The sequence below is a fragment of the Streptomyces sp. NPDC102490 genome, assembly GCF_044765285.1.
Taxonomy (GTDB): domain Bacteria; phylum Actinomycetota; class Actinomycetes; order Streptomycetales; family Streptomycetaceae; genus Streptomyces.
The window spans coordinates 566,399-622,806 of sequence record NZ_JBIWJU010000002.1; the positions used below are offsets into that span (position 1 = coordinate 566,399).

50 protein-coding genes, 1 tRNA gene and 1 pseudogene (2 of these 52 running past the window's edge) are annotated in these 56,408 nt (G+C 73.1%); 35 read left to right on the top strand and 17 right to left on the bottom strand.

Going from position 1 to position 56,408, the window contains the following annotated elements; translation table 11 throughout:
- Positions 1-162: the 3' portion of an MBL fold metallo-hydrolase gene (locus ACIRGB_RS06030; protein WP_403859060.1), read on the top strand. 681 nt of this gene lie to the left of the window's left edge; 162 of the gene's 843 nt are visible here — the last part of the coding sequence; its start codon lies beyond the left edge, outside the window; the stop codon is at positions 160-162.
- Between the two features lie 12 nt (positions 163-174).
- Here the strand turns inward: ACIRGB_RS06030 and ACIRGB_RS06035 are convergent, their stop codons facing one another.
- A complete protein-coding gene (locus ACIRGB_RS06035) occupies positions 175-849 on the bottom strand; it encodes a Crp/Fnr family transcriptional regulator (protein ID WP_003975365.1) in 675 nt (224 codons plus the stop codon).
- Between the two features lie 369 nt (positions 850-1,218).
- Between ACIRGB_RS06035 and nth the strand changes: the two genes are divergently transcribed.
- The 3 genes from nth to ACIRGB_RS06050 are packed head-to-tail and all read left to right on the top strand — an operon-like array spanning position 1,219 to position 4,468.
- Positions 1,219-2,427: an endonuclease III gene (gene nth / locus ACIRGB_RS06040; protein ID WP_403859062.1), complete on the top strand. Its 1,209-nt coding sequence runs from the start codon at positions 1,219-1,221 to the stop codon at positions 2,425-2,427.
- Between the two features lie 52 nt (positions 2,428-2,479).
- Entirely contained in the window at positions 2,480-3,223 is a 744-nt protein-coding gene (locus ACIRGB_RS06045; protein WP_403859064.1) for an NUDIX hydrolase, read from the top strand.
- A gap of 45 nt (positions 3,224-3,268) precedes the next feature.
- Positions 3,269-4,468 (top strand): MarP family serine protease, encoded by a 1,200-nt coding sequence (locus ACIRGB_RS06050; RefSeq protein ID WP_403859066.1) that lies wholly within the window; start codon positions 3,269-3,271, stop codon positions 4,466-4,468.
- A 56-nt stretch (positions 4,469-4,524) separates the two neighbouring features.
- On the opposite strand, the gene ACIRGB_RS06055 is transcribed toward ACIRGB_RS06050, so the two are convergent.
- From ACIRGB_RS06055 to ACIRGB_RS06080, 6 genes are all read right to left on the bottom strand, one after another.
- Positions 4,525-4,710 (bottom strand): hypothetical protein, encoded by a 186-nt coding sequence (locus tag ACIRGB_RS06055; protein WP_104634500.1) that lies wholly within the window; start codon positions 4,708-4,710, stop codon positions 4,525-4,527.
- 160 nt (positions 4,711-4,870) lie between these two features.
- Entirely contained in the window at positions 4,871-5,845 is a 975-nt protein-coding gene (locus tag ACIRGB_RS06060) for an alpha/beta fold hydrolase (RefSeq protein ID WP_403859069.1), read from the bottom strand.
- The gene (locus ACIRGB_RS06065; protein WP_403859071.1) at positions 5,842-6,330 is read right to left on the bottom strand and encodes a phage holin family protein; all 489 of its coding nucleotides are present in this window, start codon (positions 6,328-6,330) and stop codon (positions 5,842-5,844) included. Before ACIRGB_RS06065 ends, ACIRGB_RS06060 begins: the two co-directional genes overlap by 4 nt.
- A 64-nt stretch (positions 6,331-6,394) precedes the next feature.
- Positions 6,395-7,819 (bottom strand): Na+/H+ antiporter NhaA, encoded by a 1,425-nt coding sequence (gene nhaA, locus ACIRGB_RS06070; protein ID WP_403859073.1) that lies wholly within the window; start codon positions 7,817-7,819, stop codon positions 6,395-6,397.
- 176 nt (positions 7,820-7,995) lie between these two features.
- Positions 7,996-9,951 (bottom strand): acetate--CoA ligase, encoded by a 1,956-nt coding sequence (acs, locus tag ACIRGB_RS06075; RefSeq protein ID WP_403859075.1) that lies wholly within the window; start codon positions 9,949-9,951, stop codon positions 7,996-7,998.
- Positions 9,952-10,212: 261 nt separating this feature from the next.
- The gene (locus tag ACIRGB_RS06080) at positions 10,213-12,669 is read right to left on the bottom strand and encodes a SulP family inorganic anion transporter (RefSeq protein ID WP_403859077.1); all 2,457 of its coding nucleotides are present in this window, start codon (positions 12,667-12,669) and stop codon (positions 10,213-10,215) included.
- 255 nt (positions 12,670-12,924) lie between these two features.
- Between ACIRGB_RS06080 and ACIRGB_RS06085 the strand changes: the two genes are divergently transcribed.
- A complete protein-coding gene (locus ACIRGB_RS06085) occupies positions 12,925-14,220 on the top strand; it encodes a hypothetical protein (protein WP_403859079.1) in 1,296 nt (431 codons plus the stop codon).
- 51 nt (positions 14,221-14,271) lie between these two features.
- Here the strand turns inward: ACIRGB_RS06085 and ACIRGB_RS06090 are convergent, their stop codons facing one another.
- A complete protein-coding gene (locus tag ACIRGB_RS06090) occupies positions 14,272-15,252 on the bottom strand; it encodes an ATP-binding protein (RefSeq protein WP_403859081.1) in 981 nt (326 codons plus the stop codon).
- Between the two features lie 111 nt (positions 15,253-15,363).
- Between ACIRGB_RS06090 and ACIRGB_RS06095 the strand changes: the two genes are divergently transcribed.
- Complete coding sequence (locus ACIRGB_RS06095) at positions 15,364-16,188, top strand: oxidoreductase (protein ID WP_403859083.1); 825 nt, start codon at positions 15,364-15,366, stop codon at positions 16,186-16,188.
- A 400-nt stretch (positions 16,189-16,588) separates the two neighbouring features.
- On the opposite strand, the gene ACIRGB_RS06100 is transcribed toward ACIRGB_RS06095, so the two are convergent.
- Positions 16,589-17,446: an HAD family hydrolase gene (locus ACIRGB_RS06100; protein ID WP_403859085.1), complete on the bottom strand. Its 858-nt coding sequence runs from the start codon at positions 17,444-17,446 to the stop codon at positions 16,589-16,591.
- 611 nt (positions 17,447-18,057) lie between these two features.
- Here ACIRGB_RS06100 and ssd point away from each other — a divergent pair.
- The 7 genes from ssd (at position 18,058) to ACIRGB_RS06135 (ending at position 24,086) form a co-directional block, all read left to right on the top strand.
- Positions 18,058-19,242 (top strand): septum site-determining protein Ssd, encoded by a 1,185-nt coding sequence (gene ssd, locus ACIRGB_RS06105; protein ID WP_403859087.1) that lies wholly within the window; start codon positions 18,058-18,060, stop codon positions 19,240-19,242.
- 443 nt (positions 19,243-19,685) lie between these two features.
- Complete coding sequence (locus ACIRGB_RS06110; protein ID WP_403859318.1) at positions 19,686-20,861, top strand: TadA family conjugal transfer-associated ATPase; 1,176 nt, start codon at positions 19,686-19,688, stop codon at positions 20,859-20,861.
- A gap of 41 nt (positions 20,862-20,902) precedes the next feature.
- Positions 20,903-21,823: a type II secretion system F family protein gene (locus ACIRGB_RS06115; RefSeq protein WP_403859320.1), complete on the top strand. Its 921-nt coding sequence runs from the start codon at positions 20,903-20,905 to the stop codon at positions 21,821-21,823.
- Positions 21,820-22,617: a type II secretion system F family protein gene (locus ACIRGB_RS06120; protein WP_403859089.1), complete on the top strand. Its 798-nt coding sequence runs from the start codon at positions 21,820-21,822 to the stop codon at positions 22,615-22,617. The genes ACIRGB_RS06115 and ACIRGB_RS06120 overlap by 4 nt, the downstream gene beginning before the upstream one ends.
- A gap of 101 nt (positions 22,618-22,718) precedes the next feature.
- Positions 22,719-22,958 (top strand): DUF4244 domain-containing protein, encoded by a 240-nt coding sequence (locus ACIRGB_RS06125; protein ID WP_403859091.1) that lies wholly within the window; start codon positions 22,719-22,721, stop codon positions 22,956-22,958.
- Positions 22,945-23,388 carry a TadE family type IV pilus minor pilin gene (locus ACIRGB_RS06130; protein WP_403859093.1) on the top strand — a complete coding sequence of 148 codons (444 nt, stop codon included), beginning with the start codon at positions 22,945-22,947 and terminating at the stop codon, positions 23,386-23,388. Before ACIRGB_RS06125 ends, ACIRGB_RS06130 begins: the two co-directional genes overlap by 14 nt.
- 284 nt (positions 23,389-23,672) lie before the next feature.
- Complete coding sequence (locus ACIRGB_RS06135) at positions 23,673-24,086, top strand: Rv3654c family TadE-like protein (protein WP_403859322.1); 414 nt, start codon at positions 23,673-23,675, stop codon at positions 24,084-24,086.
- On the opposite strand, the gene ACIRGB_RS06140 is transcribed toward ACIRGB_RS06135, so the two are convergent.
- On the bottom strand, positions 24,049-26,505 hold the full coding sequence (locus ACIRGB_RS06140) for a DEAD/DEAH box helicase (RefSeq protein ID WP_403859095.1): 2,457 nt from the start codon (positions 26,503-26,505) through the stop codon (positions 24,049-24,051). The genes ACIRGB_RS06135 and ACIRGB_RS06140 overlap by 38 nt on opposite strands.
- A gap of 82 nt (positions 26,506-26,587) precedes the next feature.
- On the opposite strand from ACIRGB_RS06140, the gene bldG reads away from it, so the two are divergent.
- The 14 genes from bldG (at position 26,588) to ACIRGB_RS06210 (ending at position 46,472) form a co-directional block, all read left to right on the top strand.
- On the top strand, positions 26,588-26,929 hold the full coding sequence (bldG, locus tag ACIRGB_RS06145; protein ID WP_003975386.1) for an anti-sigma factor antagonist BldG: 342 nt from the start codon (positions 26,588-26,590) through the stop codon (positions 26,927-26,929).
- A gap of 109 nt (positions 26,930-27,038) precedes the next feature.
- The gene (locus ACIRGB_RS06150) at positions 27,039-27,470 is read left to right on the top strand and encodes an ATP-binding protein (RefSeq protein ID WP_403859097.1); all 432 of its coding nucleotides are present in this window, start codon (positions 27,039-27,041) and stop codon (positions 27,468-27,470) included.
- 304 nt (positions 27,471-27,774) lie between these two features.
- Positions 27,775-30,180: a sodium-translocating pyrophosphatase gene (locus ACIRGB_RS06155; RefSeq protein WP_403859099.1), complete on the top strand. Its 2,406-nt coding sequence runs from the start codon at positions 27,775-27,777 to the stop codon at positions 30,178-30,180.
- Positions 30,181-30,398: 218 nt separating this feature from the next.
- A complete protein-coding gene (locus ACIRGB_RS06160; protein ID WP_403859101.1) occupies positions 30,399-30,989 on the top strand; it encodes a small secreted protein in 591 nt (196 codons plus the stop codon).
- Positions 30,990-31,051: 62 nt separating this feature from the next.
- A complete protein-coding gene (locus ACIRGB_RS06165; RefSeq protein ID WP_403859103.1) occupies positions 31,052-32,569 on the top strand; it encodes a methyltransferase in 1,518 nt (505 codons plus the stop codon).
- A gap of 222 nt (positions 32,570-32,791) precedes the next feature.
- Positions 32,792-32,989, top strand: coding sequence for a hypothetical protein (locus tag ACIRGB_RS06170; RefSeq protein ID WP_403859105.1), 198 nt, complete (start codon positions 32,792-32,794; stop codon positions 32,987-32,989).
- A 268-nt stretch (positions 32,990-33,257) separates the two neighbouring features.
- Positions 33,258-36,113: a type I DNA topoisomerase gene (topA, locus tag ACIRGB_RS06175; protein ID WP_403859107.1), complete on the top strand. Its 2,856-nt coding sequence runs from the start codon at positions 33,258-33,260 to the stop codon at positions 36,111-36,113.
- A 155-nt stretch (positions 36,114-36,268) separates the two neighbouring features.
- Complete coding sequence (gene tmk, locus ACIRGB_RS06180; protein ID WP_403859109.1) at positions 36,269-39,550, top strand: dTMP kinase; 3,282 nt, start codon at positions 36,269-36,271, stop codon at positions 39,548-39,550.
- Positions 39,551-39,689: 139 nt separating this feature from the next.
- A complete protein-coding gene (locus ACIRGB_RS06185; protein WP_403859111.1) occupies positions 39,690-40,895 on the top strand; it encodes a DNA polymerase III subunit delta' in 1,206 nt (401 codons plus the stop codon).
- 108 nt (positions 40,896-41,003) lie between these two features.
- Positions 41,004-42,623 (top strand): alpha/beta hydrolase, encoded by a 1,620-nt coding sequence (locus tag ACIRGB_RS06190; RefSeq protein WP_403859113.1) that lies wholly within the window; start codon positions 41,004-41,006, stop codon positions 42,621-42,623.
- Positions 42,624-42,727: 104 nt separating this feature from the next.
- A tRNA-Thr gene (locus ACIRGB_RS06195) sits at positions 42,728-42,804 on the top strand.
- 186 nt (positions 42,805-42,990) lie between these two features.
- A complete protein-coding gene (locus tag ACIRGB_RS06200) occupies positions 42,991-44,193 on the top strand; it encodes a Clp protease N-terminal domain-containing protein (RefSeq protein ID WP_403859115.1) in 1,203 nt (400 codons plus the stop codon).
- A 34-nt stretch (positions 44,194-44,227) separates the two neighbouring features.
- The gene (locus ACIRGB_RS06205; RefSeq protein ID WP_403859117.1) at positions 44,228-45,781 is read left to right on the top strand and encodes a sensor histidine kinase; all 1,554 of its coding nucleotides are present in this window, start codon (positions 44,228-44,230) and stop codon (positions 45,779-45,781) included.
- A gap of 37 nt (positions 45,782-45,818) precedes the next feature.
- Complete coding sequence (locus tag ACIRGB_RS06210; protein ID WP_403859119.1) at positions 45,819-46,472, top strand: response regulator; 654 nt, start codon at positions 45,819-45,821, stop codon at positions 46,470-46,472.
- A gap of 30 nt (positions 46,473-46,502) precedes the next feature.
- Here ACIRGB_RS06210 and ACIRGB_RS06215 read toward each other — a convergent pair whose 3' ends face one another.
- Positions 46,503-48,203, bottom strand: a complete 1,701-nt coding sequence (locus tag ACIRGB_RS06215) for a bifunctional 3'-5' exonuclease/DNA polymerase (RefSeq protein WP_403859121.1) — start codon at positions 48,201-48,203, stop codon at positions 46,503-46,505.
- An 81-nt stretch (positions 48,204-48,284) separates the two neighbouring features.
- Between ACIRGB_RS06215 and ACIRGB_RS06220 the strand changes: the two are divergent.
- Positions 48,285-48,533 (top strand): annotated as a pseudogene (locus tag ACIRGB_RS06220) (pentapeptide repeat-containing protein); the annotation flags it as partial.
- On the opposite strand, the gene ACIRGB_RS06225 reads toward ACIRGB_RS06220, so the two are convergent.
- Together ACIRGB_RS06225 and ACIRGB_RS06230 are read right to left on the bottom strand one after the other, a co-directional pair.
- Entirely contained in the window at positions 48,475-49,248 is a 774-nt protein-coding gene (locus tag ACIRGB_RS06225) for a Clp protease N-terminal domain-containing protein (protein ID WP_403859123.1), read from the bottom strand. The pseudogene ACIRGB_RS06220 and the gene ACIRGB_RS06225 overlap by 59 nt on opposite strands.
- A 77-nt stretch (positions 49,249-49,325) precedes the next feature.
- Complete coding sequence (locus tag ACIRGB_RS06230) at positions 49,326-49,958, bottom strand: LysE family translocator (RefSeq protein ID WP_403859125.1); 633 nt, start codon at positions 49,956-49,958, stop codon at positions 49,326-49,328.
- An 86-nt stretch (positions 49,959-50,044) separates the two neighbouring features.
- Here ACIRGB_RS06230 and ACIRGB_RS06235 point away from each other — a divergent pair, with 86 nt between their 5' ends.
- The gene (locus ACIRGB_RS06235) at positions 50,045-51,187 is read left to right on the top strand and encodes a DUF2786 domain-containing protein (protein ID WP_403859127.1); all 1,143 of its coding nucleotides are present in this window, start codon (positions 50,045-50,047) and stop codon (positions 51,185-51,187) included.
- Positions 51,188-51,225: 38 nt separating this feature from the next.
- Here ACIRGB_RS06235 and ACIRGB_RS06240 read toward each other — a convergent pair whose 3' ends face one another.
- The 3 genes from ACIRGB_RS06240 to rpmB all read right to left on the bottom strand — a co-directional run bounded on the left by ACIRGB_RS06240 (position 51,226) and on the right by rpmB (position 52,443).
- Positions 51,226-51,714 carry a hypothetical protein gene (locus tag ACIRGB_RS06240; RefSeq protein ID WP_403859324.1) on the bottom strand — a complete coding sequence of 163 codons (489 nt, stop codon included), beginning with the start codon at positions 51,712-51,714 and terminating at the stop codon, positions 51,226-51,228.
- A gap of 187 nt (positions 51,715-51,901) precedes the next feature.
- The gene (gene rpsN / locus ACIRGB_RS06245; protein WP_403859129.1) at positions 51,902-52,207 is read right to left on the bottom strand and encodes a 30S ribosomal protein S14; all 306 of its coding nucleotides are present in this window, start codon (positions 52,205-52,207) and stop codon (positions 51,902-51,904) included.
- Complete coding sequence (rpmB, locus tag ACIRGB_RS06250; protein ID WP_403859131.1) at positions 52,207-52,443, bottom strand: 50S ribosomal protein L28; 237 nt, start codon at positions 52,441-52,443, stop codon at positions 52,207-52,209. The genes rpsN and rpmB overlap by 1 nt, the downstream gene beginning before the upstream one ends.
- Before the next feature lie 72 nt (positions 52,444-52,515).
- Between rpmB and rpmG the strand changes: the two genes are divergently transcribed.
- The 5 genes from rpmG to ACIRGB_RS06275 all read left to right on the top strand — a co-directional run bounded on the left by rpmG (position 52,516) and on the right by ACIRGB_RS06275 (position 54,936).
- Entirely contained in the window at positions 52,516-52,680 is a 165-nt protein-coding gene (gene rpmG, locus ACIRGB_RS06255) for a 50S ribosomal protein L33 (RefSeq protein WP_007451968.1), read from the top strand.
- Between the two features lie 5 nt (positions 52,681-52,685).
- Entirely contained in the window at positions 52,686-52,940 is a 255-nt protein-coding gene (locus tag ACIRGB_RS06260) for a type B 50S ribosomal protein L31 (RefSeq protein WP_403859133.1), read from the top strand.
- The gene (locus ACIRGB_RS06265; protein ID WP_403859135.1) at positions 52,937-54,127 is read left to right on the top strand and encodes a CobW family GTP-binding protein; all 1,191 of its coding nucleotides are present in this window, start codon (positions 52,937-52,939) and stop codon (positions 54,125-54,127) included. The genes ACIRGB_RS06260 and ACIRGB_RS06265 overlap by 4 nt, the downstream gene beginning before the upstream one ends.
- Before the next feature lie 4 nt (positions 54,128-54,131).
- A complete protein-coding gene (gene rpsR, locus ACIRGB_RS06270) occupies positions 54,132-54,371 on the top strand; it encodes a 30S ribosomal protein S18 (RefSeq protein WP_403859137.1) in 240 nt (79 codons plus the stop codon).
- A gap of 313 nt (positions 54,372-54,684) precedes the next feature.
- Complete coding sequence (locus tag ACIRGB_RS06275) at positions 54,685-54,936, top strand: DUF397 domain-containing protein (RefSeq protein WP_059301673.1); 252 nt, start codon at positions 54,685-54,687, stop codon at positions 54,934-54,936.
- 45 nt (positions 54,937-54,981) lie between these two features.
- Here ACIRGB_RS06275 and ACIRGB_RS06280 read toward each other — a convergent pair whose 3' ends face one another.
- A complete protein-coding gene (locus ACIRGB_RS06280; protein ID WP_403859139.1) occupies positions 54,982-55,446 on the bottom strand; it encodes an ATP-binding protein in 465 nt (154 codons plus the stop codon).
- Between the two features lie 378 nt (positions 55,447-55,824).
- Between ACIRGB_RS06280 and ACIRGB_RS06285 the strand changes: the two genes are divergently transcribed.
- On the top strand, positions 55,825-56,408 hold the 5' portion of the coding sequence (locus tag ACIRGB_RS06285; RefSeq protein ID WP_403859326.1) for a helix-turn-helix domain-containing protein. The gene runs 241 nt beyond the window's last position; 584 of the gene's 825 nt are visible here — the first part of the coding sequence; its start codon is at positions 55,825-55,827; the stop codon falls past the right edge of the window.

A 56,408-nucleotide genomic window follows, 5' to 3' on the forward strand; every position in this document is an offset into this window, starting at 1 on the left:
CAGGTCGAGACGGCGGTGGAGGACGGCCACCGCACGCCGGGCGAGGTCGTCGCCCACGTGTACGCGGACGTCGACCGCTCCCTGTGGCCGGCGGCGGAGCTGTCGGTGCGGGCGCAGTTGGAGTACCTGGGCGAGCACGGGCTCATCCAGCTGCCCGAGTAGGGCTCCCGCAGGTCAGCGGGAGCGCTTGGCCAGCCGCTCCACGTCCAGCAGGATCACCGCGCGGGCTTCCAGCCGGAGCCAGCCGCGCTGGGCGAAGTCGGCCAGGGCCTTGTTGACCGTCTCGCGGGACGCGCCGACCAGCTGGGCCAGCTCCTCCTGCGTCAGGTCGTGCACCACGTGGATGCCCTCCTCGGACTGCACGCCGAAGCGGCGCGAGAGGTCCAGCAGGGCGCGGGCGACGCGGCCGGGGACGTCCGAGAAGACCAGGTCCGACATGGCGTCGTTGGTCTTGCGCAGACGGCGCGCGACGGCGCGCAGCAGTGCGGTGGCGACCTCGGGCCGGACGTTCAGCCAGGGCTGGAGGTCGCCGTGGCCGAGGGCGAGCAGCTTGACCTCGGTCAGCGCGGTGCCGGTCGCCGTGCGCGGGCCCGGGTCGAAGAGCGACAGCTCGCCGATCAGCTCGCTGGGGCCGACGACCGCCAGCATGTTCTCGCGCCCGTCGGGGGACGTGCGGTGGAGCTTGACCTTGCCTTCCGTGACCACGTAGAGGCGGTCTCCGGGGTCCCCCTCGTGGAACAGGGTGTCGCCGCGGGCGAGGGTCACCTCACTCATGGAGGCGCGGAGCTCCGCGGATTGCTCGTCGTCGAGCGCCGCGAAGAGCGGGTTGCGCCGCAGAACGTCGTCCACGAGTTCTCTCCTTGTCGACCGGCTCAGAGGATCTTGTTCCCCCGGTGTACCAGGGGTCCGTGGTGCCCATTTTGCCGGACAGTCCAAACAGTGTGATCTGTCACAAGGATGCCGCACTGATGTCCCGGGGTACGCGGCAGGGGTCCAATTGGACGCCGGTCTTCGAGGTCCGGGGCGGATGTCGGTGCCGGGTCGTAGGCTGGCCGGGTGTCCAAATCGCCGGTGAGAGCACAGGCCTAGGGGGCTGCGCGGGTGGGTGTACGTCGCGATTCCGCTGTGGGCGAACAGGGTCCCGATGGCGGTAGGAAATCGGCGAAAGCGACAAAGAAGGCAGTGCCTGCCAAGAGGGTGACTGCGGAGAAGGGTGCCGTGAAGAAGAGCGCCGCGAGCGAGGAGTCCGCCGCGACCGAGAAGAACGCCGGGAGCGAGCAGACGCCTGCGAAGAAGACGCCCCCGAAGAAGGCGCCCGCGAAGAAGGCGCCTGCGAAGAAGACGCCTGCGAAGAAGGCCACTGCGGCCAAGAAGTCCGCCGCGAGCGAGAAGAGCCCCGCCGCTGAGAAGACGTCCGCGGCCAAGAGGGCCCCCGCGGCCAAGAAGACCTCCGCGGCCAAGAAGACCTCCGCGGCGAAGAAGACCTCCGCGGCGAAGAAGACCTCCGCGGTCAAGAAGGCGAGCCCCGCGAAGAAGGCCGCGCCGCTCACGAGGCAGGCGCCCGCCAAGAAGCCCGCCGTCGCCCCGAAGAAGGCCACCGCCGCCGTCAAGGGCGTCGCCCCGGCGAAGACCGTCGCCGCGAAGCCGCCGCGCGGCGAGTCGCGCACCGCGCTGGTCCGCCGCGCCCGCCGTATCGACCGCGAACTCGCAGAGGTCTACCCGTACGCCCACCCGGAGCTGGACTTCGAGAACCCGTTCCAGCTGGTCGTGGCCACGGTGCTGTCCGCCCAGACCACCGACCTCAGGGTCAACCAGACGACGCCCGCCCTGTTCGCCAAGTACCCGACCCCCGAGGACCTGGCCGCCGCCGTCCCCGAGGAGGTCGAGGAGATCCTGCGCCCGACCGGCTTCTTCCGGGCCAAGACCAAGTCGGTCATAGGGCTGTCCAAGGCCCTGTCGGAGGACTTCGGGGGCGAGGTCCCCGGACGCCTCGAGGACCTCGTCAAGCTGCCCGGCGTCGGCCGCAAGACCGCCTTCGTCGTGCTCGGCAACGCGTTCGGCCGCCCCGGCATCACCGTGGACACGCATTTCCAGCGCCTGGTGCGCCGCTGGCGGTGGACCGAGGAGACCGACCCGGACAAGATCGAGGCCGCCGTCGGCGCGCTCTTCCCGAAGAGCGACTGGACCGACCTCTCCCACCACGTGATCTGGCACGGCCGCCGCATCTGCCACGCCCGCAAGCCCGCCTGCGGCGCCTGCCCCATCGCCCCGCTGTGCCCGGCGTACGGCGAGGGCGAGACGGACCCGGAGAAGGCGAAGAAGCTGCTGAAGTACGAGAAGGGCGGCCTCTCGGGGCAGCGGCTGAAGCCCCCGCAGGCCTACCTGGACGCGGGCGGGAAGCCGGCACCGCCGCTGGGGGCAGGGTGACGGAACGATCTCGGGGGCGTCGGGCGTTGGAGTCGGCAGGACGGGGGTGGAGATGACACGGGCGAGCGACACGCAGGGCCCCGCGAGGGGTCACGCCGGGAGCGTGATGCTCAGCAAGGAGGGGCTGCCCGGCTGGCTGGACCCCGTGGTGCGGGCCGTCGAGACGGTCCGGCCCACCCAGCTGAGCCGCTTCCTGCCCCCGGCGGACGGCGCGGGCCGCCAGTCCGCCGTCCTGATCCTCTTCGGCGACGGCACCCGCGAGGGCGAGGGCGGCGACGGGGCCGGGCGTGGCCCGGAGCTGCTGCTCATGGAGCGGGCCGGCTCCCTGCGTTCCCACCCCGGCCAGCCTGCCTTCCCGGGCGGTGCCCTCGACCCCGAGGACGGCGATCCGCGCGGTGACGGTCCGCTGCGGGCCGCCCTGCGCGAGGCCGAGGAGGAGACCGGGCTCGACCCGGCCGGCGTCCAGCTCTTCGGGGTCCTGCCCAAGCTGTACATCCCGGTGAGCGGCTTCGTCGTCACCCCGGTGCTGGGCTGGTGGCGCGAGCCCACCCCCGTCGGCGTCGTCGACCCGGCCGAGACGGCGCGCGTCTTCACGGTCCCCGTGGCGGATCTCACGGACCCCGCCAACCGGGTGACGACCCTCCACCCCAGCGGTCACCGGGGCCCGGCATTCCTGGTCGAATCGGCGCTCGTGTGGGGCTTCACCGCCGGCCTCATCGACCGGTTGCTGCACTTCGCGGGCTGGGAGCGCCCGTGGGACCGGGAGAAGCAGGTCCCGCTGGACTGGCGCGCATGACAGGGTGGCCTGCGTACCGCAGACGACAAGACGAGGCCTGAATCGGTGAACGTGCTGGACATCCTGTTGCTGCTGGCCGCCGTCTGGTTCGCGATCGTCGGCTTCCGCCAGGGCTTCGTCGTCGGCATCCTGTCGGTGATCGGCTTCCTCGGCGGCGGTCTCGTCGCCGTCTACCTGCTCCCGGTGATCTGGGACGCGCTGACGGACAACGCGGAGGTGAGCACCACCGCCGCCGTCGTCGCGGTCGTGGTCGTCATCGTGTGCGCCTCCGTCGGCCAGGCCCTGACGACCCATCTGGGCAACAAGCTGCGCCGCTACATCACCTGGTCCCCGGCCCGCGCCCTGGACGCCACCGGCGGCGCCCTGGTCAACGTCGTCGCCATGCTCCTGGTCGCCTGGCTGCTCGGCTCCGCCCTGGCGCGCACCACGATGCCGACGGTCGGCAAGGAGGTGCGGCAGTCCACGGTGCTGGCGGGGGTGCAGCAGGTGCTGCCCGCCGGTGCCGACAACTGGTTCGACAGCTTCACGTCGGTTCTCGACAAGAACGGCTTCCCGCAGGTCTTCAGCCCGTTCTCCAACGAGTCGATCCCCGACACGCTGCCGCCGGACCCGGCCCTGGCGAACAGCCCGGTCGCCGCCGGTGCCAAGCGCTCCATCGTCAAGGTCATGGGCACCGCCCCGGACTGCGGCAAGGTCCTGGAGGGCACCGGCTTCGTCTTCGCCGACCGCCGCGTCATGACCAACGCCCACGTCGTGGGCGGCGTCGACGAACCCACCGTGCAGATAGGCGGCGAGGGCCGCAAGTACGACGCGACGGTCGTCCTCTACGACTGGCAGCGCGACATCGCCGTCCTGGACGTGCCGGAACTGGACGCGCCCGCCCTCCGGTTCACCGACGAGGACGCGGAGGGCGACGACGGCGCGATCGTCGCGGGCTTCCCGGAGAACGGGGCGTACGACGTCCGCGCCGCGCGGGTGCGCGGGCGGATCACGGCCAACGGACCGGACATCTACCACCGCGACACCGTCCGCCGAGACGTCTACTCGCTGTACGCGACCGTCCGTCAGGGCAACTCCGGCGGCCCGCTGCTGACGCCGAAGGGCGAGGTGTACGGGGTGGTCTTCGCCAAGTCCCTGGACGACCCCGACACCGGCTACGCGCTCACCGTGGACGAGATCCGCGAGGACATCAGCAAGGGCCGCACCGCCGGTCAGCAGGTGGACAGCGACAGCTGCGCGCTCTAGGCCTACGCCCCCCGGGTCCGGGAGGTGTCGGGGCGTCGGGGCGTGGGACCGGTGTCTCAGGTCCGCGGATGGCGCAGGCGTACGGAGACCCAGCGGGCCCGGCGGCGCAGGATGCGCGGAATGCCCACTCGAAGGTCCGCACCCGCGAGTTGCGGGGTGCCGCCAGGTCGGTGGGTACTGCTCACGCCGCTCGTGGAGCGGCCGTCGCGTGCTACGTCACTGTAGTCGTGCGTCCAGCCCATACCGGGACGTGTGCCCCCGCCTGAAGGTCGATAACCGCTTCCGGGGCGCCCAATTGGCCTATGCGTCGGGCAAGTGGCCGTTCATAGGACAAGCGTTCCGATATGGATACCGGGCGCGTCCGTTCGGTCACCGATCGCTCACCGGACGGACACCGGACGGTCACCGATCCGGTTCGGGATCCTTCAGCCAGTTGACCAGTTCGGTGGAGAAGGCGACCGGGTCCTCTTCGTGCGGGAAGTGCCCGAGCCCGTCGAACAGCCGCCAGCGGTACGGCGCTTCGACGTACTGCCCCGATCCCGCGGCGCTCCGCGTCCGCATCACGGGGTCCAGGGAGCCGTGCAGGTGCAGGGTCGGCACCCGCACCGGCCGCTTCATCCGGCGGTAGAACTGGATGCCGTCCGGCCGGGCCAGGGAGCGCACCAGCCAGCGGTACGGCTCGACCGAGCAGTGCGCCGTGGAGGGGATGCACATGGCGCGCCGGTACGCCGTCACCGCCTCCTCGTCGAGGAGCCGCGGCCCGGACCAGTCGTGGAGCAGCCGGCCGACCAGCGCCCCGTCGTCCGCGGTCAGTTGACGCTCCGGCACCCAGGGGCGCTGGAAGCCCCAGATGTAGGAGCCCGCCCGGCTCTGGCGGACGTCCCCGAGCATGGCCGAGCGCCAGCGCCGGGGGTGCGGCATCGAGGACACCGCGAGCCGCCGCACGAGCTTGGGCCGCATCGCGGCGGCCGTCCAGGCCAGGTAGCCGCCGAGGTCGTGACCGACCAGCGCGGCGTCCGGCTCGCCGAGGGAGCGGACCACGCCGGTGATGTCGAGGGCGAGGCCCGCGGGGTCGTAGCCGCGCGGGGTGCGGTCGCTGCCGCCGACGCCGCGCAGGTCCATGGCGACCGCGCGGAAACCGGCGTCGGCGAGCGCCACCAGTTGGTGCCGCCAGGTCCACCAGAACTGCGGGAAACCGTGCAGCAGCAGCACCAGCGGTCCGTCGCCCAGCTCGGCGATGTGGAAGCGGGCGCCGTTGGCCGCGACGTCCCGGTGGGTCACCTCGGGCCCGCCCGGGATGCCGAGGCGCACGACCGAGGTGGGGTGGGGGTGCTGCGGCGAGGGGGAGTGCCCCGAAGGAGTGCTGGAGCCCGTCATGAGGTCGAGCGTGCCACAGCCTCGAACGCTTCGGGGGACCGGTCCGCGGGCAGTTCCGGGCGCGGGTGCGGCTTGGCGTTCTGGAGCACGCCCGCGGACTGCTTCACCGAGGCGGCGACCTTCTGCGGGCCGCGGCCCTTCTTGGCCTTCTTCGCGAAGACGACGCCGATCAGCGCGAGGAGGCCCGCGATCAGGACGTTGGCCGCGAAGGAGAGCAGGAAGCAGACCGCGAGGTTCCAGTGGCTCCAGGTCCGGATGCCGTAGGCCAGCGCGAAGCTCAGCATCGGCAGCGAGAACACCAGGAGCAGGCCCGCGGCGGAGAACGCGCCGCCGCTCGTCGCCCCTCGTTTGACGTCCTGCTTCAGCTGCGCCTTCGCCAGCGCGATCTCGTCGTGCACGAGCGCCGACATTTCGGTGGTCGCCGAGGCGAACAGCTGGCCGATGCTGCGTTCGGTGCCGACCGGGCTGCCGTCGGGTGCGCTCATCGCGGTCTCCCTCTTCTGCTGGCTCGTCTGAGTACGGTTCCGTCTTTTGTACCGTCTCGTCAGATCATGCCGGACGGTCGTCCTCATCGCCTGCCCCGCCCGCCACTTCGGCAAGCCGCGCCGACTCCATCTCCTCGGCGATCCGGCGGTGCTCGGCGGCCTTCCTCTCGTAGACGGCGGCCACGCGCAGGTGGTACGCGGGGTCGTCCTCCTCGTAGATGTCCGGTACGCCGCTGAGGTCGTCGTCGCGCTCCTCCTCGGCGACCATCCCCCGGTACTTCGCGTTCCGTATCTTCAGCAGCACCGTCGCCAGGGCCGCCGCGATGAGCGAGCCGGTCAGGACGGCGGCCTTGGCCCGGTCGGTCATCGCCGCGTCGCCCTCGAAGGCCAGCTCGCCGATGAGCAGCGAGACGGTGAACCCGATGCCGGCCAGGGTCGCCACCGCGAACACGTCCGCCCACTCGAGGTCGTCGCTGAGCGAGGCCCGGGTGAAGCGGGAGGTCAGCCAGGTGCCGAAGAAGATGCCCAGCGTCTTGCCGACGACCAGCCCGAGCACGACACCGAGGGTCTCCGGCCGGGTGAACACGTCCGCCAGCGCCCCGCCGGAGATGGCCACACCCGCGCTGAACAGCGCGAACAGCGGAACGGCCAGGCCCGCCGACAGCGGGCGCACCAGGTGCTCGATGCGCTCGCCGGGGGAGTGGTCCTCGCCCTCGCGCCGGTGGCAGCGCAGCATCAGGCCCATCGCGACGCCGGCGATGGTGGCGTGGACGCCGCTGTTGTACATCAGGGCCCAGATCACCAGGCCGAGCGGGACGTACACGTACCAGCCGCGCACCCCCTTGCGCAGCAGCAGCCAGAAGACGACGAGGCCGACGACCGCGCCGCCCAGCGCGGCGAAGTTCAGGGTGTCGGTGAAGAAGACCGCGATGACCAGGATGGCGAACAGGTCGTCGACGACGGCGAGGGTCAGCAGGAAGGCGCGCAGGGCGCTCGGCAGCGAGGTGCCGATGACGGCGAGTACGGCCAGTGCGAAGGCGATGTCGGTGGCGGTCGGCACGGCCCACCCGGCCAGGGAGCCGCCGCCCGCGGTGTTGGTGACGGTGTAGACGAGCGCCGGTACGACCATGCCGCACAGCGCCGCCACCACCGGGAGCGCGGCGGCCTTGGGGTCCTTCAGGTCACCGGCGACGAGTTCGCGTTTGAGTTCGATGCCGGCGACGAAGAAGAAGATCGCCAAGAGCCCGTCGGCGGCCCAGTGCGCGACCGACAGGTCGAGACCGAGCGCCGCGGGGCCGAAGTGGAAGTGGCTGACGCTCTCGTAGCTGTCGTGCAGTGCCGGTATGTTCGCCCACACCAGGGCGGCGATCGCGGCGAGCAGCAGCAGGACGCCGCCGACGGTCTCGGTGCGCAGCGCGTCCGCGAGGTAGGTGCGCTCCGGGAGGGACAGCCGCCCGAAGGCCTTGCGGGGGGTGCGGGGCGCGGTCACGGGGAGAACCTCCGGTGGGTGGGCAGCACGGAACACATGCCGACCAGACTTCCCGGCGCACCATGAGGATCTTGATGATTCTCTTACGTCTGTCCAGCTTACCCGTGCCCCGGGTGGCGCACAGGGCGAGGGCACCCGGCGCGCGTCCGGCGCCGGGTGCCCTCGGGGTGCGTGGCTCAGTCCTCGCTGGGCGCCGCCGGGAGCTTCGACTGGATGAGGTCCATGACCGTCGAGTCCGTCAGGGTGGTGACGTCCCCGAGCTGTCGATTCTCCGCGACGTCGCGCAGCAGGCGCCGCATGATCTTGCCGGAGCGGGTCTTCGGCAGCTCCGCCACCGGCAGGATCCGCTGGGGCTTGGCGATCGGGCCGAGCGTGGCGCCGACGTGGGCGCGCAGCTCGGTGACCAGGTCGTCGCTCTCGGCGGCCGTGCCGCGCAGGATGACGAAGGCCACGATGGCCTGGCCGGTGGTCTCGTCCGCCGCGCCGACCACGGCCGCCTCGGCGACCGACGGGTGCGAGACGAGGGCCGACTCGACCTCGGTGGTGGAGATGTTGTGGCCGGAGACGAGCATCACGTCGTCGACGCGGCCGAGCAGCCAGATGTCGCCGTCGTCGTCCTTCTTGGCGCCGTCGCCGGCGAAGTACTTGCCCTCGAAGCGGGACCAGTAGGTGTCGATGAATCGCTGGTCGTCGCCCCAGATGGTGCGCAGCATCGACGGCCACGGCTCGGTGAGGACCAGGTAGCCGCCGCCCCCGTTCGGCACCTCGTTGGCCTCGTCGTCGACGACGGTGGCCGAGATGCCGGGCAGCGGGCGCTGGGCGGAGCCCGGCTTGGCCTCCGTGACACCCGGCAGCGGCGTGATCATCATCGAGCCGGTCTCGGTCTGCCACCAGGTGTCGACGACCGGGGTGGCGTCCGCGCCGATGTTCTTGCGGTACCAGATCCACGCCTCGGGGTTGATCGGCTCGCCGACCGAGCCGAGGACGCGCAGGGAGGACAGGTCGAACTTGGCGGGGATGTCGTCGCCCCACTTCATGAACGTCCGGATCGCGGTCGGCGCCGTGTACAGGATCGTCACGCCGTACTTCTGCACGATCTCCCAGAACCGGCCCTGGTGCGGGGTGTCCGGGGTGCCCTCGTACATGACCTGCGTCGCGCCGTTGGCGAGCGGGCCGTAGACGATGTAGGAGTGCCCGGTGACCCAGCCGACGTCGGCGGTGCACCAGAAGACGTCGGTCTCCGGCTTGAGGTCGAAGACGGCCCAGTGCGTGTACGCCGTCTGCGTGAGGTAGCCGCCGGAGGTGTGCAGGATGCCCTTGGGCTTACCCGTCGTGCCGGACGTGTACAGGATGAACAGCGGGTGCTCGGCGTCGAACGCCTCGGGCGTGTGCTCGGCGGACTGCCGGTCGACGGTCTCGTGCCACCACTTGTCCCGGGAGTCGTCCCAGGCGACGTCCTGGCCGGTGCGGCGGACGACGAGCACGTGCTCGACGATCCCGGCGCGCTCGACGGCCTCGTCGACGGCCGGCTTGAGGGCGGACGGCTTGCCGCGCCGGTAGCCGCCATCGGCGGTGATGACGACGCGGGCGTCGGCGTCCTGGATGCGGGTGGCCAGCGCGTCCGAGGAGAAGCCGCCGAAGACGACCGAGTGCGGGGCGCCGATGCGGGCGCAGGCCAGCATCGCGATCGCCGTCTCGGGGATCATCGGCATGTAGATGGCGACCCGGTCGCCCTTCTGCACGCCCAGCTCCAGCAGGGCGTTGGCGGCCTTGGAGACCTCGTCCTTGAGCTGGGCATAGGTGAGGGCGCGGCCGTCGCCGGACTCGCCCTCGAAGTGGATGGCGACGCGGTCGCCGTGGCCGGCCTCCACGTGCCGGTCGACGCAGTTGTAGGCGACGTTCAGCGTGCCGTCCTTGAACCACTTGGCGAACGGCGGGTTCGACCAGTCGAGCGTCTCGGTCGGCTCCTTCGCCCAGGTCAGGCGGCGGGCCTGCTCGGCCCAGAAGCCGAGCCTGTCAGCCTTGGCCCGTTCGTACGCCTCCGCCGTGACGTTGGCGTGCGCGGCCAGGTCGGCGGGGGGTGCGAACCTGCGTTCTTCCTTGAGCAGGTTGGCCAAGGATTCGTTGCTCACGACATCTCCCTTTCTCAGGGTTGTCCGTTGTGTCCCAGGCCACAGCTCATCAGACCCGGGGGGCCGATGACAAGGGTCGACGGGCAAATGGTTTAGACCTGTTCCGGCCGCCGTCTGCCGCCGCGTCACCTTCGTGGTCCGTGGTCACCCGTACCCACGGAAGCCGGCGGCGCGGGGTTCAGTGTGTGTAACGCCTCTCACACCGGCCCGCGCCGCGGCTCCCCGGGAGCGGCCCGGACGGACCGCCGGACGGTCCCCGGGTCAGCCGGTCGGGTTCGTCTCCCGCACCAGCTCGAACACGCCGCCGTCCGCGTCCTCGGACAGCAGGTACGACTGCGCCTCGCCGACGTGGAAGTACATGCCGTGCAGCTCCAGGTCCCCGGCGCCCAGCGCCCGGGCCACCGACTCGTGGGCGCGCAGATGCTCCAGCTGCTGGACCACGTTGGCCAGGCACAGCCGCTCGGCGGCGTCCGCGGGTGCCCGTCCGGCCGGCCGGGGCCGGGTGCGGTCGTCCCCGGCCGTGGCCACGACCGCGGGCGCGCGCTCCAGGCTCGGCAGCCCGTGCCGCAGCCACCGCTGGAGGGGCGTGCGCGCGCCCCCGGGGTTCGTGCCGAGCAGCGCCTGCATCGCCCCGCACCCGGAGTGCCCGCACACCGTGATGGACCGTACCTTCAGCACGTCCACGGCGTACTCGATCGCGGCGGCCACCGAGTCGTCGCCGCTCTCCTCGCCGGGCAGCGGCACGAAGTTGCCGACGTTGCGCACCACGAAGAGGTCGCCGGGGCCACTGGAGGTGATCATCGACGTGACCACCCGGGAGTCGGCGCAGGTCAGGAACAACTGGGAGGGCTGCTGTCCTTCCCGGGCCAGCCGGGCCAGCTCGCGGCGCATCAGCGGGGCGGTGTTGCGGTGGAACGCGCTGATGCCACGGGCGAGTTCGTGTCCGGGAGGTTCGTCGGTCGCACCGGATGCCGGGGACGCGCTGGTCGTGCCGGGGGCGTTCGGGCGGGTCGTGGTGCCAGGCGATCCGTCGGAGGGCCGGCCGGGGGAGCCGCCCGGGGCGGCCTGCCGGTCCGTGCCGGACGCCGGTGCCTTCGGCGGGCGTTCGCACTGGTGGTTGCGCCAGGGTGTCCAGGGGCGGCAGCGGCAGCCGTCCACCTCGGCCGGTTCGGAGATGCGGGTGCCGGGCCGGCGGCCGGTGATGTCGACGGAGCCGCCGTGCGCGGTGTGCGTCTTCTGCCAGTCCTGGAGCGTCTCGTACGCCGCGTGGTCCATGAAGGACCCGTCCAGCTCGACGACGGCGTCCGCCCCGTGGGGCACCTGGTGCAGGATCCGGCTGAGCCGCGGCACGGCGAGGAAGGTCAACTGCCCCCGTACGTGTACGTGGTGGACCCCCTCCATGTCGTCGCGGGTGATCCGGGTGCGGGTGAGGCGGTGCAGGGCGACGCCGACGGCGACGGCGATGCCGAGCGCGACGCCCTCCAGGACGCCGAGGAACACCACGCCGCAGGTGGTGACCGCGTAGACCAGCACCTCGCGGTGGCGGGTCACCGTACGAATGTGGTTCAGCGAGATCATCTTGAGGCCGACGGCCATGACTAGGGCGGCGAGCGAGGCGAGCGGGATGAGCTCCAGGGCCGGGACCAGCAGCAGCGTGGCGATCACTACGAGAACGCCGTGCAGCATCGTGGAGTTCCGGCTGACGGCGCCCGCCGCCACGTTCGCGGAACTGCGCACGGCCACACCGGCGATGGGCAGTCCGCCGAGCGACCCGGAGACGATGTTGGCGGCGCCCTGGCCGAGCAGTTCGCGGTCGAGGTCGGAGCGCTGGACGCGGCCGGTCAGCGCGGGCCGGGCGGCGACCAGCTTGTCCACGGCGACCGCGCCGAGCAGGGACTGCACGCTGCACACGAGCGTGGTGGTGAGGACGGCGGCGACGAGTCCCAGCACCGGTCCCTCGGGCAGCGAGGCCAGGGCGTGGCTGCTCCAGGACGGCAGGTCGACCTTGGGCAGGCGGAGCCCGGTGAGGGCGGCGACGGCGGTGGCACCGGCGACGGCGATCAGGGCGGCGGGCACCTTGCCCAGGATCTCCCCGGCCCGGCCGGGGAGGCGGGGCCAGAGCAGCAGGAGGGTCAGGGTCAGCACGCTCACGGCCACGTCGGCGGGGTGCAGGTCGGCCAACTGGGCGGGCAGCGCGACCAGGTTGTCGGGCACGGAGCTCTGCGGGGTGCCGCCGAGGACGATGTGCAGCTGGGCGACGGCGATGGTGACGCCGATGCCGGCGAGCATGCCGTGCACGATGGCGGGGCTCACGGCGAGCGCCGAGCGCGCCACGCGCAGGCAGCCGAGCCCCAGCTGGGCGATGCCGGCGAGGACGGTGATGGCGCAGGTCGTACGCCAGCCGTAGCGCTGGATGAGGTCGGCGGTGACCACGGTGAGTCCGGCGGCGGGGCCGCTGACCTGGAGCGGGCAGCCGCCGATGCGTCCGGCGACGATGCCGCCCACCGCGGCGGCGACGAGGCCGGCCTGGAGGGGGGCGCCGGTGGCGAGGGCGATGCCCAGGGAGAGGGGCAGGGCGATCAGGAAGACCGCGATGGCGGCCGAGACGTCGGCGCCCGCGACGCGGAAGCGCCGGGGGCCGCCGGGCGGCGGGCTGTGGGGCGGGTGGACGTGCTTGGTCCGGGCCGAATCGGCGCGGGCGGGGACGCAGGCTGACATGTTCCCGTCTCCTGAGGATGCGTTCGATTACAGCGAGTAAATAGAGAGTAATTCAGAGTAAAGAAGAGGCATAGGTTTTTAGCGCGAATGGAGTAACGCCCCGCGCATTCGGGTGGATCAGTTATTTCATCGGCTTGTCGTACTAATTCCTTCTCATTTCCGTGTCACCTTGACGGCGCTGACGGCACGGCCCGGCTCAGCACCCGACATCGCCTAGTCGGCGTTGGCCCGAGAGAAGGAAGAAGGTGGGCGGACATGGCCGCCACCCGCAGGATGGCCTCCCACAGGATGGCCGCGCGCGCCGTGGTCGCCGCGATCTGCGCCGCGTCGCTCGCCGGTTGCGCGATCGACAACGGCAGCGGTTCCGGCGAAGGGACACAAGTTCCGGAGAAGGAAAAGGGGAAAGCGGCACCGGCGCCCAAGAACGCGGTCCGGCTGATCGGTGACGGTTCCACCGCGTACACCGGCGCCCAGCCGCACCTGCCCCGGCCCGAACGCCTCAAGCCGGGCCAGAAGCCCCCGCAGTTCGTGGTGTTCTCGTGGGACGGCGCGGGTGAGGACAGCCAGAAGCTGTTCTCCCACTTCCGCGACGTGGCCAAGGAGAACAACGCCACGATGACGTACTTCCTGAGCGGCGTGTACATGCTGCCGACCGAGAAGCGAGACCTGTACAACCCGCCCCAGCACTCCCCGGGCCGCTCGGACATCGGCTTCAACGACGAGCAGGGCATCGCCGACACCGTGAAGCAGCTGCGGCTGGCGTGGCAGGAGGGCAACGAGATCGGCACCCACTTCAACGGGCACTTCTGCGGCGCCGGCGGCGGGGTCGGCGAGTGGTCCGTCGAGGAGTGGAAGGAGGAGATCAGCCAGGCCAAGCAGTTCGTGAAGACCTGGAAGTCCAACACCGGGATGAAGAACGCGGCGCCGCTGCCCTTCGACTACGACAAGGAGCTGATCGGCGCCCGCACCCCGTGCCTGGAGGGCCAGAAGAACTTCGTGAAGGCCGCCAGCCAGATGGGCCTCCGCTACGACAGCAGCGGGGTGAACAACCAGGTCTGGCCGTCGAAGAAGGAGGGCCTGTGGGACCTGTCGATGCAGCTCGTGCCGTTCCCCGGCCACTCCTACGAGCAGCTCACCATGGACTACAACTACATGGTCAACCAGTCGGGCACCGCCACCCAGGGCGACCCCGCCAAGCGCGAGTTCTGGGGCGACCAGATGCGTGACAGCCTGCTCCAGGGCTTCGAGCGGGCCTACGACGGGAACCGCGCGCCTCTGATCATCGGCAACCACTTCGAGTCCTGGAACGGCGGCACCTACATGCGCGCCGTGGAGGAGGTCGTGGAGACGGTGTGCACCAAGGAGGAGGTGCGCTGCGTCTCCTTCCGGCAGCTCGCGGACTGGCTGGACGCCCAGGACCCGAAGGTGCTGAAGAAGCTGCGCACCCTCGGTGTGGGCGAGGCTCCCGACAAGGGCTGGGCGTCCTTCCTGTCGGCCGCGCCCGCACCGGCGCCGAAGGGCGTGCCCGGGGCGCCGGCCGCCAAGCGGTAGCACCGGGCCGCCGGGCGCCCCGGAGAGTGCGAGGGCGCGGTGGCCCGCGGGTCACGCGGGGGCGGCGACCTCCTCGCCGAGGACGAAACCGGGGTCGACCTGCGCCGCCAGGTCGTCCCCGGTGCGCTCGTTGCCCCAACTGGCGGCGTTCTTCAGGTGGAAGTGGACCATCTGCCGGGTGTAGCGCTCCCAGTCCCGCAGCTCGTACGTCGCGTCGACGGCCGTGTGCAGCGCGCGCAGCGCCCGGCCGTTGGCCTCCTCCAGGAGCTCGAACCGGGGCGGGCGGCCCTTCTCCATGGCGCGCACCCAGTCCGAGTGCCCGACGGTGACCAGCAGGTCGTCCCCGACCTGGTCGCGCAGGAAGTCGAGGTCGTCCTGACCCTGCACCTTGTTGCCGACGACCCTCAGGGTGACGCCGAAGTCGCGGGCGTACTCCTTGTACTGGCGGTAGACGGAGACCCCCTTCCGGGTCGGCTCGGCGACGAGGAATGTGATGTCGAAGCGGGTGAACATCCCGGAGGCGAACGAGTCCGAGCCCGCGGTCATGTCCACCACGACGTACTCGTCACGGCCGTCGACCAGGTGGTTCAGGCACAGCTCCACCGCTCCGGTCTTGGAGTGGTAGCAGGCGACTCCCAGGTCGGCGTCCGTGAAGGGTCCGGTGACCATCAAACGGACGGTCCCGCCGTCGAGTTCCACCGGCCGGGCGCAGGCGTCGTAGACCGGGTTGTCCTCGCGCACCCGCAGCAGACGCGAGCCCTCGCCGGGCGGCGTCGTCTTGATCATCTTCTCGGCGGAGGCGATCCGCGGATTGCTTCCGCGCAGATGGTCCTTGATCAGCGGGAGGTGCTCGCCCATCGCGGGCAGCCCGGCCGCCTCCGCGTCGTCGAGGCCCAGCGCGGCTCCCAGGTGCTGGTTGATGTCGGCGTCGATCGCGACGACGGGCGCGCCGGTGGCGGTGAGGTGGCGGACGAACAGGGAGGACAGGGTGGTCTTGCCGCTGCCGCCCTTCCCGACGAAAGCAATTTTCATGTTCACCAAGCGTAGTGGCTCGATAGCTGTAGGTGGCATCCGCGGCGGGTGAGGGGTGAAGAAGACCACTCATTCGTGGGGCGCGGCGCCGGGTTGCGTAGGGTCTTACTCATGAGTACGACAGGCGCGAACGCCGATCCGCTCGCGGCCCTGGGCGACCTGCCCGGCGTGGCCGAGTCCGTGGAGTCCGTACGCAAGGCCGTGGACCGCGTCTACGGCCACCGGGTCATGCGGCGCCGCAGCAACGAGATCACCTCCGAGGCGGCACTGCGCGGCGCCCGGGGCTCGGCGGCGCTGTCCGGGGCGGACTGGGCCCTGGAGGAGGTGCGTCGGCGCAGCGACTTCAGCGGCGACGACGACGCGCGCGCGGTGGGCGCCGCGCTGCGGCTGACCGCCGAGGCGGGGCAGCTGCTGTCCATCTGGCGGCAGTCGCCGCTGCGGGTGCTGGCCCGGCTGCATCTGGTGGCGGCGGCGGAGAAGGCCGACGAGGTGGGGCGCCCCCGCCGGCCGGGCGAGCCGGTGGACGAACCGCTCGTCGAGCTGCCGCTGCCCGACGCCGAGGAGGCGCACGGCCGCCTGGACGGCCTGGCCGCGCTGGTCACGGCCGGCGGTTCGGCACCGGCGCTGGTGACGGCCGCCGTGGTGCACGGGGAACTCCTGGCGCTGCGCCCCTTCGCCTCGCACAACGGACTGGTCGCGCGGGCCGCGGAGCGCATCGTCCTGGTCGGCAGCGGCCTGGACCCCAAGTCGGTGTGCCCGGCCGAGGTCGGCCACGCCGAGCTGGGGCGCGCGGCCTACCTCGCGGCGCTCGACGGCTACGTCTCCGGAACGCCGGAGGGCATGGCCGCCTGGATCGCCCACTGCGGCAAGGCCGTCGCGCTGGGTGCGCGCGAGTCGACGGCGGTCTGCGAGGCGCTCCAGCGCGGGGCGGCGTAGGGCGAACGGCGCGCCGTCCGGTGGACGGGACAGAAGGGGCAGAAGGGACAGAAATGCGGCGGTACGGATGCTCGTACCGCCGCTGGCACGACCACCGGGGTACCAAGCGTCCTCGATATATGCCCATCAGGTCGGGAACTTCGCCCGTCACCTGGTGCGGCTGGCCCGTAATCGACGGGTCGACGTCGCGTGGGTGCCCGGTGTCCGTGCTCGGTCCGTGGGGCCAAATGCGTGTTTAAGGCGATCCTTTCGGATGTCCTCGGTCTCGCGGGCCGTTGACTCCTTTGTACTACCGGGCCCCAGTAAGCGGAAGTCCTCGCCGCACTTCTTTACTTTTGCGCTCATACGCGGGGAAAGGGTCGGCCAGGAAGCCCGTCAGGAAGGCCCGTCAGGTGGCCGGTCAGGCCGCCGTGGACCGCCGTCGGCTCGCGTACCAGACGAGTCCCGCGGTCGCCGCCGCGGCGCCTATCGCGGCGGCGGCGACGAGCGCGGGCCTCGGCGGCACGGAGAACCCCCCGATCCGCTGCTTGAGCCGCACCGGGCGGTGGAAATCGAGAATCGGCCACTCGCGCGCGAGGGCCTCCCGGCGCAGCGCCCGGTCCGGGTTGACCGCGTGGGGGTGGCCCACGGCCTCCAGCATCGGCAGGTCGGTCGCCGAGTCGCTGTAGGCGTAGCAGCGGGACAGGTCGTACCCCTCGGAGGCGGCCAGCTCCCGGATCGCCTCCGCCTTGGTCGGGCCGTACGCGTAGTACTCCACCTCGCCGGTGAAGCAGCCGTCGTCACCCACGATCATGCGGGTCGCCACCACCCGGTCCGCGCCGAGCAGCTCGCCGATCGGCTCGACGACCTCGGCGCCCGACGTGGAGACGATCACCACGTCGCGGCCCGCGGTGTGGTGCTCCTCGATCAGGGAGGCCGCTTCGTCGTAGATGATCGGGTCGATCAGGTCGTGCAGGGTCTCGGCGACCAGTTCCTTGACCAACTGGACGTTCCACCCGCGGCACAGCGCGGAGAGGTACTCGCGCATCCGCTCCATCTGGTCGTGGTCGGCACCGCCGGCGAGGAAGACGAACTGGGCGTATGCGGTGCGCAGCACAGCCCTGCGGTTGATCAGCCCGCCTTGGTAGAACGACTTGCTGAAGGTGAGCGTGCTCGACTTCGCAATGACCGTCTTGTCCAGGTCAAAGAAGGCCGCCGTGCGGGGCGTGGAGTGAGACGCGGAGTGGGGCAAGGAGTGGTTTTCCACGACCCTGAGCATAGGCGCAGCCCATTCGGCGTAAGCTGTGGCGCGTGGGTTTGCCTGAGAAGGCTCTCGGGTACACCATGGAAGTCACGGATCGTTCGCGACCGTGCTAACCCGGTCCGACTCCTCCCCCCCCCCGAGTCGGCCGTGGAGACGACCCCCGCTCTCCCCCCCGGCGGGGGTCGTCGCATGTCCGGGTGGGTTTCTTCGCTCTTTCCCTGATCTGGGCCCCGCGCCGTGCCGGTGCGGGGCCCAGACTCTGTCGCGGCCCTATCCGACTACACAGCGTAGTTGCCGGACTGCTCTGCGGGAGTCGCACGCGGAGTGGAACGGGGCCGGGCGAGGCTCACCGGTTCGAGTGAGTCGATATTCACAACCGTCGAGTTGTCCACAGTTTTTGACCAAGATCCACACGATTTCCCGGATCGCTGCACCGTGATTCCCATGCGTCCGGGCCGTGCCGAGTTCCATGGCCGGATCTGTTTGCCGGACGCGTGATGCGAGCCGCTCGTGCGAAGACCGGTTTCCGGTTCTTCGGGCGGCCGCGAATCGCGGGCCGTGCGGCCGCGCGAGAGACCACGAGACATCGGGCGCGACCGCGGGAGCCGCGCCGAAGGGGAAAGGCCATGACCGGAACCATCACGCACGACCCGCCGCCCACCGCCGGAGGACGGCAGGGCGCACCCCTCATCGTCACCGAGGACACGGAGCTCCTGGACGACCTGCTGCGCCTCTGCGCGGCCGCGGGCGCCACCCCGGAGGTGCACCACTCGGTGCCCGTGACGCCTCGTTCGACGCCTTCGGCACCGACCGGGACGGCGACGTCCCCGGCACCCCCGGCGCCCGGGCGGCGCACCGGATGGGAGACCGCGCCGCTGGTCCTCGTCGGGGACGACGTGGCCCGGCGCCTGCGCGGAGCGGTGCGGAGAAGGGGTGTGGTCCTCGTGGGCCGCGACCAGGACGACTCGGGGATCTGGCAGCGGGCCGTCGAGATCGGCGCCGACCACGTCCTGATGCTGCCCGACGGCGAGCAGTGGCTGGTCGACCGCATCGCCGACGTCGCCGAGGGCGTCGGCCGTCCGGCCCTCACCGTCGGCGTCATCGGCGGCCGGGGCGGTGCCGGGGCGTCCACGCTGGCCTGCGCGCTCGCCGTCACCTCCGCGCGGGAGGGGCTGCGCAGTCTGCTGGTGGACGCCGATCCGATGGGCGGCGGCCTCGATGTCCTCCTCGGCGGCGAGACGGCCGACGGGCTGAGGTGGCCGGCGTTCGCGGCCTCGCGCGGGCGGGTCGGCGGCGGCGCCCTGGAGGAGTCGCTGCCCGCGCTGCATTCGCTGCGGGTGCTCAGCTGGGACCGGGGCGACTGTGTCGCGGTACCGGCCCAGGCGGTGCGCGCGGTGCTCGCGGCGGCCCGGCGAAGGGGTGGCACGGTCGTCGTGGATCTGCCGCGCCGCGTCGACGACGGCGTCGCCGAGGTTCTCGCACAGCTCGACATCGGGATCCTCGTGGTCCCCGCCGAGCTGCGGGCCGTCGCGGCGGCGGGCCGGGTGGCGGCCGCGGTCGGCATGGTCCTGCGCGACCTCCGGGTCGCGGTGCGCGGGCCCTACGCCTCCGGACTCGACGACCGCGAGGTGGCCCGGTTGCTCGGCCTGCCGCTGGTCGGTGAGGTGCCGGTCGAGTCCGGGCTCCTGCGCGCCACGGAGAGCAAACGCCCCCCGGGCACACCCTCCCGAGGCCCGCTGGCGCGCTTCTGCCGGGGCTTTTGGGAACGGGCGCTGGCGGAGTCGGACGGACGGGGCGGGAGCGGCTCATGAGGTGCGGGACGGGGTCGGTCGTGAGCGGTGGAGGGCGGGGCGAGATGGACGCGGTGGTCGTGGGAGAGCGGGGCGGGACGGGGGCGTCCGCCGGGCCCCCGGTCGCGGGGAGGAGGACGGGGCGCCCAGGCCCGGGGACGCCCGACGGGACGACCGCGAGGGTGGTTCCGGGCTGGGTGGTCCGGCCGTCCGCCGTATCGCCTGGGGGCTCGACGGCCGGAGGGATCGGGCGCCGGACCTCCGGGGCATCGCTGGGACCGGCACCCGGCGGATCGCTGGGGCCGGCATCCGGCGGATCGCCGGGCTCGGGCTCCGGCGGATCGTTGCGACCGGGCTCCGGCGGATCGCCGGGGTCCGCCTCCGGATGGGCTCGGGCTCGGGCGCGGGATTCCGCGCGGTCTCTGGTGACGGTTGCGCAGAGGAGTCCCGGCGCCGCGCCCGGAATGCTCGACGGTGTGCGGCGGTGGCTCGCCGAGAGCGGGGCGGAACCGACGCCCGCGCGGGTGGCGCAGGCACTGCGGGAGCAGGGCCGGGTGCTGGGGGACGCCGAGGTGCTCGGTGCCGCCGAGCAGCTCAGGTCGGAGCTGGTCGGCAGCGGGCCACTCGAACCGCTGCTCGCCGACCCCTCGGTGACCGACGTACTGGTGTCCGCCCCGGACCGGGTCTGGGTGGACCGGGGCGGCGGCCTGGAGCTGGCGCCGGTCTCCTTCCCCGACGCGGGCGCGGTCCGGCGGCTCGCGCAGCGCCTCGCCACCGTCGCCGGGCGCCGGCTCGACGACGCCCGGCCCTGGGTGGACGCCAGGCTGCCCGACGGCACCCGGCTGCACGCGGTGCTGCCACCGGTCGCCGTCGACTGCACCTGCCTGTCGCTGCGGGTGGTACGGCCGCGCGCCTTCAACCTCGACGAGCTGACGGCGGCGGGCACCGTGCCGCCCGGCGGTGACCGCGTGCTGCGCGCTCTTCTGCGGGCCCGGCTGTCCTTCCTCGTCAGCGGCGGCACCGGCAGCGGCAAGACGACCTTGCTCAGCGCGCTGCTCGGGCTCGTCGGACCGGACGAGCGCATCGTGCTGGCCGAGGACTCGGCGGAGCTGCGACCCGATCATCCACACGTCGTCCGTCTGGAGACCAGACCGGCGAACCAGGAGGCCGCGGGTCTGGTCACCTTGGAGGACCTGGTGCGCCAGGCGCTGCGCATGCGACCGGACCGGCTGGTCGTGGGCGAGGTGCGCGGTCCCGAAGTGGTCCATCTGCTCGCCGCGTTGAACACGGGTCACGAAGGCGGGTGCGGGACGGTGCACGCCAACGCGGCCGTTGACGTACCGGCCCGGCTGGAGGCGCTCGGCACGGTCGCGGGCCTGGATCGTGCCGCTCTGCACAGCCAGCTCGCGGCGGCCCTCTCGGTGGTCCTCCACCTGGTCCGTGACCACGCGGGACGCCGCCGTATCGCCGAGGTGCACGTCCTGGAGCGGGACCCGTCGGGGCTGGTGCGGACCGTGCCGGCGCTGCGCTGGGGAGCGGAGGCATTCGTCGCCGAACGCGGCTGGCAGCGGCTGCGGGAGCTGTTGCGCGGTGCGGGGTTCGAAGAGAGGACCGACGGACGGGAGGTGCGGGGGTGCTGAGCGCGACGGGCACGGGTGTGCCGGGGGCGGGCGAGCTGTCGATGGGCGTGGCCCTGGTGTGCCTGGGAGCGGCCGCCTGGCTGGCCGGTGGGTGGCACTCCGGCGTACGGCGGGCGCGGATGGTGCTCGCCGAGGGCCGAACGGGCGGAACGGGCGGAACCTGCGGAACGGCCAGGACGAACGGGACCGACGGGACCGACGGGGCGGGTGGAGCGGGCGGTACCGGGCCGCCCCCGGCGCGCCGGATGGCGGAGGGCTTGCGGCGGGTCCGTGGCCGGCTGAGGCCCGAGTGGTGGTCACCGGCGGCCGGGCTGGTGCTGGCGCTTCTGGGCCATTCGGTGCTGCCGGTCGTCGCGGGAGCGGCCGGCGTGCCGGTGCTGCGGCGGGCGCGGCTGGCCGCCCACGAGCGGCGGACCCGGGAGCGTCGGCAGGACGCGGTGATCGCCCTGTGCGGGGCGCTCGCCGGGGAGGTGCGGGCGGGGCGGCAACCGGGCGAGGCGCTCCTGTCTGCCGCGCACGACTCCGGCGGGCTGGGTGACGCCCAGGCGGCGGTGCTGGCGGCGGCCCGGTTCGGCGGGGACGTCCCCGGGGCGCTGGCGGCGGCGGCCGGACAGCCCGGCGCCGAAGGGCTGCGCGGACTCGCGGCGTGCTGGCGGGTCGCGGTCGACCAGGGTGCGGGACTCGCGGCCGGTCTCGACCGGCTGGAGGGCGCGCTGCGCGCCGAGCGGGACCAGCGCTCCGACCTGCGCGCCCAGTTGGCGGGCGCTCGGACCACCGCCGTGATGCTGGCCGGCCTGCCGGTCCTCGGCCTCCTGCTCGGCGTCGCCCTCGGGTCCGATCCGCTGCACGTGCTGCTGCACACCGGGGCCGGACTGGGCTGTCTGCTGGCCGGTGGGGTCCTGGAGAGCCTGGGCGTGTGGTGGGTGGCGCGGATCGTGCGCGGAGCGGAGGCGGCGTCGTGAACGGCGACCTTGTCCACAGGCTGGGGGCAGTCGTGGGGACGGTGCTGGTCGCCGGCTGGCTGACGCGCGGTCTCGTGGCCGCCCGGCGGGAGCGAGTGGTGCGCAGGCGGCTCACCGGCCTGCTGGCTCCGGAACCGGCCCGTCCCGCCGCGCGCCGCGCCGAGGTGCTGACCACCGTCCGCCCCTGGCTGCCGCTGGTCGGCGCGGTGGGCGCCGGCTGGGCCGTGGTCGGCGGTGCGGCCGGAGTCCTGGTGGGGCTGGCCGGCGCGGCCGCGCTGTGGCGTTGGAACGCCCGGCGTTCGGCGGCCGGTACATCGGCGGCGGAGGCCGCTGCCGCGGAGGCCGCCCGTCAACTGCCGCTGGCGGCCGACCTGCTGGCGGCCTGCGTCGCGGCGGGCGCGAGCCCGGCCAGCGCGGCGCGGGCGGTCGGCGAGGCCCTGGGCGGACCGGTCGGGGACGCGCTCGGACGCGGCGCCGCGGAGGTGCGCCTGGGCGGCGAACCGGACGGCGCCTGGCGCGGGTTGGCCGCCGTCGCGGGGGCCGTTCCCCTGGCGCGGCTGCTGGAACGGGCCGAGGTGTCCGGCCTGCCCGCGGCGGGTCCGGCCGCCCGGCTCGCCGCCCAGGCCCGTGCCGACTGGGCCCGCACCACGACGGCCCGGGCCCGTCGGGCGGCCGTCATGGTGACCGCGCCGGTGGGGCTGTGCTTTCTGCCGGCGTTCATCGCGGTGGGCGTGCTGCCGGTGGTCATCGGGCTGGCCGGCGGGGTGCTGGGCCGTGGGGGAGGTGGTGGCTGAGGGACGGGTTCGGGCCGGCGGCAGGGCCGGCGAGTGAGCGTCCGGCGCACGAGCGACGGGCGGGCGAGTCAACAACAGGATCGAGCCTCACGGGGGTTGCGATGTATCAGGTGGTACGGGCACGGCTGTGTGCCCTGGTGTGCGGAGTCGGTACGGCGCTGCGGAGGCGGGCCGCGCGGCAGGCCCTTCGGCAGGACGCGGGAATGGTCACTTCCGAGTACGCGATGGGGATCGTGGCCGCGGTGGCCTTCGCCGTCGTCCTCTACAAGGTCGTGACCAGCGGCACGGTCAGCGCGGAGTTGCAGGGCATCGTGAAGGGGGCCCTCAATGCGCGGATGTGAGCGGGCGGCGAGGGCGAAGGCACGGGCCCCCGGCAGCGGACCGGACAGGGGCTTCGTGACGGCGGAGGCGGCCGTGGTGCTGCCCGTGCTGGTGGTGTTCGCGATGGCGCTGGTGTGGGGGCTGCTCGCGGTGGCCGCCCAGATCCAGTGTGTGGACGCGGCCCGGACGGGCGCCCGCGCGGCGGCACGGCAAGACCCGGACGACGCCGTCGTGGAGGTCACCCGCGAGGCGGCACCGCGCGGGGCGCGGGTCACGGTCAGCCGGGAGGCGGGGCTGGTCCGCGTGCTCGTGGTGGCCGACCCACCGGCTCTGCACGGGCTGCCCTTCGAGGTACGGGAGGAGGCCGTGGCTTCGGCGGAGCAACTGCCGGGGACGGAACCGGCGGCTGCGGACCCGGTGCGGGCCGACCCGGTGCGGGCGGAGCCGTGAGGCGCGCAGCCCCGCCCCGGTCGGCAACCGGCCGGGGCGGCACCGGAGCGGGTCCCGGCCCCGACCCGGCGGGCGGCCACAACCAGGCCCCCGTCTCCGCACCTGCCGCAGTCTCCGTGCCTGCCCCCGTCTCCGCGCCTGCCGCAGTCTCCGTGCCCGCCTCAACCCTCGCACCTGCCTCGGCCCTGGCACCTGCCTTGGCCCTGGCACCTGCCGCCGCCCCCGCACCTGCCTCGGCCCCCGCGTCTCGCCTCCGCACCGCCTCCGACCGGGGCTCGGCGACCGTGTGGAGCGTGGCCGCCATCGCCGTCCTGTGTCTGGTGTTCGGCGTGGTGCTGGCCCTGGGGCAGGCCGTCGTGGCCCGCCACCGCGCGGCCGGCGGCGCCGATCTGGCGGCCCTCGCGGCGGCGGACCACTGGGCACGGGGCGGCACGGCGGCGTGCGGGAGGGCGAGCCGGGTCGCGCGGGCGCAGGGGGTGCGGTTGGTGAGGTGTGTGATCACCGGGCAGGTCTCGGACGTGACGGCGGCCTCGGGCAGGGGCCCGTTCACGGCGGAGGTCCGGGCGAGGGCGGGCCCGGCCCCGCTCACCTCACCCGCACCGGCCCCGCCGCCCCTGCCCTCCGCGTCGCCTGTCCCGCCGCCCCTGCCCTCCGCACCGTCTACTCCGCCTCCGCCGCCCCCCGCAGCAGCACCGTGAGGAGCCGTACGGCTCCCCGCTTGTGCAGCGGATCATTGCCGTTGCCGCACTTGGGGGACTGGATGCACGACGGACAGCCCGCGTCGCACTCGCAGGAGGCGATGGCCTCCCGGGTGGCCGTGAGCCAGTCGCGGGCGGTGTGGAAGGCGCGCTCGGCGAAGCCCGCGCCGCCGGGGTGGCCGTCGTACACGAAGACCGTCGGCAGCAGGGTGTCCGGGTGCAGGGGGACCGACACGCCGCCGATGTCCCAGCGGTCGCAGGTCGCGAACAGGGGCAGCATGCCGATCGAGGCGTGCTCCGCGGCGTGCAGGGCCCCGCCGAGGATCTCCGGGTTGATCCGGGCCGCGTCCAGTTGGTCCTCGGTGACCGTCCACCACACCGCGCGCGTGCGCAGCGTCCGGGGAGGGAGGTCGAGCTTCGTCTCGCCCAGGACCTCGCCGGTGATCAGGCGCCGGCGCAGGAAGGAGACCACCTGGTTGGTGACCTCGACCGAGCCGTAGCAGAGGCGCCCGTCGCCCCAGGGGACCTCGATGTCGGTCTCCAGGACCGAGATCGCCGTCGTGTCGCGGGCCACCGTCGAGTAGGCGGGGGTGGCCTGCTCGACCAGCGCGACGGAGTCCTCCAGGTCGAGGGAGCGGACGAGGTACGTGCGCCCCTGGTGGAGGTGCACGGCGCCCTCGTGGACGGTCGTGTGGGCGGCACCGGCGTCCACGGTGCCCAGCAGCCGCCCCGTGCCCTCCTCGACCACCTGGACCGGGCGGCCGCCCTCGCCGCGGATGTCCGTCAGGTCGGCGGCCCGCTCACGGCGTGTCCAGTGCCAGGCCCGGGTCCGCCGGCGCAGCAGCTTCGCCGCCTCCAGCTGGGGCAGCAGCTCCTCGCAGGCGGGACCGAACAGCTTCAGGTCCTCCTCGGTCAGGGGCAGTTCCGCCGCCGCCGCGCACAGGTGGGGGGCGAGGACGTACGGGTTGTCGGGGTCCAGGACCGTGGATTCCACCGGCTGGTCGAACAGGGCCTCCGGATGGTGGACGAGGAAGGTGTCCAGCGGGTCGTCCCGGGCGACCAGCACGGCCAGCGCCCCCTGTCCGGACCGGCCTGCCCGGCCCGCCTGCTGCCACAGCGAGGCCCGCGTGCCCGGGTACCCGGCGATCACCACGGCGTCCAGGCCGGAGATGTCGAGGCCGAGTTCCAGGGCGTTCGTCGCCGCGAGGCCGAGGAGGTCGCCGGAGTGCAGGGCGCGTTCCAGGGCGCGGCGCTCCTCGGGGAGGTAGCCGCCGCGGTACGCCGCCACGCGCCGGACCAGGGAGCGGTCGACCTCGGCCAGGCGTTCCTGGGCGATCACGGAGATCAGCTCCGCGCCGCGCCGGGACCGTACGAAGGTGATCGAGCGCATGCCCTGCACGGTGAGGTCGGTCAGCAGGTCGGCGGCTTCGGCGGTGGCCGTGCGGCGGACCGGTGCGCCCTTCTCGCCCTCCAGGTCGGTCAGCGGCGGCTCCCAGAGGGCGAACACCAGTTCACCACGCGGTGACGCGTCGTCGGCGACCTCGATCACCGGGAGTCCGGTGAGGCGGCGGGCCGCCACGGCGGGCTCGGCGGCGGTGGCGGAGGCGAGCAGGAACACGGGCGACGCGCCGTAGCGGGCACACAGTCTGCGGAGTCTGCGCAGCACCTGGGCGACGTGGGAGCCGAAGACGCCCCGGTAGGTGTGGCACTCGTCGACGACGACGTATTTCAGCGCCTTCAGGAACGACGACCAGCGGGGGTGGGAGGGCAGGATGCCGCGGTGCAGCATGTCCGGGTTGGTCAGCACGTACGTGCCGTACTGGCGGATCCACTCGCGTTCCTCGAACGGGGTGTCGCCGTCGTAGACCGCGGCCCGGACCGCGGTGCCGAGAGGTTGTGAAAGTTCCCTCACCGAGCGGCACTGGTCGGCCGCCAGCGCCTTGGTGGGGGCGAGGTAGAGGGTGGTGGCGCCGCGCCCGTTCGGCGCCTCGGAGCCGTCCACGAGGGCCGACAGGACCGGCACCAGATAGGCCAGGGACTTGCCGGACGCGGTGCCCGTGGCGACGACCACCGAGTCGCCGTCGAGGGCGTGCTCGGCCACGCGTGCCTGGTGGGCCCAGGGACGGTCGATACCCGCGGCGCGCACCGCGGCGAGGACCTCCGGTCGAATCCGGTCCGGCCAGCGGGCATGACGTCCCGCACGTGGGGGCAGGTGCTCCGTATGAGTGATGCGCGCAGCCCGGCTCGGTCCCGCGGCGAGCCGGTCCAGGAGCATGCCCGGTTCCGGCCGGGAGCCGGGCTCCGCCGGGGATCGATCGGGTCGGTGATTCTTGGCCATCGGCACCGAGTCTGTCACTGGCGTGACGGACAATGGGACCAAGGCGTCGTGCACGCCTGCCGGTAAGTGATTGAATGCCATCGCGGCTGGCGAACCGTCCTGGGGGCTTCAAGCCGAGGTGTCCCGAGGGACGACCGCTCGATAGCAAGGTGCTGGAGGATCCGTGGACCTGTCCCTGTCGACCCGTACCGTCGGCGATCGTACGGTCGTCGAGGTCGGTGGCGAAATTGACGTATACACCGCGCCCAAGCTGCGTGAGCAGCTGGTCGAGCTCGTGAACGACGGGAGTTTCCACCTCGTCGTCGACATGGAGGGCGTGGACTTCCTCGACTCCACAGGGCTCGGCGTGCTGGTGGGTGGACTGAAGCGGGTGCGTGCCCATGAGGGCTCGCTGCGGCTGGTCTGCAACCAGGAGCGCATTCTCAAGATCTTCCGTATCACCGGCCTCACCAAGGTGTTCCCCATTCACACCTCGGTCGAGGAAGCGGTGGCGGCCACCGACTGACGACCGGCCCCGGGGCCTGTGCGGCCCGGGGCAGCAAGAGAACGAGGGGGGCCCGGGCTGTCGGCGGCCCGGACCCTCGAAAGCACGCCCGTAGTTCCGAGGGGGATGCATGGCCACCGTCGAACTCCGCTTCAGCGCGCTGCCCGAGCACGTCCGGACCGCCCGTCTGGTGGCGGCCGCGGTGGCGCGCAGGGCCGGAGTGGACGAGGCCGTCCTCGACGAGGTCAGGCTCGCCGTCGGCGAGGCCTGCACTCGGGCCGTGGGCCTGCATCAGCACGTCGGCATCACGGCGCCGGTCAAGGTGGCGCTGATCGAGGAGGAGAAGCAGTTCTCCATCGAGGTCGGCGACGAGGCGCCGCACGCGGTCCCCGGGATCAAGACCTCGGGGCTCGCCGCAGACGAGCTGGAGGCCGAGGAGGACCAGATGGGCCTCGCGGTCATCAGCGGGCTCGTGGACGACGTGGAGGTCACGGCCGGCGAGGACGGCGGGCTGATCCGCATGACCTGGCCGACCGCGCCGGCGGTGCTGCCGCCGATCTGATTTCTGCGTCGACCCCCGTGTCACCCGAAGGGCCCCACCTGGTGGGGCCCTTTGTCATGTGCGGACATACATTGGGACCGTGCGAGCGCCAACCGTGCGGGCGCCAAGTGAATTCCTTCACGATCAATCACATATGAATTGATCACCGAATGGATCACGGCATTAATGCCGGAGGGGCATTACTACTTCCGGCCCCCGTGCGGTTGACAGGTCAATTCCATTTGTCGTGCACTGTTTTGATCAGGTTCCGGTACCTACAATCCCGTCCACATCTTGAGCTCAGCCCAAGCGTCAAGGAGGACGAATGGCGGAGCTTTCCACCCCTCATCAGTTGGGCGATCCCTCCCACCTCGCAGCCGCCGTGCTGACCGACTCGAACCGCGCCCTGGTCGCGGTCATCGCGGTCGTCGCCCTGGCCGCGCTGGTGCTCGCCGGTGTCCTGGTGCGCCAGGTGCTCGCGGCGGGCGAGGGAACCGACAGCATGAAGAAGATCGCGGCGGCCGTCCAGGAAGGCGCGAACGCCTACCTGGCTCGGCAGTTGCGCACGCTCGGCGTATTCGCCGTCGTCGTGTTCTTCCTGCTCATGCTGCTGCCCGCGGACGACTGGAATCAACGTGCCGGACGTTCGATCTTCTTCCTGATCGGCGCGGCGTTCTCGGCGGCCACCGGCTATATCGGTATGTGGCTCGCCGTGCGCGCCAATGTGCGCGTCGCCGCGGCGGCGCGGGAAGCGACCCCGGCCCCCGGCGAACCGGAAAAGGATCTCACTCTCGTCTCGCACAAAGCGACGAAGATCGCGTTTCGTACGGGCGGCGTCGTCGGCATGTTCACGGTGGGGCTCGGCCTGCTGGGCGCCTGCTGCGTGGTGCTGGTGTACGCGGCCGACGCGCCGAAGGTCCTGGAGGGCTTCGGCCTCGGTGCCGCGCTGATCGCGATGTTCATGCGCGTCGGCGGCGGCATCTTCACCAAGGCCGCCGACGTCGGCGCCGACCTGGTCGGAAAGGTCGAGCAGGGCATTCCGGAGGACGATCCGCGCAATGCCGCGACCATCGCCGACAACGTGGGCGACAACGTCGGCGACTGCGCGGGCATGGCGGCCGACCTCTTCGAGTCGTACGCCGTCACCCTGGTCGCCGCGCTGATCCTCGGCAAGGTGGCCTTCGGCGACTCCGGGCTGGCGTTCCCGCTGCTGGTCCCGGCGATCGGTGTGATCACGGCGATGATCGGCATCTTCGCGGTGGCGCCCCGGCGCTCCGACCGCAGCGGCATGAGCGCGATCAACCGGGGCTTCTTCCTCTCCGCGGTGATCTCGCTGGTCCTTGTGGCGGTCGCCGTCTTCGTCTATCTGCCCGGTTCGTACGCCGACCTGGACGGTGTCACCGACGCGGCGATCGCGGGCAGGAGCGGCGACCCGCGGATCCTCGCACTGGTCGCGGTCGCGATCGGCATCGTGCTCGCCGCCCTGATCCAGCAGCTCACCGGCTACTTCACCGAGACCACCCGGCGCCCCGTCAAGGACATCGGCAAGACCTCGCTCACCGGTCCCGCCACCGTCGTCCTCGCCGGGATCTCGCTCGGCCTCGAATCCGCCGTCTACACCGCCCTGTTGATCGGCCTCGGCGTCTACGGGGCCTTCCTGCTCGGCGGTACGTCGATCATGCTGGCGCTGTTCGCGGTGGCGCTGGCCGGCACCGGGCTGCTCACCACGGTCGGCGTCATCGTCGCCATGGACACCTTCGGGCCGGTCTCCGACAACGCGCAGGGCATCGCCGAGATGTCCGGCGACGTCGAGGGCGCCGGCGCCCAGGTGCTCACCGACCTGGACGCCGTCGGCAACACCACCAAGGCCATCACCAAGGGCATCGCCATCGCCACCGCCGTCCTCGCGGCGGCGGCCCTGTTCGGGTCGTACCGCGACGCCATCACCACCGGCGCGGCGGACGTGGGCGAGAAACTCAGCGGCGAGGGCGCGCCGATGAACCTGATGATGGACATCTCGCAGCCCAACAACCTCGTCGGGCTCATCGCCGGGGCGGCGGTCGTCTTTCTCTTCTCGGGGCTGGCGATCAACGCGGTGTCGCGGTCGGCGGGCGCGGTGGTCTTCGAGGTGCGCCGGCAGTTCCGGGAACGGCCCGGGATCATGGACTACAGCGAGAAACCCGAGTACGGCAAGGTCGTCGACATCTGTACCAGGGACGCCCTGCGGGAACTCGCCACGCCCGGCCTGCTCGCCGTGATGGCGCCCATCTTCATCGGGTTCACCCTCGGCGTGGGCGCGCTCGGCGCGTTCCTGGCGGGCGCGATCGGCGCCGGCACCCTGATGGCGGTGTTCCTCGCCAACTCCGGTGGCGCCTGGGACAACGCCAAGAAACTCGTCGAGGACGGCCACCACGGCGGCAAGGGCAGCGAGGCCCACGCCGCCACCGTGATCGGCGACACGGTCGGCGACCCGTTCAAGGACACGGCGGGTCCGGCGATCAACCCGCTGCTGAAGGTCATGAACCTGGTGGCGCTGCTCATCGCCCCCGCGGTCATCAAGTTCTCCTACGGCGCCGACAAGAGCATCGGGGTACGGGTGCTGATCGCCGTCGTCGCGTTCGTCGTCATCGCGGGGGCGGTCTACGTGTCCAAGCGGCGCGGGATCGCCATGGGGGACGAGGACGACTCCGACCCGGAACCCAAGTCGGCCGATCCGGCGGTCGTTTCGTAGTCCCGCGCTCGGGGCCGCCGCACGGCCTCTTGCGTGGCATGGCCCAAAGGGCGGGCGGACGGCGCGTATTGACGCGTCGTCCGCCCGTTCCGCGCGGGCGTGCGCCCGGTCACCGTGAGCCTTCTCTCTCTTGGTGCAAATGGCTTCAATACGGTCTTAACGGATGTTCGTCCGGTCGATGTCCTCCATCCGGCGTGTATGTTCCGGGGCCGAGAGCCATGGAAGGGACCAATCCGGTGAACAAGAAGCTCGCGGCCGCACTGTCCGGCGGTGCGGTACTGGTACTGGCGCTGACGGGATGCAGCAGCAGCGACGACAACGAGAAGCTGGACTCCTGGGCCAAGGACGTCTGCGAGGGCGTGCAGCCGCAGGCCAAGAAGATCGAGGCGGCCAACGCGGCGATCCAGAAGGAGACCTCGGACAACAGCACCCCCGCCGAGGTCCAGAAGACCGACGCGAAGGCGTTCCAGGACATGTCCGACGCCTACAAGGCGATGGGCGCCACCGTCCAGAAGGCCGGCCCCCCGGACGTCGACGACGGCGAGAAGAAGCAGAAGGACGCGGTCACCGAGCTGAACGGCCTGTCCTCGTCGTACGCCTCCCTGCGCAAGCAGGTGGAGGAGCTCGACACCAAGGACCAGGCCCAGTTCGCCGACGGCCTCAAGGACATCGCCACCGAGCTGAACAAGCTCAGCAAGAGCGGCAGCAACGCGCTGAAGACCCTGGAGGAGGGCGACGTCGGCAAGGCGATGGCCAAGCAGCCCAGCTGCAAGTCGGCCTCGGTGACGCCGTCGTCCGCCGAGGGCTGACGGGAGGGGCCTCCCCACGCGGACGCGGGGCGGGGCGGTGACCGCCGGGCCACAATGGGGGTGTGAGTAACGCCAGCCTGTCCCCCCTGCCCTCCGCCGACCGCCCCGACGTCACCGCCCGGCTGCGGGACGCCCTCCTCGGGGCGTCCTTCACCGCCGACGGACTGCTGGAGCTGCTCGGCGCCCCCGCGTACGCGGCGCTGTCGCGCAGCGAGACCGTGCCCGCGCTCCGGGCGACCCGCGGCGACACGCCGCTGGAACTGCTCGTCCGGCTGTTCCTGCTCCAGCAACCCGTCCCCCGCGCGCGCGTGGCGGACGTCCTGCCCGTCGACGCCTGCCTGGAGAGCGGATGGCTCGACCGCGCGGGCGACGACGAGGTCGCGGCCACCGTGGACGTACGGCCCTACGGCGGGCCCGACGGCGAGGACTGGTTCATCGTCTCCGACCTCGGCTGCGCGGTCGGCGGCGCCGGTGGCATCGGCCGCCACGCCCGGGGCGTCGTCCTCGGCGTCGGCGGCGCCTCCACGACCCTGGCGGGCCTCACCGTCCGTACGCCCGTCTCCGCCGCCCTCGACCTCGGCACCGGCTCCGGCATCCAGGCGCTGCACGCCGCCGCGCACGCCACGCGCGTGACGGCCACCGACGTCAACCCGCGCGCGCTGCACATCGCCGCACTCACCCTCGCCCTGTCCGGAGCGCCGGCCGCCGACCTGCGCGAAGGCTCCCTGTACGAACCGGTCGCCGACGACGAGACGTACGACCTCATCGTCTCCAACCCGCCGTTCGTGATCTCGCCCGGCGCCCGGCTCACCTACCGCGACGGCGGGATGGGCGGGGACGATCTGTGCCGCTCGCTCGTTCAGCAGACGGGGGAGCGGCTGAACGAGGGCGGGTTCGCACACTTCCTCGCCAACTGGCAGCACGTGGAGGGGGAGGACTGGACGGACCGGCTGCGCTCCTGGGTGCCGCGCGGCTGCGACGCCTGGATCGTGCAGCGCGAGGTGCAGGACGTCACCCAGTACGCCGAGCTGTGGCTGCGGGACGCGGGCGACCACCGCGGCGACCCGGCCGACTACCAGGCGCGGTACGACGCGTGGCTCGACGAGTTCGAGGCGCGCAAGGTCAAGGCCGTCGGCTTCGGCTGGATCACGCTGCGCCGGACCGGGGCCGCCGAGCCCTCGGTCGTCGCCGAGGAGTGGCCGCACCCGATCGAGCAGCCGCTCGGCGAGACCGTGCGCGCCCACTTCGACCGCGTCGACTACCTGCGCGACCACGACGACGCGGCCCTGCTGGAGGCGCACTTCACCCTGGCCGGCGAGGTCGTCCAGGAGCAGGTCGGGCTGCCCGGCGCCGAGGACCCGGAGCACGTCGTCCTGCGCCAGAACCGCGGCATGCGCCGGGCCACCCGGGTCGACACGGTCGGCGCCGGTTTCGCGGGCGTCTGCGACGGCACCATGAGCGCGGGGCGCATCCTGGACGCCATCGCCCAGCTGGTCGGCGAGGACCCGGTGGCCCTGCGCGACCGTACGCCCGCGCAGATCCGGCTGTTGGTGGAGCAGGGCTTCCTCGAACCGGCGTAGTCCGGCCCGGCCGCCGGGCGTGGGTGCGCCCACCCATTTCTTTTTCCGTGGCTCGCCGACGCCGCCCGCCCCACCCCGGCGCACGGGCGACCGGTCCGCCCGACGGCACCCGGCACAGCCGTCGGCTCCCCGTTCACCTCGGGTTCGCCTGCCCGTCGCCCGCGCGTGACAGCCTCCCCGGGGCTGGACACGCGCGGGCTGGAGAAAAGGGGCACGGGGACCATGGAGAGCGGGCCGGCGATCTTCGCGGGAGTGGTGTTCGCCCTGTTCGGGGCCGGTCTGCTGGTGTGGACCACGACACGGGTGCGGCACGGCCGGCCCGTCGCCCACGGTGTGAGCCCCGTCGCATCGGCGACCGTCGCGAGCCTCGCCGCCGTGGTCGCGCTGGGCCTCGGGGCCTGGTGCCTGACGCAGGTGTGAGCGGCCGGTTCCGGACCCCGGCCGGGGCGCCGCCCGGGTAATCGGGGGATCGCACTCCGGATACGTGCGTCGGGACGGGTGGGCACTCCGGGCGGCAGGAACAGGGTTCGTCGGGTTACCGTTCGAGTGGCCGTTGCGGGCTTTTCCCGTTTGACACGGGGGCGGGAGGTACCGTCACACTCCGCAGCGTCACGATCGAAACACAGAACGACCCGACCCGGGACCACGGCCTGGGGAGGCCCAGCGTCGACCGGAGAGAAGAGCGAAGTTGTCCCCGACCAGCGAGACCGCGAAGGGCGGCCGACGACTCGTCATCGTCGAGTCGCCCGCCAAGGCGAAGACGATCAAGGGCTATCTCGGCCCTGGCTACGTCGTCGAGGCGAGCGTCGGGCACATCCGCGACCTTCCCAGCGGCGCGGCGGAGGTACCGGAGAAGTACACCGGCGAGGTCCGCCGCCTCGGCGTGGACGTCGAACACGACTTCCAGCCCATCTATGTGGTCAACGCCGACAAGAAGTCCCAGGTCAAGAAGCTCAAGGACCTGCTGAAGGACTCCGACGAACTCTTCCTCGCCACCGATGAGGACCGCGAGGGCGAGGCCATCGCCTGGCACCTCCAGGAAGTCCTCAAGCCGAAGATCCCGGTCAAGCGCATGGTGTTCCACGAGATCACCAAGGACGCGATCCGCGCCGCCGTCGCCAACCCGCGCGAGCTGAACCAGAAGCTCGTCGACGCCCAGGAGACCCGCCGCATCCTCGACCGCCTCTACGGCTACGAGGTCTCGCCGGTCCTGTGGAAGAAGGTCATGCCGCGCCTGTCGGCCGGCCGCGTCCAGTCCGTCGCCACCCGGCTCGTCGTCGAGCGGGAGCGCGAGCGCATCGCGTTCCGCTCCGCCGAGTACTGGGACCTGACGGGCACCTTCGCGACGGGCCGCGCGGGAGACGCCTCCGACCCGTCGTCGCTGGTCGCCCGCCTCCAGACGGTCGACGGACGGCGTGTCGCGCAGGGCCGCGACTTCGACTCCCTGGGGCAGATCAAGAGCGCGAACACGCTCCACCTCGACGAGGCGAACGCCCGCGCGCTCGCCGCCGCGCTGGAGAACACCCGGTTCGCCGTCCGCTCCGTCGAGTCCAAGCCGTACCGCCGCTCGCCGTACGCCCCGTTCCGTACGACGACGCTCCAGCAGGAGGCCTCGCGCAAGCTCGGCTTCGGGGCGAAGTCGACCATGCAGGTCGCCCAGAAGCTGTACGAGAACGGCTACATCACCTACATGCGTACGGACTCCACGACCCTGAGCGACACGGCGGTCTCCGCCGCCCGCGCCCAGGTGACGCAGCTGTACGGCGCCGACTACCTGCCGCCCCAGCCGCGCACGTACGCCGGCAAGGTCAAGAACGCGCAGGAGGCGCACGAGGCGATCCGCCCCTCCGGCGACCGCTTCCGCACGCCCGCCGAGACCGGTCTGACCGGCGACCAGTTCAAGCTGTACGAACTGATCTGGAAGCGGACCGTCGCCTCCCAGATGAAGGACGCGACCGGCAACAGCGTCACGGTGAAGATCGGCGGCGCCGCCTCCGACGGCCGGGACGTCGAGTTCAGCGCGTCGGGCAAGACCATCACCTTCCACGGCTTCCTCAAGGCCTACGTCGAGGGCGCCGACGACCCGAACGCCGAGCTGGACGACCGCGAGCGCCGCCTGCCGCAGGTCGCCGAGGGCGACGCGCTGACGGCCGAGGAGATCACGGTCGACGGCCACGCCACCAAGCCCCCGGCCCGCTACACCGAGGCGTCGCTGGTCAAGGAGCTGGAGGAGCGCGAGATCGGCCGCCCGTCGACGTACGCGTCGATCATCGGCACCATCCTCGACCGCGGCTACGTCTTCAAGAAGGGCACGGCCCTCGTCCCGTCCTTCCTCTCCTTCGCCGTGGTCAACCTCCTGGAGAAGCACTTCGGGCGGCTCGTCGACTACGACTTCACCGCCAGGATGGAGGACGACCTCGACCGCATCGCCCGCGGCGAGGCCCAGGCGGTGCCGTGGCTGCGGCGCTTCTACTTCGGCGAGGGCGGCGGCGGCGCGGGCGGCGGCGCGGCCGACGCGGGCAACGGCGACGGGGACCACCTCGGCGGCCTCAAGGAACTGGTCACCGACCTCGGCGCGATCGACGCCCGCGAGGTGTCCTCCTTCCCCGTCGGCAACGACATCGTGCTGCGCGTCGGCCGCTACGGCCCCTACGTCGAGCGCGGTGAGAAGGACTCCGAGAACCACCAGCGCGCCGACGTCCCCGAGGACCTGGCGCCCGACGAGCTGTCCGTGGAGCTGGCGGAGGAGCTGCTGGCCAAGCCGAGCGGCGACTTCGAGCTGGGCACCGACCCGGCCACCGGCCACGCCATCGTCGCCAAGGACGGCCGCTACGGCCCGTACGTCACCGAGGTGCTCCCCGAGGGCACCCCGAAGACCGGCAAGAACGCCGTGAAGCCGCGCACCGCCTCGCTGTTCAAGTCGATGTCCCTGGACACGGTGACCCTGGACGACGCGCTGCGGCTCATGTCGCTGCCGCGGGTCGTCGGCACCGACGCGGAGGGCGTGGAGATCACCGCGCAGAACGGCCGCTACGGCCCGTACCTGAAGAAGGGCACGGACTCGCGGTCCCTCCAGAGCGAGGAGCAGCTCTTCGACATCACGCTGGAGGAGGCGCTGGCGATCTACGCCCAGCCCAAGCAGCGTGGCCGGGCCGCGGCCAAGCCGCCGCTGAAGGAGCTAGGCACCGACCCGGTCAGCGAGAAGCCCGTCGTCGTCAAGGACGGCCGCTTCGGCCCGTACGTCACCGACGGCGAGACCAACGCGACGCTGCGCTCCGGCGACAGCGTCGAGGAGATCACGCCCGAGCGGGGCTACGAGCTGCTGGCCGAGAAGCGCGCCAAGGGGCCCGCCAAGAAGACGGCGAAGAAGGCCGTGAAGAAGACGGCCGCCAAGAAGGCCCCGGCCAAGAAGGCGGCGGCGACCAAGAAGACGGCCGCCGCGAAGACCACGGCCAAGAAGACCGCCGCCAAGAGCACGGCGAAGAAGACGACCGCCAAGGCGGCCGCCGGAAAGACGGCCGCGTCGAAGGCGTCGGAGGACTGAGCCCCGCTCAGAAATCCCCGGATCGCTGAGCGGCGCCCTTCCGCGCCGCGCACGCTCTTCGCACAACGAACGCCCCGGCATCATTTCGGTGTCGGGGCGTGCGTACGTTCGGCCGCGCCCACCGGACTGTCGGCGGCGACCTATAGGCTGAACGCATGACGCGAGCCGAGCAGCCAACGGCCCCTCACCCCGCCCCGGACGACGCCCTGGTCGCGGACTCCCGCGAGCGCGCCGTCCGCGCCCTGCTGCGCCGTCCGCAGCTGAGGCGTTTGTGGAGCGCACAGCTCGTGGGGGGTGTCGGCGACATCCTCGCCCTGCTGGTGCTGGTCCTCCTCGCCGTACAGGCCGCGATCGGCGCGGGCTCGTTCGGCGGGGGATACCGGGGCGTGGCGTTCGCAGTGGCGACCGTTTTCGGCGTCCGCATCCTGGCGACGCTGCTCTTCGGCGCCGTCCTGCTCGGGCCCCTGACCTCACTCACCTCGCAGGACGGCCCGCTCGACCGGCGCTGGACGATGGTCGGCGCCGACGGGCTGCGGGCCGCGCTGCTGATCATCGCGCCGCTGTGGATCGACTGGACGCCCGACGACGCGCTCGCCGTCCTCCTGGTGACCGTCTTCGTCACCGGCGTCGCCGAGCGCTTCTGGACGGTGTGCCGGGAGAGCGCGGCCCCGGCGCTGCTGCCCGCCCCGCCCCTGGAGGGCGCGACGGTCCGGCCGCTGCCCGACCACATGGACGCGCTGCGCCGCCTGTCGCTGCGCACGAGCTTCGTGTCGATCCCCCTCGCGGCCGTCGTCCTGGTCGTCGCGGGGCTCCTGAACAACCTCCTGGGCGCCGGCGTCGACTGGTTCGCCGAGCACCAGGCGGCACTCGGCTCGTACGTCGCGGCCGGGCTGTTCGCCGCGTCCCTGTCCGTGCTGAGCTTCCTGGAACTGCCCGCGCTGCGCACCCCGCGCGCGCGGTCGCCGCTGGAGGGACTGCGCCGCCCCAAGAGCGGCAGCGGCGTCGACAAGGGCCGCACCGGAGTGCTCCCGCTGCTGGTGTCCGCCTGCGCCGCGGTCGCCGCGGTGGTGGCCGCCGCGGTCGCCGTGGCGGTGCTGCACGCCAAGGACCTGGGCGGCGGCCCCGTGCTGTACGGGCTGACGGTGGGCGCCCTGACCGGCGGCGTCGTCGTCGGCATCCGCACCGCCCCCGCCCTGCTGCCCTCCCTGTCCCGCCGGCGGCTGCTCGCCCTGGCCATCGCCTTCGCCGGCGTCACCCTGCTGGCCGCCGGACTGGTCCCGGACGACACCACCGTGCTGCTGCTCCTGGTGCTGGCCGGGGTCGGCGCGGGCGTGGCCGCGAACACCGGGCACGCGCTGCTCGACCAGGAGACCGAGGACCACCGCCGGGCCCGGACCACCGAGCACCTGCACGCGGTCGTCCGGGTCTGCGTGGCGCTCGGCGCGGTCGTCGGTCCCGTCGTGGCCGCGGCGATCGGACCGCACCGGCTGGAGAACGGCAAGTTCGTCTTCGCCCACGGCGGCGCCGCGTTCGTCCTGATGCTGCTCGGCGCCCTGCTGCTGCCGCTGGCCGCGCTGGTCCTGGCCAAGGTCGACGACCGCTCCGGCGTGCCGCTGCGGCACGACCTGCGGGACGCGCTGCTCGGCGGCGACGACCCGGTGCCGACGCCCGCCGCGACCGGTTTCTTCATCGCCCTGGAGGGCGGCGACGGCGCCGGCAAGTCCACCCAGGCCGAGGCCCTCGCCGAGTGGATCCGCGGCAAGGGGCACGAGGTCGTGCTCACCCGCGAGCCCGGGGCGACCCCGGTCGGCAAGCGCCTGCGCTCCATCCTGCTGGACGTCTCCAGCGCCGGGCTGTCGCACCGCGCGGAGGCACTGCTGTACGCCGCCGACCGCGCGGAGCACGTCGACACCGTGGTCCGGCCCGCCCTGGAGCGCGGCGCCGTGGTCATCTCCGACCGCTACATCGACTCCTCGGTCGCCTACCAGGGCGCCGGGCGCGACCTGTCGCCGACCGAGATCGCCCGCATCAACCGCTGGGCCACCAACGGGCTCGTACCGCACCTGACCGTCCTGCTCGACGTGTCGCCGGAGGCCGCGCGCGAGCGGTTCACCGAGGCGCCGGACCGGCTGGAGTCGGAGCCCGCCGAGTTCCACGCGCGCGTGCGCTCCGGTTTCCTCACCCTGGCCGCCGCCGACCCCGGGCGCTACCTGGTCGTGGACGCCGGCCAGGAGCCGGAGGCCGTCGGCACCGTCGTACGCCATCGGCTCGACCAGGTGCTGCCGCTGTCCGAGGCCGAGATCAAGGCTCAGGAGGAGGCGCGTCGCAAGGCCGAGGAGGAAGCCCGCCGCAAGGCCGAGGAAGAGGCCGCCCGCAAGGCCGAGGAGGAGCGCCTGGAGCGCGAGCGCCTCGCGGAGGAGGCGCGGGTGCGCGCCGAGGAGGAGGAGCGCAAGCGGCGCGAGCTGGAGGAGGCGCAGCGGCGCGAGGCCGAGCGGCAGGCCGAGGAGGCCCGGCAGCGGGCCGAGGAAGCCCGCCGCAAGGCCGAGGAGGAGCGGGCCCGGCTCCTAGCGGAGGAGAAGGCGCGCGCCGAGGAGGAGGCACGGCTGCGGGCCGAGCAGGAGCGGCGCCGCAAGCAGGCCGAGGAGGAGGAGCGGCTGCGCGCCGAGGCCGAGGCACGGCGCCTGGAGAAGCAGCGCAAGGCCGAGGAGGCCCTGCTGCGGGCCGAGGAGGCACGCCGGGCGGCGGAGCAGGCGGCGGCAGCGGCCGCGGCCGGTCCCAAGTCCGCGGCCCCCGCGGCGGCCGACTCGCCCCGCCCGAAGCCGGCCCCCTCGACGCCCACCGACGCGACGACGGTGCAGACCCCGATCGTGACCCCGACCAACGCCTCCGGCGGGCCGGTGGAGGACACGGCGGTCCTGCGTCCGGTGCGGGACACGCCCGAGGACGGCGCCGACGAGGCGAAGGGCGGCGGCCGGGCGTCCGGCGAGTCCGAGTCCGAGGTGACGACCGAGCTGCCCAAGCCGCCGGTGCCGTCCGGAACGGCGGACGAGACGGCGGTGCTTCCCGCGGTGGAGCCGCGGGACGCCGACGAGACGGCGGTCCTGCCGCCCGTGACGCCGCAGGGGGCCGCCGACGAGACGGCCGTCCTGCCGCCGGTACGCGGGGACGACCCCGCCGACCGGGTCCCGCCGGGCTACTTCCGCGAGGAGGGCCCGGCCGAGGAGGCCCAGGACCGTACGCGCGAGCTGCCCCGGATCGACCCCGACCAGGCACCGCCGCCCCGCAGGCGCCGCCCCGACTGGGCCGAGGAGACCCCGTTGGACGACCTGCCGACGCTGGCGGACGAGCTGCTCGGACCGCACGACGAGGGCGGCGAGGACGGCCACGACGACGGCCGCGGTGGCCGCGGCCGGGGCAGGGGCCGGGGACGACGCTGAGCACCGGGACCGCCGGGGCCGCGCGTGCCCGGCGGTCCCGCCGCGTTGTCAGTGCCGCCCCGCACAATGGAGGTCGCGACGGAATCGGCGCGGCCGCTCAGTGCGGTCGGCTCGGTGTGACGGAAGGACGGCGTGACCCATGACCGTGTGGGACGACCTCGTCGGGCAGGAGAAGGTGTGCGAGCCGCTCGCCGCCGCTGCCCGGGACGCCGACGCCTTCGTCACCGCCGTCGCGGCCGAGCGCCCGCTGCCGCAGGCGACGAGCATGACGCACGCCTGGCTGTTCACCGGCCCGCCCGGCTCCGGCGTGGCCCAGACGGCCCGGGCGTTCGCCGCCGCGTTGCAGTGCGTGAGCCCCGACCGTGCCCTGGGCGGCGTCCCCGGCTGCGGCTTCTGCGACGGATGCCACACGGCGCTGGTCGGCACCCACGCGGACGTCAGCACCGTGGTCGCCATGGGCGCCGAGATCCGCGCCCAGGACATGCGGGACACCGTCCGCAAGTCGTTCACCTCACCCGCGAACGGCCGCTGGCAGATCATCCTCGTCGAGGAGGCCGAGCGGCTGAACGAGAAGTCGGCCAACGCCGTCCTGAAGGCCGTGGAGGAACCGGCGCCGCGGACGGTCTGGCTGCTGTGCGCTCCGTCCGTCGAGGACGTCCTGCCCACGATCCGCTCCCGCTGCCGCCACCTGAACCTGCGCACGCCCTCGGTCGAGGCCGTCGCCGACATGCTCGTACGGCGCGAGGGCATCGAACCGGACGTCGCCGCCGCGGCGGCCCGCGCCACCCAGGGGCACATCGACCGCGCCCGCCGCCTGGCCACCGACAAGGCGGCCCGGGACCGCCGGGCCGCCGTGCTGAGGCTGCCGCTGCGGGTCGAGGACGTCGGCGGCGCCCTCAAGGCGGCCCAGGAGCTGGTCGACGCCGCGGCGGAGGACGCCAAGCAGCTCGCCGAGGAGATGGACGCCAAGGAGACCGAGGAGCTGAAGGCGGCGCTGGGCGCGGCCCAGGGCGGCCGGCTCCCGCGCGGCACGGCCGGCGTGATCAAGGACCTGGAGGCCGACCAGAAACGCCGCAAGGCCCGCACCCAGCGCAACAGCCTCGATCTCGCCCTGAGCGAGCTGACCGGCTTCTACCGCGACGTCCTCGCGCTCCAGCTCGGCTCCCGCGTGGCGATCGCCAACGCCGACGCGGAGGACGCCCTGGAGCGGCTCGCCCGCGGCAGCACACCCGAGTCCACGCTGCGCCGCATCGAGGCGGTCGCCGCCTGCGGCGAGGCCCTCGACCGCAACGTGCCCCCGCTGCTGGCGGTGGAGGCGATGACGATGGCGCTCCGGGCGGGCTGAGCGCGCGCCCTCCACGCGCCGGGGCGCACCCGGTTGACGCGGTAACACGTACGGGGCACGCAAACCACGTACCGCGACGATGTCGTCGCGGAGAGTTACGCTCGCTGAATGCACACAAGGCGCACCCACCGCAGGACCCGCACCGGCAGCCCCCGTTCCCGGGGCGCGCTGCTCGCCGCCGCGCTGCTCGCCACCGCCTGCTCGGCCGGGGGCGCGTCGACGTCCGCCGGGTCCCCCGCGGCCCAGGCGGTGGGCTCGACGGAGGCGGCCACGGCGACCCTGGCCCCCCTACCGAAGACCACGCCCTCCGAGCTGTCGCCGTACTACGAGCAGAAGCTCGGCTGGCGCGACTGCGGTGTCCCCGGCTTCCAGTGCGCCACCATGAAGGCCCCGCTCGACTACGCCAAGCCGGGCGAGGGCGACGTCCGGCTCGCGGTCGCCCGCAAGAAGGCCACCGGACCGGGCAAGCGGCTCGGCTCGCTGCTGGTCAACCCGGGCGGACCGGGCGGCTCGGCGATCGGCTACCTCCAGCAGTACGCGGGCATCGGCTACCCGGCGAAGGTCCGCGCCCAGTACGACATGGTGGCGGTCGACCCGCGGGGCGTGGCCCGCAGCGAGCCCGTCGAGTGCCTCGACGGCCGCGAGATGGACGCGTACACGCAGACCGACGTCACCCCGGACGACGCGGGCGAGACGGACGAGCTGGTCGACGCCTACAAGGGGTTCGCCGAGGGCTGCGGAGCCGACGCGCCGAAGCTGCTGCGCCACGTCTCGACGGTCGAGGCGGCACGCGACATGGACGTCCTGCGCGCGGTGCTGGGCGACGAGAAGCTGACCTACGTCGGAGCGTCGTACGGCACGTTCCTGGGCGCGACCTATGCCGGCCTGTTCCCGGACCGGGCGGGCCGCCTGGTCCTGGACGGCGCGATGGACCCCTCCCTGCCCGCCCGCCGCCTGAACCTGGAGCAGACGGAGGGCTTCGAGACCGCGTTCCGGTCCTTCGCGAAGGACTGCGTACGGCAGCCGGACTGCCCCCTCGGCGGCAAGGACACCACCCCCGGCCAGGTCGGCAAGAACCTGAAGTCCTTCTTCGACGACCTGGACGCCAAGCCCCTCCCCGCCGGAGACGCCGACGGCCGCAGGCTCACCGAGTCCCTCGCCACCACCGGCGTGATCGCGGCGATGTACGACGAGGGCGCCTGGCAGCAGCTGCGCGAGTCGCTGACCTCGGCGATCAAGGAGAAGGACGGCGCCGGCCTGCTGGTCCTGTCCGACAGCTACTACGAGCGCGAGGCCGACGGCGGCTACAGCAACCTGATGTTCGCCAACGCCGCCGTGAACTGCCTCGACCTCCCGGCCGCCTTCTCCTCCCCGGACGAGGTGCGCGACGCCCTCCCCGAGTTCGAGAAGGCGTCCCCGGTCTTCGGCGAGGGCCTCGCCTGGGCCTCCCTGAACTGCGCGTACTGGCCCGTGCGGCCCACGGGGGAGCCGCACCGCATCGAGGCGGCCGGCGCCACCCCGATCGTCGTCGTCGGCACCACCCGCGACCCGGCCACCCCGTACCGCTGGGCCGAGGCCCTGTCCGACCAGCTCGCCTCCGGTCACCTCCTCACCTACGAGGGCGACGGCCACACCGCCTACGGCCGCGGCAGCACCTGCATCGACTCGGCGATCAACACCTACCTGCTGCGCGGCACCGCCCCGCAGGACGGCAAGCGCTGCTCATAGCCCCCGCCCGCCCCGGAGCCCGCGCCTCCGGGGCGGGTTCGGAGCACCCCGGGAAACTGTGTAGACTTACCGACGTTGCTGATCGCACCATGGGTGCACGGCGCGCCGCCTTAGCTCAGATGGCCAGAGCAACGCACTCGTAATGCGTAGGTCTCGGGTTCGAATCCCGAAGGCGGCTCCAGACAGTATCGAGACCCGTAGGTCGGACATCCGGCCTGCGGGTCTTCTGCGTTTCCTTCTTGCTCGCGGGGCGGGCAGGCCGATCGGACCGGATGTCTGGCCGGTCGGCAGGCGCGGGGGTGGGGCGGGGGTGCCTAGCGTCGTCCGGGCAGGCGGGGCGGACCGCCGTGCAGGGAGGAGGCGTTCGATGGGGCAGCGAGGGGCGACGGCGGACCTGGCCGGGCTCGGGGTGACCACGGAGTTCGAGCCGGACGTCATGGAGGTGCTCGTCGCGACGGTGCGGCGGGCGGTGCGGAGCGAGACGGCGTGCGCGGGGACGGACACCCTGCTGGGCGAGCTGGTGATGGGGGACACGGACGCCGGGGAGGTGATCGCCCCGGGGATGCGGAAGTCCGGTGGGCTCAGTGGCTTCATACAGGGCCGGGCCGGCCGGGGCTGGGTCAGCGAGGACGAGGCACATGGCGGGCCGGGGGTGGAGGCCGACGAGGGCGAGGTCGAGGCTGCCTGGCGTGAGGCGTGGTGGCGGTTCGGGCAGGGGGTGCGCGCGTCGGCGCGGGAGGGGATGCCGGCCGGGCCGCCCGTGATGAGCGGGGCGATGCGGAGCTGTCTGCTGCGCGCGCTGGCGTCCGCGCGTGCCGAGGGGACGGTCTCCGTGCGCTGTCGGCACATCGCCAGGGCGCTGCTGGAGCTGCCGGACAGCAGGGCGAGGGAGGCGCTGCTGCTCCGGCGGCTGGACACCGCCGAGGCGCTGGCCCGGCTGGGCCGGCTGGACGCCGAGGCCGCGGGGTCGGACGACGCGAGCGGGCGGCCGGAGTCGTACGGCGTGCTGCTGCTGCGCCGGGCCGGGACGGTGGGCAGGAGCGGCAACCGGCTGTCCCGCGCGTTCACTTCGTGGACCGCGCAGTCCGGGCTGAACGGTTCACCGGTGCTGTTCGCCGTGAACGTCGAGGCCACGCGCCAGGCGGTGCGGTGCGGACGGGACGTGGCGGAACCGGTGGATCTGCTGCTGGGGGTGCTCGCCCTGGACCGGGCGCTGGCCGTGGCGGGGCATGCGCTTCCGGAGGATCTGGTGGAGGCCAACGCCGCGTCGGCGGTCCTGCGCCGGCACGGAGTGCGCCAGGTCTCCCTCGTCGCTTCGGCCGTCGCTCCGGTTGCGGCGGTGTCGGCCGACGACGCCGGGGAGGGGGAGCGGGCGCGGCTGTCCGCCGCCGCCGAACACGCCGTCGCGGTCGCCCGGCTGCGGGCCGCCGAGCGGGAGTCGCCCACCGTCGGCACCGTCCATCTGCTGTCCGCGCTGCTCGACGACGCCCACGTGGCGGAGTTGCTGGCCGCCGAGCAGGTCGGCCTTGCCGCGTTGCGGGCCGAGCTGGAGAGCCTGCCGGGTGCGTGAGAGCGGGGACGGCCGGGCGGATAGCGTTCCGGGGGTGCGGGTGCGTAGCGGTGGTCAGGAGTCCGGCGGCACGGGCGCGCCCCGGCCGTCGGTACGGGTGCGGCGTGGGCTGGGCGGTGCCGCGTACCGGGTGCGGCGTGGGCTGGGCGGTGCGTCGCGCCGGGTGCGGCGGGAGGCGGTCGCCGGGTGGGCCGCGGTGCGTGGGGCCGGGCGTCGTACGGTCGTCGTCGAGGGGGTGCTCCTCCTTCTCACCGCCGCTTTCGGGCTGGTGCCGCTGGTGCTGGTGGTCCCCGCGCGGCCGGGGCTGGCCGTGGCGGAGGCCCTGTGGGCGGTCCTGCTCGTCGCCCTGCGCCGTGGGCGACCGGTCGCCGCGGTCCTGGGGGCCGCCCCGCTGGTCGTGGGGGTCAACGTGTGGACGCTGGCGGTGGCGCCGCTCGTCGTGATGTCCGCGACCCGGCGCATCGCACCGACGCGGCGTGCGTGGCAGGTCGTCGGGGCGGCCTCGGCCGTGGTCGGGGTGCTGACCGTCGTCACCGCCCCGTTCCGGACCGAGCGCCTCGCGTTCCAGGTGGTGGGCAACGCGGTCTCCTTGGTGCTGCTCCTGGTGCTTCCCGCCCTGGCCGGAACGCTGCTCGGGCAACGGCGGCCGCTGGTCAGCCTGTTGCGTGAACGCAACGCCTATCTGGAGCGGGCCCGCGCCCTGACCGCCGAGGCGGCGCGGGCGGAGGAACGGAACCGGATCGCGGGCGAGATGCACGACCTCCTGGGGCACCGGCTGAGCCTCATCTCCGTGCACGCGGGGGCACTCGAGCTGGCGGCCGCACGGCAGGCGCCGGCCCTCGCCGGACAGACCGAGCTGCTGCGCACGACCGCCGGTACGGCGATGGAGGAACTGCGCGAGATCCTGGGCGTCCTGCGCCACGCCGACCTGGCCGGTCCGGGGGAGGACCGGTCCGGGGACGGGCGGGGGACCCGGGAGGACATCGCCGCGCTGGTGGACGAGTCCCGGCGGACCGGCGGCGCCGTCGAGCTGGACTGGTCCGTCCCCGAGGGGGAGGAGCTGGGGCCGCGGACGCGGCAGGCCATTCACCGGGTGGTCCGCGAGGGACTGACCAACGTGCTGAAACACGCGTCCGGCGCGCCCACTTGGGTGCAGGTCAGGAGCGTCGGCGGCGGGATCGAGGTGTCCGTCACCAACGCCCCGCCGCCCGTGGCCGGGCCCTCCCGCGGGGGCACGCACAGCGGACTGGCCGGCTGCGCGGAGCGGGTCGGGCTGCTCGGCGGCACGTTCGAGGCGGGCGCCCTGGTGAATGGCGGCTTCCGCGTCGCCGCCCGGCTGCCCGCCGCTGGGCGATCGGCCGCCGGTCACCCGCCCGCGGGGCACTCGTCCCCCGGCCGGCCGTCATCTCCCCGATCGTCGTCTCCCCAACCGCTCGTCCGTCCCGGGCCGGGAGGCGCCCGCGCCCCGCTGCCGGACGAGATCCTGACCTGGCCGCGGGTCCTCGGTTCGGGCTGCGCCGCGCTGGTCGTGGTGCTGCCCACCGCGGGCTTCCTCGTCGTCCTGCTGGTGCTGGCGGTCCTGGGATGAACGACTGAGCGCAGGACGGCCGTCCTAGGATGAGCCGATGATCCGAGTCCTGGTCGCCGACGACGAGGCGCTGATGCGCGCCGGAATCCGGCTCATCCTGGAGAACGCCGACGACATCGAGGTGGTCGCCGAGGCGGGCGACGGCAGGGAAGCCGCCGCGGCCTGTCGCGCCCAGGACGTCGACGTCGCCCTGGTCGACGTCCAGATGCCGGTCCGCGACGGTATCGCCGCGGCCGAGGACATCTCCCGTCTCTCGCCCCGCACCTGTGTCGTGATGCTGACCGCCTTCGGGCAGGACGCGCATGTGACGCGGGCCCTGCGGGCCGGGGCGAGCGGCTTCCTGCTCAAGGACACCGGCCCCGCCGACCTGATCCGCGCCGTCCAACTCGCCGCCAGGGGCGAGCCGGTGCTGGCCCCCCGGATCACCCGGCAGCTGCTGGAGCGGCACGTGCGGTCCGGCCGGGACACCGAGGCCGCGCTGCGCCGGATCGACGAACTGGCCCCCGCCGAACGCGATGTGCTGCGGCTGCTCGGCACCGGTCTGTCCAACGGGGAGATCGCCGACCGGCTGTATCTGAGCGCCGGTACGGTCAAGGCGCACATCAGCCGCATCCTTACCCGCACCGGCTGCGCCAACCGCGTCCAGGCCGCCGTCCTCGCCCACGACGCCGGGCTCCTCGACGCGCCGTAGGTCACCGCCCCTTCGCCTGCCCCCTCCCGCTCACTTCGCGTCGGCGTAGCACTCCACCACCGCCGTCGTGAACGGGAACCGCACCGGCGTCGGCCCGAAGGTCAGCCGTCCGGCCAGCTCCGCCGCGTCCCGGATCGCCGCGACGACGGTGTCGGCCTCCTCCTCGGGACAGTGCACGATCACCTCGTCGTGCTGGAAGAAGACCAGCTCGGCCGCCATGTCCGCGCAGGTCCGGCGCAGCGCGGCGAGCAGCAGCAGGGCCCAGTCGGCGGCACTGCCCTGGACCACGAAGTTACGGGCGAAGCGGCCCCGTGCGCGGGCGTTGGAGGACGCGTACCCCGGCACCCACTCCTGCGGACGCTCCCCGGAGTCGGCGGCGCCGGAGGGGTCGTCCTGCGGCAGGCCCGCCTCCTCGGTGCCGTCGGCCGCGCCGGCCGCGGGCGGGCAGGTGCGGCCCAGCCAGGTGCGCACGAGCCGCCCCTCCTCGCCCGCGCGGGCCGCGTCGTCGACGTACGCCACCGCGCGGGGGAAGCGGCGTCGGAGCGCGGCCAGGTTCTTCAGGCCGTCGCCGGAGGTCTGGCCGTAGACCGCGCCGAGCACGGCGAGCTTGGCCTGGGCGCGGTCGCCGGAGAACGCGCGGTCGGAGACGGACTGGTAGAGGTCGGTCTCGCGCCCCGCCACCTCCATCAGACCGGGGTCGCGGGAGATCGCCGCCAGCACGCGCGGCTCCATCTGGTCGGCGTCGGCGACGACCAGCCGCCAGCCCGGGTCGGCGACGACGGCCCGCCGGATCACCTTGGGGATCTGAAGTCCGCCCCCGCCGTTGGTGACCCAGCGTCCGGTGACGGTGCCGCCGGCCAGGAACTCGGGGCGGAACCGCCCGTCGCGCACCCAGTCCTGGAGCCAGGACCAGCCGTGGGCGACCCAGACGCGGTACAGCTTCTTGTACTCGAGCAGCGGCTTCACGGCCGGATGGTCCAGCGACTCCAGCTCCCAGCGGCGGGTGGAGGCGACCTTCACCCCCGCCTGCCCGAACGCCTTGACCACGTCCGCGGGCAGATCGGGCCGCACCCGGCGCCCGAACGCCGCCGACACCTCGTCGGCCAGCTCGGCCAGGCGGCGCGGCTCGCCCCCGCCCGCATACCGCTCGCCCAGCAGGTCGTGCAGGACCTGGCGGTGCACGTCGGCCCGCCAGGGCAGCCCCGCGCGGTTCATCTCGGCGGCCACCAGCATCCCCGCCGACTCGGCGGCCGTCAGCAGCCGCAGCCGGTCGGGGTGGGCCGAGCGGTCGTGGCGGCGCTGCTGCTCGGCGTAGACGGCGAGCAGGTCGGACAGGGGGAGGCGGACGGCCTGGGGTTCGAACAGCGGGGACTGCGCGCCGGGCTCGGCGGAGCGCTGCGGCGGGTCGGGCGGTACGGGGCCGCCGTGCAGCCGGGCCAGGGCGGCCGCGGCCGAGCGCGGCTCCCCGTACCGCCCCTCGTGGCCGAGCAGGAGGGTCTCGGCGGCCTCCACGTCGTAGCACCGCTCCACTCGCGCTCCCGCGGCGAGCAGGCGCGGCGCGATCTCGGCGGTGGACCGCCACACCCAGCGTGTGACGTCCGGTCTGCTCCGCACGGCCTCGGCGGGACCGGGCTCCCGCCGCACCGGTCCGGCGGGCAGCCCGTCGGGGCCGAGGGCGGCGACCTCCACGCCACCGTCCTCGGCCACCGCGAGCGCCCACCTCTCGGCCATGTCGCGAGTGTCGCAGGCGGGTCTGACAACGCCCCGACAACGCCCCCGCGACGACGACCCCCAGCCCGCCTTCGCCCAGCCCGCCTTCGCTCAGCCCGCCTTCGCTCAGCCCGCCTTCGCTCAGCCCGCCTTCGCTCAGCCCGCCTTCGCTCAGCCCGGCTTCGCCGCAGGCCGCCTTCGCCCAGCCCGGCTTCGCCCAGCCCGGCTTCGCCCAGCCCGGCTTCGCCCAGGCTGGCTTCGCCCAGGCTGGCTTCGCTCAGCCCGCCTTCGCTCAGCCCGCTTCGGGCGCGGGTCCGGTCGTCCCAGTCTCTCCGGTCTCGTCCTGGGTGATCTGGATGAACTCCGCCAGCGCGTCGACCACGTACCGCTCGGCCGCCTCCTTGTCGAGGCCGAGCCCGCTCAGCACACCCTCGCCGTGCTCGTGCTCCAGCAGGGCGAGCAGGATGTGCTCGGTGCCGATGTAGTTGTGACCCAGACGCAGGGCCTCGCGGAAGGTGAGTTCGAGGACCTTCTTGGCCGCGGCGCCGTAGGGCACCAGTTCCGGGACCTCCGCGGCGGCCGGCGGGAGTGCGGCGGTCGCCGCCTCGCGGATCGCGTCGAGGGTCACGCCCTGCGCGGCGATCGCCTTGGCGGACAGGCTCTCGCGCTCGGTGATCAGGCCGAGGACGAGGTGTTCGGGCAGACCCTCGGTGTTGCCGGCGGCCTTGGCCGTGTTGTGGGCGGCCATGACGGCGTTGCGCGCGCGGTTCGTGTAGCGGCTGAAGCCCTGGCTCGCGTCCAGGTCGGCCGACTCCTTGGGCACGAAGCGCTTCTGCGCCGCTTGCCGGGTGACGCCCATGCTCTTGCCGATGTCCGTCCAGGACGCGCCCGAACGCCGGGCCTGGTCCACGAAGTGGCCGATGAGGTGGTCGGCCACCTCTCCGAGGTGCTCGCCGGCGATGACGGCGTCCTGGAGCTGCTCCAGCGGTTCCGGATGCACCTTCTTGATCGCGGTGATGAGTTCGTCGAGGCGTACGGATGACGTGATGCTCGGGTTCGTCGGCATGTGTCAACCGTAGGTTGCACCCCTCTGACTGTCAACTCATGGTTGACAGTCGGAGGGGCGGGCTCCGCGGCTCCGCGTCACTTCGGCGACGCCACCACCAGACGTACCGCGAGCCCCGTGAACACCGTCCCGGAGACGATGTTGAGCCAGCGGTTGACCCGGGCGCTGCGCCCGAGGAGACCGGCCAGCCGCCCCGAGAGCAGCCCGACGAAGCCGTCCCACAGGAAACCCATCACCACCAGCGTTCCGCCGAGCACCAGCAGCTGGCCGGGGACGTGCCCGAGCGCAGGGTCGACGAACTGCGGCAGGAACGCCACGTTGAAGAGGATCACCTTGGGGTTGAGCAGGTTGGTGATCGCGCCCTGCCAGAAGGCCCGCCGCATCCCCGCGCCCCTCGGCGCCGAGCCGTCCCCGCCCGGCACCGACCGGTCCCGGAACGCCTTCACCGCCAGGTACAGCAGATAGGCCGCGCCCGCCCAGCGCAGCACGTGGTACAGCGTGGGCAGCGTCGTGAAGAGGGCCGACAGCCCGAGGGCCGCGGCGACCGCGTGCACGAGCATCGCGCAGGCCACCCCGAACGCGGCCATCACACCGGCCGTGGGGCCGCCCCGCCCGCCCATCGCGACGATGAACATCAGGTCGGGGCCCGGAGTGACGCACAGCGCGAAGGCGGCGACGAGGAACGCCGCGTAGAGAGTCATGTCCACCATGCGTGCCATGGTCGACGCCGGGCGGTGCGGCCCTGGCCGCATTCCGCGGAGTGAGACGGGCCCGGCGGCCGTGGCACCATCGCCGGGTGAGTACGTCCCGCACCGTCGACCGTGCCTTCGAGACCGCCCTGTACGACACCGCCGACGCCGCCCTCGACGGCGCCGCCTCGCTGCTCGCGGCCGATCCGGCGGCGGACGCGGAACTGGCCCGGCGCGGCGAGGAGTTCGTGGCCACGGCCTGGCGGCGCGGCTGGCAGCCCGCCGACCTGGTACGGATCGTGCGGCGCGAACTGGACGACACGCACGTACGGCTGGTGGCCGAACTGATCCGCGCCCAGGCGCCGCACGACCGTGCGCGCGGCCCCCGCTGGGCCGCGCAGCTCGACGACCTGCCGGACGCGGACGGTACGGCGCCGCCCCGCACCGACCGCTTCTCGCACGCCACCGCCGTACTGGAGCTGTACCGCCTGCTGGTGCGGCTGCCCGGCCTGGAGTCCCTGGAGGGCGGTCAGGCGCCGCGTCGGGACCGGGAGAGCCGGCCGGAGTCCCGGGCTCTGGCCCGCATCCGCGCGCTGCTCGCCAAGGCCGAGGCGACCGGGTACCCCGAGGAGGCGGAGGCGCTGAGCGCGAAGGCACAGGAGCTGATGGCCCGGCACAGCGTCGACGAGGCGCTGCTGGCCGCGCACGCGCCCTCGCCCGACACCCCGGGCGCCTGCCGGATCGGGGTGGAGCCTCCCTACGAGCAGGCCAAGGCGGTACTGCTGGACGCGGTGTCCGACGCCAACCACTGCCGGGCGGTGTGGAACGAGCCCTTCGGCTTCTCCACCGTCGTCGGCTTCGAGGCCGACCTGGAGGCGGTGGAGCTCCTCTACACCTCCCTGCTGGTGCAGGCCGAGGCCGCGATGACGAAGGCGGAGGCCGGGCAGCGGGCCGGCGGGCGCAAGCGCACCAAGTCCTTCCGGCAGTCGTTCCTCGCCGCCTACGCCCACCGCGCGGGCACCAGGCTGCGGGCCGCCGCGGAAGCGGCCACGGGGGCGGCGGCGGACGCGGACCTGCTACCGGTGCTCGCCTCCCGCGAGGTCGCGGTCACCGACCGCATGGAGCGCATGTTCCCGGAGACGACCACGACCCGCCTGCGCGGCGCCGCGGACGCGGCCGGCTGGACGGAGGGCACCCGGGCGGCCGACGCGGCCCGGGTCGGCCGCCACCGGCCGCTGAACCGGGGCTGAGGCCGGGCCGGCGCCGACCGTCCGGCCCCGCTCCCCGCTCAGGAACCGATGCCGGTGGTCGGCAGGCCCGGCGGCAGGGAACCGCCCTCCGACTTGGTGTACGTCTCCTCGCCGAGGCCGCCCTCCCAGGCCACCGTGAGCGAGGTGGCGTCGACCGAGGCGACCTTGCCGGTCGACCGGTCGTCGCTGCCGCCGGTGCACTTGAGGCGGATCGTCCGGGTGCCGGAGGTGTCGCCCGCCGTACCGCTGCACACGGTCCCGCCGGTGGCGAACAGGGCCGCCTTGTCGCCGGTGACCATCAGGGCGACGGCCTGGCCGTCGGCGGTCGCCAGCCAGCTGCCCTCCAGCTCGCCCGCGGCACCGGCGGACGGCGATCCACCGGTGCCGCCCGGGTCCGTGCTCGCGGACGCGCCGGGCGCCGCCGAGGACGTGCCGCCGCCCGAGCCGTCGTCGGAGCCCCCGTCGTCGGTGCACGCGGTCAGGGCCAGCGCGCCCGCCAGCCCGAGGCCCAGCGCCACGGCCCGCACGGACCGGCGCGCCCGACGGCCCGAGCCCCCGCCGTGCGGCTCACCCCCGCGCGGCACGGTCGCCGTACCCGCGGCCCGCACCGTACGTGCCGCGTTCTCCGTGCTCGCCGTGTTCTCCGCAGTCGCCCACGTCACCGGAAGCTCCAAGCTGTAGCCGGACGGCCGTTCGGCCCCGAACAGCCGCAAGCTACCAGGAGGACGTGCGCACCCCGGGAAGATGTCCGGCATGCGCCTGCTCGCGCAGATTCACCCGGGAGAGCCCGAAGACCCGGAAGTATCCGCGCGGGCGCCCGTCCACCTGATCGCGGTTGCGCACCCGCGTGGGGCTCGCGTCGCGCGGCTGCCGGCGCAGTTCCCGCTGGGCGGCGAGCCGTTCGGCCTCCGTGGACGAGGGCCGGCGGACGATCTCCTTCAGCTCGGCCCGCCGCGCGGCGTAGCGCGCGACGACCGCCCGCCGCTGCTCGTTCTTCGCGATCTTGCTCTTCTTCGCCATCAGATCCTCACTCCCCGGGCGCGGATGCGCGCCACGGCCGCCTCGACGCCGATCGAGTCGACCGTCCTGATCCCCTTCGTGCTCAGCCGCAGCCGCACGTGCCGGTTCTCGCTCGGCAGCCAGTACCGCTTGGTCTGGATGTTGGGGTCGAAGCGGCGCGAGGTGCGCCGGTGGGAGTGGGAGACGCGGTTGCCGAAACCGGGCCGGGCCCCGGTCAGCATGCAGTGGGCGGACACGGTGACGTACCTCTCCTCCGGACCGGACGGGCCCTAGCTGTTAATGGAATTCATTTTCAGTAAGATAGCAGCATGGCACGCAACGAACTCCGTCCGGTCATCAAGCTCCGGTCCACCGCCGGGACCGGCTACACCTACGTCACCCGCAAGAACCGCCGCAACGACCCGGACCGGCTGGTCCTGCGCAAGTACGACCCGATGGCCGGCCGCCACGTCGACTTCCGAGAGGAGCGCTGAGCGCCGTGCGCAAGGGCATCCACCCCGAGTACCGCCCCGTCGTCTTCCGCGACCGGGCCGCGGACTACGCCTTCCTCACCCGCTCCACCATGACGAGCGAGCGCACGATCGAGTGGGAGGACGGCCGCACCTACCCGGTCGTCGACGTCGAGATCTCGCACGTCAGCCACCCCTTCTACACCGGCACCGCCCGCGTCCTGGACACCGCCGGACGCGTGGAGCGCTTCGAGCGCCGGTACGGGAAGCAGGAGGAGGCATGAGCGGGCCGGGCCGCTTCCCCGAACCGCCGGTGGTGATCGTCGGCGGGCTGCACGCCGACGCGCGCAGGGCGGCCGTGGCCCGGCTGCTCGCGGACGTGCCCGGCGGCGTCGTCCTCCACCACGACCTGGCGACGGCCGCCGCGGGCACGGTGGTCCGGACCGTGCGGGACGCCACCGGCCTCCGCTCCGCCGGTGAGGCGCCCCTGGTCAACGACTGCGCGTGCTGCGCGCTGCGCGAGGACCTCGTGCCCGAGCTGGTCCGGCTCGCCCAGGCCGGAGGCGTGCCGCTGGCGGTCGTCGAGCTGTGGGACTCCGTCGAGCCCAAGGCGATGGCGGAGGTGGTGACGGCCGGCGGTTTCACCGTCACCGGCGTGGTCACCGCCGTCGACCCCGCCCTGGTGCTGCCGTACCTCGGCAACGGCGACGACCTCGCCGACGGCGGTCTCGCCGCCGCGGCCACCGACCGGCGCACCGTCGCCGACACCTTCGCGCGGCAGCTGGAGTACGCCTCCGTCCTCGCCCTCGCCGAGTCCCTCCCCGGCTCGCCGGAGGCCGACGACGAGGACCACGAGCTGCTGGCCCAGCTGCACCCGACGGCCCGCCGGGTCCCGATCGGCCACGGGAACCCGGCGGGCGCACCACCCGCGGGCCCGGAGCTGGCGCGGGCCGCCCTCGCCGGGTTCGACGTGGAGGCCGCGGCCGCGGCCCAGCACCCGGCCTGCGCCCTGCTGCCCGCGGAGGCCGACGCGCACGGCGTCGCCACCCTGGTCTGGCATCGCCGCCGCCCCTTCCACCCGGAGCGGCTGTACGCGGCGCTGGAGGACCTGACCTGCGCCGCGGCCCGCAGCCGGGGGCGGTTCTGGCTCGCCGGCAAGGGGGACACGCTGCTGCACTGGGACGCCGCGGGCGGTGCCCTGTGCGTGGAGAGCGCGGGACCGTGGCTCGCCTCGCTCCCCGACGCCGCCTGGGACCTGGTGCCGCCCGTGCGCCGCGCCGCCGCCGCGCTGGACTGGCACCCCGAGCACGGTGACCGCTGCCAGCACCTGGTCTTCACCTCCCCCGGCCTCGACCGCGACGGTCTGGAACGGCTCCTGGAGTCCTGCCTGCTGACCGACGCCGAGTACGCCGCGGGGCAGGCCGCCTGGGACCGGCTGCCGCCCGCCTTCGACACCCTCCTGGAGGTCTGACCCCATGCCCCGACCCCGCAAGGACGACCGCACGCCCGCCCGGCAACGGCCCAATCCGCTGGACCAGGCGGGAGTGACGTACGTCGATTACAAGGACACCGAGCTGCTGCGCAGGTTTCTCTCCGACCGCGGCAAGATCCGCAGCCGCCGCGTCACCCGCGTGACGTCCCAGCAGCAGCGGCAGCTGGCCAGGGCGATCAAGAACGCCCGCGAGATGGCGCTGCTGCCGTACGGCACGCGCTGAGCCGCCCGCCGCACCTCGCGCACCGCCGACACCACCGGGTCCCGCCCGCCACGAACGCGCCGGGCGGGACCCGGTGGTGTCGCAAGTTGTTGCATATTCTTCGAATTCGGGGGCACATGCGGGAACGACTTCCCGGGTCCCGGCGTCGTAGAGGGCAGGGCTCGGTAAAGCGGTCGTCACAGCTGTAACCGCGGGAACACCGCGCGTGCACGTGCATTTGCTCATGCATCCGCACGTGAACAGGGTTATGATCCGGATCAGTTGACCACTGCATCAATGGCCACATCAGCCAGTGCACACCGGGGAGCGACCTGTGGACCACGACGTGTACGACGTGTACAACGGCATGGCCGCCACGCAGTTGCACGACGCGGCCTGGCAGAAGAGCCGGCGCAGCAACTCGCAGGGATCGTGCGTGGAGTTCGCGCGCCTGCCCGACGGCGCGGTGGCGGTGCGCAACTCCCGCTTCCCCGACGGTCCCGCGCTGGTCTACACGCGTGCCGAGATCGAGGCCATGCTGCTGGGCATCAAGGACGGCGAGTTCGACCACCTGATCGCGAGCTGATCGCAAGCCGGTCCCGGCCCGCCCGCCCAACCGACCGGGTGGTGCCTAGACGCGGAACAGCGCCCAGACCACCTTGCCGTTGAGGGTTCCGGCGAGCGGGTGCCAGCCCCAGCTGTCGCTGAAGGAGTCGACGAGGAACAGGCCGCGGCCCGACTCCGCCGAGAAGTCGTCCGTCTCGCGGGCCACCGGGCTGTCGTGGCTGGGGTCGCGCACCGCGCACACCAGCCGCTCGGTCCAGCGCATCAGATGCAGCCGTACCGGACCGTGCCGCTCGTCGTGGCGCGGGAGGCCCGCGGGCAGGCCGTGGCGCAGGGCGTTGGTGACGAGTTCCGAGACCACCAGGCAGATGTCGTCGAAGCGGTCGCCGGTGTCCCAGCCGTCGAGCGTTCTGCGGGTGAACCGCCGGGCCTCGCGCACCGCTTCGAAACGGGGCGGCAGGGCGCAGGAGGCGGCGCTGGACACGGCTGCGGGGTCGAGTGGCGGAAGGCCCTGCCGTAACGGCTCGAGCATGGTCGATCCATTCGTCCCCATGCGAGGCACTCCCGGGAGTTCGCGGTCGTAGCGATGCGGCGCGGTGGTGCGGGGACCATGGTTTCGGATGCGTACCTCAGATGCAAGGGCAGATGCACGTGCACGTGACCGAAATAGTCCTGCCCGTACCGCTTGTTGGTCAATTTTTCCGTCATCTTCGCCTCCCCTTCATCTCGTCGGGCGGCCGGTTCTGTCCCACCCCGTGCAGGGTCCTGCACGATTCCTTTGGCTCGATTCCGTTTCCGTAACCGGACGAGTACTGCTCGGAGTGTTTTAGTGGCAGACTGCGGCCCCTGAAGACGGTTGGGGAGGCTGGCGAACGTGAGCGCGGGAGAGCCCGGATCGGTGGTGCGGCGCATGCTGCTCGGATCACAACTCAGGCGACTGCGTGAGACGCGGGGGATCACGCGGGAGGCCGCGGGCTACTCGATCCGCGCCTCCGAGTCGAAGATCAGCCGGATGGAGCTGGGCCGGGTGAGCTTCAAGACGAGGGACGTCGAGGACCTGCTGACGCTCTACGGCATCACGGACGAGCAGGAGCGCGCCTCCCTGCTCTCCCTGGCCAAGGAGGCCAACGTCGCGGGCTGGTGGCACAGTTACTCCGACGTGCTGCCCAGCTGGTTCCCCACCTACGTGGGCCTTGAGGGCGCCGCCTCGCTGATCCGGGCCTACGAGGTGCAGTTCGTGCACGGCCTGTTGCAGACCGAGGAGTACGCCCGCGCGGTCGTCCGGCGCGGCATGAAGGGCGCCGGCGAGGCGGACGTCGAGCGGCGGGTGGCGCTGCGCCTGGAGCGGCAGAAGCGGCTGGTCGCGGAGACCGCCGCCGAGTTCCACATCGTGCTCGACGAGGCCGCCCTGCGCCGCCCGTACGGCGACCGCGAGGTGATGCGCGGGCAGCTCCAGCACCTGATCGAGGTCTCCGAACGCCCCAATGTGCGCCT

Coding starts and splice junctions, on each gene's coding strand:
- ACIRGB_RS06155 (WP_403859099.1), top strand. CDS start 27,775: ATGGCGGAGCTTTCCACCCCTCATCAGTTGGGCGATCCCTCCCACCTC.
- ACIRGB_RS06055 (WP_104634500.1), bottom strand. CDS start 4,710: ATGGGCTGGACGCACGACTACAGTGACGTAGCACGCGACGGCCGCTCC.
- ACIRGB_RS06060 (WP_403859069.1), bottom strand. CDS start 5,845: ATGACGGGCTCCAGCACTCCTTCGGGGCACTCCCCCTCGCCGCAGCAC.
- ACIRGB_RS06065 (WP_403859071.1), bottom strand. CDS start 6,330: ATGAGCGCACCCGACGGCAGCCCGGTCGGCACCGAACGCAGCATCGGC.
- rpsN (WP_403859129.1), bottom strand. CDS start 52,207: ATGGCGAAGAAGAGCAAGATCGCGAAGAACGAGCAGCGGCGGGCGGTC.
- ACIRGB_RS06280 (WP_403859139.1), bottom strand. CDS start 55,446: ATGCTCGAGCCGTTACGGCAGGGCCTTCCGCCACTCGACCCCGCAGCC.
- ACIRGB_RS06130 (WP_403859093.1), top strand. CDS start 22,945: ATGCGCGGATGTGAGCGGGCGGCGAGGGCGAAGGCACGGGCCCCCGGC.
- ACIRGB_RS06140 (WP_403859095.1), bottom strand. CDS start 26,505: ATGGCATTCAATCACTTACCGGCAGGCGTGCACGACGCCTTGGTCCCA.
- ACIRGB_RS06115 (WP_403859320.1), top strand. CDS start 20,903: ATGGGCGTGGCCCTGGTGTGCCTGGGAGCGGCCGCCTGGCTGGCCGGT.
- ACIRGB_RS06125 (WP_403859091.1), top strand. CDS start 22,719: ATGTATCAGGTGGTACGGGCACGGCTGTGTGCCCTGGTGTGCGGAGTC.
- ACIRGB_RS06230 (WP_403859125.1), bottom strand. CDS start 49,958: ATGGTGGACATGACTCTCTACGCGGCGTTCCTCGTCGCCGCCTTCGCG.
- ACIRGB_RS06265 (WP_403859135.1), top strand. CDS start 52,937: ATGAGCGGGCCGGGCCGCTTCCCCGAACCGCCGGTGGTGATCGTCGGC.
- ACIRGB_RS06095 (WP_403859083.1), top strand. CDS start 15,364: ATGAGTACGACAGGCGCGAACGCCGATCCGCTCGCGGCCCTGGGCGAC.
- ACIRGB_RS06080 (WP_403859077.1), bottom strand. CDS start 12,669: ATGTCAGCCTGCGTCCCCGCCCGCGCCGATTCGGCCCGGACCAAGCAC.
- ACIRGB_RS06215 (WP_403859121.1), bottom strand. CDS start 48,203: ATGGCCGAGAGGTGGGCGCTCGCGGTGGCCGAGGACGGTGGCGTGGAG.
- ssd (WP_403859087.1), top strand. CDS start 18,058: ATGACCGGAACCATCACGCACGACCCGCCGCCCACCGCCGGAGGACGG.
- ACIRGB_RS06090 (WP_403859081.1), bottom strand. CDS start 15,252: ATGAAAATTGCTTTCGTCGGGAAGGGCGGCAGCGGCAAGACCACCCTG.
- ACIRGB_RS06100 (WP_403859085.1), bottom strand. CDS start 17,446: ATGCTCAGGGTCGTGGAAAACCACTCCTTGCCCCACTCCGCGTCTCAC.
- tmk (WP_403859109.1), top strand. CDS start 36,269: ATGACGCGAGCCGAGCAGCCAACGGCCCCTCACCCCGCCCCGGACGAC.
- rpsR (WP_403859137.1), top strand. CDS start 54,132: ATGCCCCGACCCCGCAAGGACGACCGCACGCCCGCCCGGCAACGGCCC.
- ACIRGB_RS06110 (WP_403859318.1), top strand. CDS start 19,686: ATGCTCGACGGTGTGCGGCGGTGGCTCGCCGAGAGCGGGGCGGAACCG.
- ACIRGB_RS06085 (WP_403859079.1), top strand. CDS start 12,925: ATGGCCGCCACCCGCAGGATGGCCTCCCACAGGATGGCCGCGCGCGCC.
- ACIRGB_RS06200 (WP_403859115.1), top strand. CDS start 42,991: ATGGGGCAGCGAGGGGCGACGGCGGACCTGGCCGGGCTCGGGGTGACC.
- ACIRGB_RS06170 (WP_403859105.1), top strand. CDS start 32,792: ATGGAGAGCGGGCCGGCGATCTTCGCGGGAGTGGTGTTCGCCCTGTTC.
- ACIRGB_RS06185 (WP_403859111.1), top strand. CDS start 39,690: ATGACCGTGTGGGACGACCTCGTCGGGCAGGAGAAGGTGTGCGAGCCG.
- ACIRGB_RS06190 (WP_403859113.1), top strand. CDS start 41,004: ATGCACACAAGGCGCACCCACCGCAGGACCCGCACCGGCAGCCCCCGT.
- ACIRGB_RS06150 (WP_403859097.1), top strand. CDS start 27,039: ATGGCCACCGTCGAACTCCGCTTCAGCGCGCTGCCCGAGCACGTCCGG.
- ACIRGB_RS06160 (WP_403859101.1), top strand. CDS start 30,399: ATGGAAGGGACCAATCCGGTGAACAAGAAGCTCGCGGCCGCACTGTCC.
- rpmG (WP_007451968.1), top strand. CDS start 52,516: ATGGCACGCAACGAACTCCGTCCGGTCATCAAGCTCCGGTCCACCGCC.
- ACIRGB_RS06225 (WP_403859123.1), bottom strand. CDS start 49,248: ATGCCGACGAACCCGAGCATCACGTCATCCGTACGCCTCGACGAACTC.
- ACIRGB_RS06210 (WP_403859119.1), top strand. CDS start 45,819: ATGATCCGAGTCCTGGTCGCCGACGACGAGGCGCTGATGCGCGCCGGA.
- ACIRGB_RS06045 (WP_403859064.1), top strand. CDS start 2,480: ATGACACGGGCGAGCGACACGCAGGGCCCCGCGAGGGGTCACGCCGGG.